This is a genomic window from Prevotella pallens ATCC 700821 (assembly GCF_000220255.1).
Lineage (GTDB): Bacteria > Bacteroidota > Bacteroidia > Bacteroidales > Bacteroidaceae > Prevotella > Prevotella pallens.
Genome location: NZ_GL982513.1, coordinates 1,904,391 through 1,959,960, shown reverse-complemented (window position 1 = coordinate 1,959,960; position 55,570 = coordinate 1,904,391). Strand labels below are relative to the sequence as shown.

Below are 55,570 nucleotides of genomic sequence, written 5' to 3'. Positions count from 1 at the left end.
TTTTTATTAATAAAACTGCGACAAAAAAGTGAAATATTCGGTACTAAACCATGTATATACTGTATAACCCCCTATATATTTATCTTAATAGCGCATTATAAACCAATATTATATGTAAATAGGCTATTTAAAAGCTTAATCAATAAAACAGTCCAAATATTTAGATTTGTATATGTAAACGTAAATTGCACACGATATAAATATTTTAATTTACAAGCTTAAATATCAAAACGTAAAATTTAAAAAGTAAAATACATTTCTATAAATTTGGTTTTATAAATTATTTGTTTTACCTTTGTAAAATCATTAAAATTACCCTGAATGGGTAGAATTTGGTACAGACAACTTATGAAAGATAGAATAAAACGCCTAATGGAGAGTCAGCACATGACTCAACAAACATTTGCAGACTTCATTGGAATTTCGTCTGCTTCGCTTAGTAGTATCTTTAATGGACGAACAAAACCAACATTAAATACTGTTGAAGCTATAAAAGGAAAATTTCCTAAAATTAGCCTCGATTGGCTTATGTATGGAACAGAACCTATGTTTAATGATGAAGCAACTGAAGCTAAAAACGAATCTAATATGGACGCTTTACCTACAAACTTAAATCTATTTAATGATATTCCTCCAGCTCCTTCAGTTTCGTCTATAAATGAATCTCAGAATAGTAGAAATGTTTCTCCTCAAACAAAGGATATCATCAAAACAGAGGTGAAATATATTGACAAACCACAACGTAATATTACCGAAATACGTATCTTTTTCGATGACCAAACGTGGGAAACATTTGTACCTAAAAAATGATTTTCTGCTCTAAAAATTAACATTTCATTTTCGCTATCTATAACTGCTTTCTAGAGTTTAGCTCCTTTTGATATCTTAAATCATAGAGGAGCTTTATTTTTTTTATTCAGTGTCTTTATCCCATTAATTCTTTGACGAAGAGTTTTAGTATCTTTAGAATTTCAATTTTTTATTTATATCTTTAAGGATAAATATGTAATATTATTATGCATAATAATTCAATATGCCATATAGTTTTATCTCTTTTATCTTACATTATTATATATACTATTACTAATTTTATGGAATAATACAAAGGCAATAATTCTTTTGCTTTTGTTTCACTTGTATAATTCTCTCTTATAGATTTTTTTTACTTGCTAAAAGCAATATAAATAGTAGATAGCTGTAGTTTTTTGTGTATCTTTGCAACGAGATTTCCTATAATATCATTATGAAACAAAAGTTTATTCTCGATTTAAAAGTAGTATCTACAGAACGTTTAAACAAACGTAATGTACTAATAAAGCTCACTCACGATACGAAATTGCCCGATATGTTACCTGGTCAATTTGTAGAAATACGTGTTGATGGTTCATCTTCAACTTATCTTCGTCGCCCTATCTCTATAAATTTTGTTGATAAGCTACGTAACGAATTATGGTTACTTGTAGCCGAAGTTGGAAATGGAACACAAACAATAGCTGCTGTTAAGTCTGGAGATACGCTTAATTGTGTATTTCCTTTGGGCAATGGTTTTACTTATCCAGCATCTTTATCCGACAAAGTTTTACTTATAGGTGGTGGTGTTGGTGTTGCGCCTTTACTTTATTTTGGAAAACTTTGTAAAGAACGCGGCATATCAGTAACCTTTTTGTTGGGTGCTCGTACAGCTTCTGATTTATTAGAATTAGATGAATTTAGAAAATATGGAGAAACTTTTGTTACAACAGAAGACGGTTCTATGGGCGAAAAAGGCTATGTTACCAATCATTCTATATTGAGTAAATATCATTTCAATCAAATCTCTACTTGTGGTCCTAAACCTATGATGGTTTCTGTAGCAAAGTACGCACAAGCAAACAATATTCGTTGTGAAGCTTCTTTAGAAAATCTTATGGCATGCGGATTAGGTGCATGTCTTTGTTGTGTTGAGAAAACATCGAAAGGTAATCTTTGTGTTTGTACAGAAGGACCAGTATTCGATGTAAATAAATTATTATGGTGAAATATGCCTTTAATGATAGTTTTTAGGTGTTACATATAAAATATAGCGAATTAATAAATAGACAAAAGTAATGGCAGATTTAAGAATTAAGATTGGTAATTTGCGATTAAAGAATCCAGTAATGACCGCCAGTGGAACCTTTGGTTATGGTATTGAGTTTAAAGATTTTGTTCCTTTAGACCAACTTGGAGGTATTATCGTTAAAGGAACCACCCTTAATCCGCGTGAAGGTAACGATTATCCTCGAATGGTAGAAACTGCTATGGGTATGCTTAATTGTGTTGGACTACAAAATAAAGGTGTTGATTATTTTATTGAACACATTTACCCAGAAGTCAGCAATATAGATACTAATATTATTGTGAATGTTAGTGGCAACTCTCCAGAAACTTATGCTAAAGCTGCAGAAAAATTAAATGCACTCGATAAAATTCCTGCTATTGAACTAAATATATCATGTCCGAATGTTAAAGAAGGAGGAATGGCGTTTGGAGTAACTTGTTCTGGAGCTTCTACTATAGTTCGTGAAGTTCGTAAACATTACCATAAAACTCTTATCGTGAAGCTTTCGCCTAACGTAACAGATATTGCAAGTATAGCTCGTTCGTGCGAAGATGAAGGAGCCGATGCTGTTTCGCTCATAAATACTCTTATGGGAATGTCTATTGATATTGAGAAGCGTGCCCATCGTCTTAGTATTCGCACTGGTGGATTAAGTGGTCCAGCTGTAAAACCAGTAGCTCTTCGTATGGTTTACGATGTTGCTCATGCCGTTAAAATACCAGTTATAGGACTTGGTGGTATTTCTACAGCTGCTGATGCAATAGAATTTTTAATGGCAGGTGCAACTGCAATACAAATTGGTACTGCTAATTTTGTAGATCCACAAGTTACGTTAAAAGTGCGTAATGGCATTAATGAGTGGTTAGATAACCATGGTTGCAAGTCGATAAATGAAATCATTGGTTGTGTAGAATAACGATCACTTCTGCTTGATTCTTTTGTTTTTTAGCGAGGAATGATATCTTATTCATATAAATATGGCGTCATATTTTAGTAGATATGGCGCCATATTTTTTATTCCGTCCAATTATATTGGTGTGTTATACATATAAAAGATGTGTTCCTAATTTGGGCTTATTGCTGTTGAATGAAAAAGGAACTAATCTTCTGCTTTTACTAAGTTCTCAACAAATTCGCTATAACTTTCTGCCAAATATTCAACGCAGTCTTCAGTAAATTCTCCTAAATCCATAAACAATAAAACGATATTTCCCGACTGTAAATCTATGGCAAAGTAGTTTCCTCCCCAATCAACTGCAAATGGTAAGTAGTGAGATGGAACGTTTACTGAAGTAAGTTTTGCATAGCTCTTCTCTATTTTCATCTCTCCTAAGTCATTACTATAATGCTTTATTGGGAGGTAAAAACTAATTTCGTAGCCTTCTTCTTCATCTTCTGTATCGCAGAAAAGCGACTTTTCAGGTACTCCTCCATTAAAAGTTATGTATTGAGAAATAAAGTCTTGAGGTAACTTGTATCCTGTTATTTGTTCAAGATTTGCTATATCTTCTTGTACAATTGCTTTTGCTGTCTTTGTGAACATATTTGTTTCTTATTGATTAAAAAGAATATTATTTAATGTTGCTTTCTGCTTCAAAACAAACAGTTGTTATTGTTATTCGAGCGTTTGCTCCATAAAATTTAAACCTGTTATTTTCGCTTCTTTTAAGTAGTTGATAAGTCTTTCTGAGAAGAATAACCCAACTGTTGATACTTTCAAAATGTCAAAATCGTATTTCTTGGCAAGGAAAATGTGGTGCATTTCTGTGAACTTATTCTCTCGATTTTTATATTCTTCAAATGAACAATACTTTAAACGTTCCCTTGAGATAGAGTCTATAATGATGCTTTTCGTATAATCTATCTGTTCAAGAGGAATGCAAGGGAAAGCTAAAAGATAATAATTCTTTGCAATGGAGAACTCAGGAATGCTCACTTGGATTTCTGAATGTAAGGGCAATTTGAATAGTTCTAGCACATTTTTAGTCTTTTCAGAAACAATAAAGTCGAGCATTCCAAAAGAGTTGTCCGTCATATTCGATATGAAATCAGTTTCCTTTACTCGCTTTTTAGTTTTATAATATACTATCTGTCCAATCTTGGAAACATCAATTATAGGAAAGTCTTGTATACTCGTATTAAACCTTCCTTCCCACAAGCGCCTACAATATTCCATAAGGTAGTTTCTGTCTGCTGTATTAACAAAGGAACACTGCGTTTTCTTTAGTCGTATTTCAACTTGATTGGTAACACCGTCTGTTATTCCAGTTATAAAACTTTCTATTGACGGACACACTCTGAAATACCTTTTGTAATTTTCCATTTATTTGCTATTGGCTTGTTAGTTGTTTCCTAAAGAAAAGGAATGAATACGAATCTTGCAGAATAATGTTCTATAAAACATAATTCATTTGAATGTTGTTAGTTTACTATTTCGTCCCAATAATGCGGACTATAAACCGTTACAGTTCTATCTCCTTCATCTTCTTGAAACCCACTAAAGGCAACACCTATGCTATCAAATATCGTGAAACCATATTTATGTATGCACGAATGGCTTTCATTCAGCTTATCAATTATATTTGAGTAGCTGAATAAATCGTATTCATCGTAATACAATTCAACATCTTTATTTTCTATAACAGAAATCTCCACCAACTTATTATCTTTGAAAACTAAAGATAAATTGTCTAAGTATAGTTTTGTTAAACCATTATTGTCTACTCGTTTAAAGTTGCTTTTTATTTTGCTTAAAATGTCTTCCAGTAGGCATCCAAATTTATATTCGTTTACACCCTTATATGGCTTTATTATGTATTTCATCTTTTTAATTTTCTACTGCAGATAAATTCTATATAGCGATGCAAATATACTCAATATTTTTGTAACCTTGTGAATTTATCGTTTAGTATTATTCTTATTCTCTATTTTAGTTGTTTTCACAACAAAAATCCACAGTCTCTTTTCTTTCTGTTTAGCCAAAATGATATGATGTAATAGTGTTTATTTTCTAAAAAAATTTGAGAGCGTTCAACCGAACGCTCTCAACCAACACAAAAACTAAACTAGACTTAACTAAAAGTTTCCGCACTATTTTCTCAAACAGTTACGAAATATGTTACAAATTTACGATAAAATAATTACAAAAAATATTTCTGCTGTATAAAATTTGTTTTTTACCGTAATATATTATATTCTTTTGGAATTATTGACTAATATCGCATCTAATATAGTCATTGCAGTCATTGCTTCAACAATAGGAACGGCTCTTGGAAGTACACAAGAATCATGTCGCCCTTGTACGGTTATTAACTGTTTATTTCCTTTGAAATCTACTGTTTCTTGTTCCATTCGCAAAGTAGCTATTGGTTTAAAAGCCACTCTAAAGAAGATATCCTCTCCGTTACTTATGCCCCCTTGTATACCTCCACTGTGGTTTGTTTGTATTGCTATTTTGCTATTTTCGTTTTCTACTTCTTGTATAAAACAATCGTTTTGTTGGCTTCCTCGCCATCTACTTCCGTCGAAACCTTCGCCATACTCAAAGCCTTTGGCTGCATTTATGCTTAGCATTGCCGCACCAAGTTGTGCATGTAGCTTGCCAAATTCGGGTTCTCCTAATCCTATTGGACATCCTTTTACCACACAGGTAATTATTCCACCTATAGTATCGCCTTCGCTTTTCACAGTAGCAATCAGGTCTTCCATTTCCTTTGCCTTTGCTTCATCGGGGCATCTCACAGCGTTTTTCTCTGCCAAAGACAGGTCGTACCTTTTGTAATCTCTTTCTAATGCTATGTTGCCTACCTGCGATGTGTAAGCTTGTATGTTTATGTTGTATTTTCTAAGCACAAGTTTAGCCAATGCGCCTGCCACAACTCTTGAAAGCGTAATACGTGCCGAAGCTCGTCCTCCACCTCTATAGTCGCGTATACCATACTTCTTATAATAAGTATAATCGGCGTGCGATGGTCTGAAGAGTGTACTTATATTCTTATAATCTTTCGGTTGTTGTTTTTCATTTCTAACCACAAAACCAATTGGTGTACCAGTTGATTTACCTTCAAAAATTCCACTTAGTAACTCTACCTTGTCGGTTTCTTTTCTCTCCGTAGTTATTTTGCTTTGTCCTGGTTTACGTCTATTCAGTTCGTTCTGAATAAAATCGATATCAATATCTATACCAGGAGGCATACCATCTATAATGCCTCCTATTGCAATTCCATGACTTTCGCCAAAGGTAGTTAAAGTATAAAGTGTTCCAAACGTATTAGGCATATAGCCATTCTTCTCGTTCGTGTTTTGTTATATATGGTTATAATATTTTTTGAGTTTTAGTTGCCACAACAACAGCAGCCTTCGCCATTGCTTTCGTCACTTCCGTTACAGCCGCATTGGTTATTTTCGTCTCCTTCTCCTTTGTGGCAACCACAATGTCCGTTGCAATGGTGGCTATTAAGCTTCTCAAAAAATTCTTTTACTTCTTCATCAGTAGCCTCACGATTTTCAATAATGTGTCCTTTAAATCTTAATTCTTTTCCTGCCAAAGGGTGGTTTAGGTCAACTTTAACTTTATCTTCCGTTATATCAATAACGCGAGCAATAAAACGTTGTCCTTCCTGATTCTGCAAAGGGATAGTTGCTCCGATATAGACATTACTACTATCGAATTCTCCTCCTTGTGAAAATACCTCTTTATTAAGGTCTAACACATTTTCTTCGTTATAGTCTCCATAGGCTTCTCCTTTGGCTAAATCGAATGAGAAATCCTCTCCTACTGGTGTTTTTATTGCAATTTCTTCGAATTGGGGTAGTGCCATTTCGCACCCTGTATAGAATGTTAGCGGACGATTTTCTTCTGTTTTCTCTATCAGAACCTCGTTTCCATATTCCATACTGTATAGTTCGTATTTTGTAGAAATAAATCTATGTGTTTTATTTTCCATTATTATTATAGTGTTATTTTTGTTTATTTGCAAAGATACTATTTATTTATGATAAACCTACCAACTGTTTGTTGTTTTTTTACTTGTACTGTATTTCTATCCCGAGCAAAGTTTTCGGCTTACTTTATAACTTTGTTTCTGTTTTTCGTTTTATGTATAAAAGATAGAACATAATTCTGTAAATGTTTCCTGTCTGTATACGTATTATAGATTCTTAGTAAAAAAACAGATAGAAAGCTTATAACCAATGCCCACTGTTTATTCATAAATCTACTAAAAAGTCTCAGACGTTTAGAAAAATCAGTTATATGTAGATACCTTTATTTTAGATATCTATCACGTTCGTCTCAGATATCTGTCGCGTTCGTTTCAGATATCTGTCAGTTGTGTCTTAGATATCTGTTATTTACGAATTAGATATCATAACAAACTACAACCTTTATAATTTTATATTCTAATACCTAAAAGATATTTTTTTAGATAATAATAACGAACACCTTTGTTCTATAGCGTTTTTATTTTGTTAGTATTATAAGTGTTTGAATTTCAGTATATTACTTTATGTTTACTTGTGTGCTGGAGGAAGCAGTTACAATTGTTTTCTTTTTTATAGTATCTTTATATTTTTTCTACTCAGCCCAAAGAGTGTACTTCAGTAGTGAACAATAAAAAAGTCCGAAGGAGTATCCCCTTCGGACTTTTGAGGTGCCTAGCAGAATCGAACTGCTCTACACGGTTTTGCAGACCGTTACCTAACCGACCGGCCCAGGCACCCAATAATTAGTCAACAAGATTAATGCAATGCCTTAATCCGTGTGCAAAAGTAATAAGAAATATTTGTTTGACCAAATTTTTTGTAGACTATTGCAAAAAATAATTTACCTTCTTTCGTATCTATATGTTGTCTTTTTACGCATCATTTGCTCCTTAATAGCACAGCCGGGGCACCCTCCGCAGGCGTTTCTAGATACCTTTATTGTTCTGATTAACATACGAATAGCGTATGCTATTGCTATTGCTATTACTATGGTTACAATGGCATATTGTATCATTATATATATCCTTTCTTTTATATGGGCTGATCCTCCACTCTATCTGTAAATAGGTTTTCGGTCGCCTTCATTTCATCTTCATCGAACCATTGCGACAGTTTGTTTTTTGCCTTTTGTTTTGTTTCTTCGTCTATATTGCTCCAAACCTTTTGTAACACATATATCAGTACACCGAGATCGTCGCCCAATCCGGCAAGCGGAATAGCATCTGGAATAAAATCGAGTGGGGTTATTAGATAGCCTAATGCCCCTATAATAATGGCTTTATCTTTTATAGACATTTTGTTACTATCTATAGAGTAATACAATATCAATGCAGCATAAACCAGTTTAGCTCCAGCTCGTTTTGCTATGCGATGTATTTTCTCGATAAATCCATTTTCTGTGAATTTCTCTTTGTATTTGCTTAAATCTGGTATTTCCATATATTTTCTTTGTTGTTACATATATATACTAAGCACATAGTGTGCCAAAAAGGTTAGAAACGCATCACCTTTTCTACGTATGCAGCGGCTTCAGGATAGTCTCTTTTTGCACGTTTTACCTTGTTTCGCACAATGGCTTTCATAACAATACGATAGATAACGAAGAGCACCAAACCAATGGCAACGCCCATAAGTGCAACTTGATAGCCTTTTACTGGTAGCGATTCTTCAGAAAAACCTGACAGTATTATGATAGGCAATGCTATCAGAAAACCTGCAATGGTGTATCGCGTACGTTCTGTTCCTTCAGTGTCGAGTGCGGCTTGGTGGTCAAAAAGATAATCGTCTAACTCCTGTTGGCTCAGCTTTTCTTCCATTTGTGGAAAACCTGGGTCGTCCTTATGATTTCTAATTTTGTTCTCAACTTGATGTTGGAAATCGTCTAATATGTATCTGTAGTCTTGAACTTCTTCCATAAGATATAAAGAATAGTACGGTAATTTGTCTTTTCTGCCATACAGCTTGGTGGCTGTTAAAGCAGACATTCTCCTTTTTTCATAGCTCAACTCCCTCCCCACAGAGGGGGAGGCAGCGAGTATGTGTAAAGCAGCACTCCTATAAGCCGGGTCTCGTTTCCTTATTGTCTTTCGGCAAGTAAGGACGCCTGTCATTTATCTAACCGCAGGGTCGCCCCATACGTTTTAGCGTTCTACCCTCCGTTGTGCCTTATTTGGCTCGGGCGAGTAACCCTCAAACAACGGTTTACATGAACTTGCAGCTCCTGAACGGTACAGCCACGCAGTCGCCTACGTGCTGGTAGTCTCTTACACTACCTTCTCACCCTTACCTCGTTTTTAAAGGCGGTTGTTTTCTTCTACCTACATCTACTGTTGCCAATAGCTTTCATTTTCGGAAGCAGGATACTCTTTGCTGCCCGGACTTTCCTCTCGTGTTTGCAACACCAGCGACAGTGCCGAAGTGCTGCCTTATGTTGCAAAGGTAACGCAAATATGCTAAACGCCAAAGCATAGCTTTATATTTTTTGTTAATATAGGCTCTTATAAGAATAATGTGTAACTTTAAGATAAGTTTGGAAAGTAGCTTGCGCATTACACAAAAGTGTAAAAATACGCAGTGAAATGGAAAGTCTATTCGTTTTTTTTTATAAATAATTGTTCTTTTCTTACCTTTGCAGGCAAAAGAAATAATAACGTCAGACAATGAAACGAAATATGTTATGAAAAAGTTTTATGCCATTTTTACAGCCTTGACACTGTTTTCTACTGTAGCAAAGGCGCAGCAAACCATTCGTGGGTGGATAACCGATGAGCAGCGTTTGCCTATTGAGTATGCCAACGTTATTGCGCTTTCCGTGCGCGACTCATCGCTCGTTACGGGCGCAGTTACCGACAATGCGGGTAAGTTTCTGCTTACTTTGCCTGCCAATAGCAACCAAGTATTTCTACGTGTATCGGGCATTGGTTACGAGCAACGCAATGTGTTTCTGCCTCTTATTGCCGATACTTTGCAGTTGAAAGCAGAATCAGAAACAAAAACAATGGAAGGCGTAACTGTTACAGCGCAACGTCCTAAGATGGCTATACGAAACGATGCTCTTGTTACAACCATCATTGGTTCGTCGTTAGCAAAGGCTGGTTCGGGCAACGATGTGCTTAAGCGCATTCCGCTGTTGAGTGGTAAAGAAGGCAGCTATTCTGTTATAGGTAGAGGAGCAGCAGTTATCTATATAAACAACAGAAAGATAACCGACGCAACTGAGATAGAACGTCTTAACTCGTCAGATATTAAGGACATTGAGGTTGTAACCAATCCGGGAGCTCGCTACGATGCCACGGTGAGTGCCGTTATCCGCATTCACACGGTGCGTAAGGTGGGCGACGGCTTCGGTTTCGATGTACGTACGTCAGCTTATTATTGGGAAAACTGGGACACTAACAATCAGCTCAATATGTATTATCGCCGCAATGGTTTGGAGCTGACGGCTGGTTCGGCTTACAATATTGACAATAGTCTAAACAAACAAACCACTACCAACGAGGTACAGACCGCCAATTTGTGGACTAACAAGTGGACAAGCGATAGCCATAGTTGTAATACAAACAACAATTATACGCTTTCGGCAGCCTACGAGTTCAATGCCAACCACTCTGTTGGTGCGCGTTTCTTCACCAATTTGCTTGTTGGTGCAAACAATGGACATGGTGATTTCTCTACCGATGTATTTAAAAACCATGTACTCTTCGACCATATAGAGTCACGAATTAGTGCTAACTCTACTGCCATACCTAATAAAAGTCTCTCGGCTTACTACGTTGGAAAGGTAGGAAAGATAGATATAGATTTCAATACAGACTACTATTATGGTAGAGAAACTGAATACCGCATAACCACAGAGCAAAGTGCCAACTACGCCAATCGCACTGTAACATCGGCAGGAATACACACAAACAAGTTTTTTGCAACCAAGCTGGTGCTCTCTCACCCATTGTTTGGCGGCAGCCTGTCGGTTGGAAACGAGAATACTTTCACTAATCACGAACAAAATTATGTTAATCAAGAAAACGTGGTTCCCAGCACAGCATCAACCATTAAGGAACGCAATAACGCTTTCTTCTTCGAATATAGCCGACCCATGCCCATTGGTCAGCTTATGGCAGGATTGCGCTACGAGCACGTAAATTCTGATTATTACGACGAAGGAGAGTATAGTCCGGCACACAGCCGTACCTACAGCCAATGGTTTCCGTCGCTCACTTTCGCAACAAGAATAAAGGAAGTAGGCTTGCAACTCTCTTATTCGGCAAAGACATCGCGCCCCTCTTATAGGCAATTGGGTACAAACGTAGAGTATATGAACCGCTTTACGCGTCAGAGTGGTAACCCTACACTGAAGCCGGCCACACTGCACAACATCTCACTTGTTAGTAACTGGGACATATTTACCTTTGTTGCCAACTACACACAGACACACAACAAAATTATGTATTGGAACGAACAAGAAAGCACTGATGAGAATATAACCACTCTACGTTACCGCAATTTCAAAAACTTGCCTGTTCTAACACTGAGCCTTACCGCAGCACCGAGAATAGGAGTATGGTCTCCACAACTCATATTATTTTGCCAAAAGCAATGGTTCGACATAGAGCGTTTGGGCAGCAAGTTAGATTTAAGCGAACCGATATGGGGCATACTGTGGAACAATACATTTGATTTTAAAGACAATTGGATAGCCGAGACTCGCTTGAAAGTTACTTCTAAGGGTATAACAGAGAACAGTGAGCTTACCAGAAACAACTGTGCATTTAACTTCTCGGTACGAAAAGCGTTCCTGAACGACCGCCTTTCTGTTACTGTAGGCGTAAACGATCTGTTCAATCGCTCTGCTAATCAATTGTTGCTTTATACGAATAACTTAAGCATAGATACAAAACAAGAATTCGATAGCCGAGAATTCTATGTTACTTTGCGCTATAAATTCAACACGGCACGTAGCAAATATAAAGGCACAGGAGCAGGAGAGAGCGAGCGCAAACGATTTTGAGTGAATATGATGCATAATTGAAATGGAAAATAAGGCAGACTCTAAAAAGTATCTTTGTTAGATATCTAGAGTCTGCCTTTTGTTTGTTTCATAATATTTTGGTGGCGTTAGTGTTCTGTAGAAAAAACATAGAGGAAAGTTCGGAAAAGAAAGCGATTATACTTTATTCCATTCTAATATAACAAAGGCTATAGATATATGTTGCTACTAAACAATTTATAAGAAGCCTGAGTTAAAACAATGAGAATGAAAGATTTTATATTCTTCATCTGAATAAATATCATTCAGGTGTTATAATATAAGTTCATAAAAATTCTGATATTCTATGATGTTTAAAGTTCAATCTATGGATGTTCGAAGCTATATCTATGGATATACGAGGCTACATCTATGGATATACGAAGCTACATCTATGGATATACGAGGCTACATCTATGGATATACGAAGCTACATCTATGGATATACGAGGCTACATCTATGGATATACGAAGCTATATCTATGGATATACGAAGTTCGATCTATAGATATCTGAAACGCAATTGACAGATATCTGAAACGAGCGTGACAGATATCTGAGACAAGCGTGACAGATATCTGAAAGAAAAGTAAGTAATATCTAATAGTATTTCCTAATAAATTGCAGTATTCTATTAGATTGCTAAGTAACCAATGGAGCTGTTTACAATTCCCTTATCTAATTTATAGCTGAGTGGGCAGTTAGTGTAAGGAAGATTTGTATTGTGCTTTTACTCGTTGCTCCACTTCTTCAAGAGTTTTGCTGCTGCTTAGTCTGCCTTTTATGAGACGGAAGCCGTACCAGACGATGACCATTCCGAGTGCTGCAAGGAGGAATGTCCATACGTTGCCAAGGTTAAAACCCTGTATAAACTTTTCGCAGATAACAAATCCGCCAATAGAAACAAGGTAATCGAGCCAACTCGACGATGTGTAGCTTTTGCTTATGCGTTGATATTCTTCGTCGTTTGCGAGTAGTTGTTGGCGGTTAGCTTGCCAAAGCTGTTCAAATTCCTGTTCTGTCATAAATGTAAGTTTCTGTTTGTTCTATGTGCAAAGGTAATGAAAAAAAATGTTTTACTGTGTAGTTTTAAACATACATTAATTCACTCATAACAAAGTCGCTTACGTAAATACCGTTGCGTGTGAGGTGTAGATGATTATTGGTAATGGCGAGCAAACCCTGTGAAACGAGTGGGGCAGAGGCTTTTGCAATGTGCTCTTTGTAAGGCGACGATAAAGCAGAAAGGTCGATGCCACTTCGCGTACGTAAGGCAGTTGTAACTATATCGTCGTAGTGTGTGTTGGCATCAATAGGTTCTACTTCGTAGACGGGGCGGTTGTTTGTAATGCCATCAATGTATTTTTGTAAGTTGTCTACGTTCCAGCGGCGTGTGGCAAGGTTGTAGCTGTGTGCCGATGCGCCTATGCCAAGATAAGGTTTATTAGACCAATAAGCACTGTTGTGGCGCGAACGGAAAGGAGAAACCGCAGAATGAGTAAGTTTGGCAAAGTTGCTTATTTCATATTGTTCGTAGTTGGCGATAGCAAGGCGTTCGATAAGAGTGTCGTACATTGAGCGATAGAGTTCCTCGTCCATATCCTTTACTAAGCCTTTTTGCAGAAGTTGGTAGAGAGGAGTGCCCTCTTCGTACATCAGGCTGTAAGCCGAAATATGTTCAACGTTTAAGGCAATGGCTTTGTCGATGTCAAGTTGCCATTGTTCTATGGTTTCGTTAGGAAAGCCAAACATAAGGTCGATGGAAATATTCTCTATTCCTACACGGCGCAGACGCTCAATAGCAGTTCGCACATCGGAAGCTTTATGACGTCGGCGGAGAAACTTTAATCGTTCGTCCGAGAAAGTCTGTGCACCCATCGATATGCGATTGATAGGCAAGTGTCTGAGGTTTTCAGCAAATTCGGGAGTAATATCATCAGGGTTACACTCCAAAGATATTTCCATATCGCTGTAGTTTAACATTCTGTCGGCATAGTTATCGGCAATACAGCAGAATATCTTCTCAATGTGGCAAGCCTGCAATTGCGATGGTGTACCACCTCCAAAGTAAATAGTTTCAATGCGTTCAGCAGTGTTAGAATATTCTCCGAAAAGGTAATTCTTTTCTGTTATGGCTTCTTTGCATAATGCATCTACATACAAATCCATCGTATTTGCTTTCTCAGCGTGTGGTGTTATGGTAGAATAAAAGCCACAATAAATGCATCGGCTTGCACAAAAAGGAATATGGAAATAAAGTCCTGCCATATATTATATAAGGTGATAAGCTTTGAAACGAATTATTTCAGTGCAAAATTAATAATTTCTTTTAATACTTTTATTATTTGTAGCGAATAGTTTGGTTAGATAAAATAAAATGTATAACTTAGGCGTCAGTAGTAATAAGCATAGCTTATAACCCTACACAAAACATAATACTAACAACCTTAAGGTAGCGTTCTAACAGACTTATATGTATTGCATAGTAGACTTTTAGAAACACCTTTTAAATCTATTGTGGTTATGAGAGTATATAAAACAAACGAGATTAAGAACATTGCATTGCTTGGCAGTGCGGGTAGCGGCAAGACTACTCTTGCCGAAAGTATGTTATTTGGTGCTGGTATAATAAAGCGCCGTGGTACAGTAGAAGCAAAGAATACTGTTTGCGATTACTTTCCCGTAGAACAAGAATACGGCTATTCTGTATTTCCTACAGTGTTCCATGTAGAATGGAACAACAAAAAGCTAAACATAATTGATTGCCCTGGAAGCGACGACTTCGTAGGTGGTGCGATAACAGCATTGAATGTTACCGACCAGGCAGTGATTCTTATCAACGGACAATATGGCCCTGAAGTAGGAACACAGAACAACTTCCGCTACACAGAGAAGTTGAAGAAACCTGTAATCTTCTTAGTCAATCAATTAGATTCCGACAAATGCGACTTCGATAACGTTATGAATAGTATGCGGGAAATATATGGACCTAAATGTGTACAAATACAATATCCCACAGCAACAGGCGCAAACTTTAACAGTATTATAGATGTTTTGTTGATGAAGAAGTACAGTTGGAAACCAGAAGGAGGTATGCCTATCATAGAAGATATTCCTGCTGAAGAAATGGATAAGGCTATGGAGCTACACAAAGCATTGGTTGAAGCTGCTGCAGAGAATGACGAAACATTGATGGAGAAGTTCTTTGAGACTGAAACATTAACAGAAGACGAAATGCGCGAGGGTATTCGTAAAGGACTTATTGCACGTAGCATCTTTCCTGTATTCTGTGTTTGTGCTGGTAAAGATATGGGCGTGCGTCGCTTAATGGAGTTTTTGGGTAACGTTGTACCTTTCGTTAGCGAGATGCCAAAAATACATAACGCACGTGGAGAAGAAGTTACACCCGACTCAAATGGTCCTGAATCTGTTTACTTCTTCAAAACAGGAGTAGAACCACATATCGGAGAGGTGAGCTATTTTAAAGTTATGAGTGGAGCCATTAAGGTGGGCGACGACTTAACTAACGCAGACCGAGGATCTAAAGAACGCATCGGACAACTGTTTGCTTGTGCAGGTGCAAACCGTATACCTGTTGAGCAAGTTAATGCTGGAGATATTGGCTGTACAGTGAAATTGAAAGACGTTAAGACAGGCAATACATTGAATGGTAAGGGCGTAGAACAGCACTTCGACTTTATTAAATATCCAAATCCAAAGTACATGCGTGCCATCGAGGCTGTAAACTCTCAAGATACAGAAAAGCTTATGGCGGCATTGTTGAAGATGCGTCAAGAAGATCCAACATGGCTTGTTGAGCAAAGTAAGGAGTTGCGCCAGACTATTGTAAAGGGACAAGGCGAATTCCACTTGCGCACTTTGAAGTGGCGTTTGGAGAATAATGAAAAGCTTCAGACCGTATTCAAGGAAGCACGCATACCTTATCGTGAAACCATTACCAAGCAGGCGAAGGCTGAATATCGCCATAAGAAGCAGAGCGGTGGCGCAGGACAGTTTGGCGAAGTGCACCTCATCGTAGAGCCATACGCAGAAGGAATGCCCGATCCAACAATGTATAAGTTCAACGGACAAGAGTTTAAGATGAATATAAAAGGTAAGGAAGAAAAGACATTGCCTTGGGGCGGTAAGCTCGTTTTCATCAATTCGGTTGTAGGTGGAGCCATCGACACACGCTTTATGCCAGCTATTTTGAAGGGTATTATGGACTGTATGGAACGCGGACCATTGACTGGAAGCTACGCTCGCGACGTTCGCGTGGTTGTTTACGATGGTAAGATGCACCCAGTAGACTCTAATGAACTTTCGTTTACACTTGCTGCTCGCCACGCTTTCTCTGATGCTTTCAAAATTGCAGGACCGAAAATTCTCGAGCCAATCTACGATTTGGAAGTGTATGTGCCGGGCGATTACATGGGCGACGTAATGAGCGACTTGCAAGGACGCCGTGCCATGATAATGGGAATGGACAGCGAAGCGGGTTACCAGAAGCTGCAAGCTAAGATTCCTTTGAAAGAATTGGCAAGCTATAGTATTTCGTTGAGTTCGCTTACTGGTGGTCGTGCAAGTTTTACCACCAAGTTCTCAAGCTACGAACTAGTGCCTAACGAACTCCAGCAAACCCTCATTGCTGAACACGAAGCAGAAGTTAAGGACGAAGACGAATAGACTAAAGGAACTCTTTTGCATTTGCAATATATATAAGAACCGTAAGAGCCGACATGCCGTACAGCGTGTTGGCTCTTGCTATTTAAAGCCAGTTTTACCACAAAATCAAGGCTGATAATGAACTCAGTGTTATGTCTAAAAAAAAGTGTATCTGTAAAGTGCAGTGTTCTAATATGATGTGATGCGCTAAAGAATATAGCGTTATATCCAGTTTAATATGATATCAATTTCGTCTAAACATATAGAGAATGGAGACCGAAAGAGCTATAATATATTCGTCTAATAATAGATACGCACAAAGTCATTTAACGTGCTTTTAAGTGCAAACTGTTTATAACATTTGGGATATTCGGATATTTATCTTACTTTTGCAGTATAGAATATATTTGGTATGACAAGCGATAGTATAGTAATAATTCCTACATACAACGAAAAAGAGAATATGGAGAATATTATCCGAGCTGTTTTCGGTTTGGAGAAGTGTTTTCATATCTTAGTAATAGACGACGGAAGTCCTGATGGAACAGCACAGATTGTACACCGACTCATAAAAGAAGAGTTTGCCGACCGCTTATTTATCATTGAGCGTTCAGGTAAGTTAGGACTTGGCACCGCTTATATACGTGGTTTCAAATGGGCATTGGAGCATGGCTATGACTATATATTTGAGATGGACGCAGACTTCAGCCACGACCCTAACGACCTTCCTCGCCTATATGCCGCCACGCACGACGAAGGCTTCGATGTGGCTGTCGGTTCACGTTATGTAAGCGGAGTGAATGTGGTAAACTGGCCCATCGGACGTGTCCTGATGAGCTATTTTGCCAGTAAGTATGTTCGTTTTGTAACAGGCTTCCATGTTCACGACACCACAGCAGGCTTTGTTTGCTATCGTCGGAAGGTGCTCGAAACCATTCCACTCGACGAAGTTCGCTTCAAAGGCTATGCTTTCCAGATAGAAATGAAGTACACTGCGTATAAAATAGGATTTAAGATTAAGGAAGTACCCGTTATATTCGTAAACCGAAGAGAAGGCACAAGCAAGATGAGCGGAGGCATATTCTCGGAAGCCTTCTTTGGTGTGATGCGTTTAAGAATGGACGGTTGGTTCAGGAAATACCCCACTATAAAGAATTAAATTACAGCATAGTAAAAGAACGCTTTCGCATCGAAGGCGTTCTTTTATACGTTTAGAAACAAGCTTAATTTTATTGTTTTCACGATGAAGCATATCACAAGAGATGAAGCTTTAAAACTATTGGTGCGCAATAATCCCGAACCAGTTGCGAGTCATTGCGATAAATCTATGTGGTGGTTCATAACTCGTGCCGTTGGCGGACTATGGATTCAGCACCCACTCAAAATGATAGTGTCATGGCTTTATCTGCTTATGTTACCTTTAATTTATGTGCAGAAAAGCATAGGATTTGCCATAATAGGCATATCCATTGTATTCTTCTGTATTCTTGCTTATTATTTTTATCTCTACAGAAAGCTATACAAAGCATTAAGAGAGAATACTTATCGCATTGATGAAGATGGTATATCGGTGTCGATAACCACAGTTGATGGCGTTTTGGCACGCTATCTTACCACGCCGTTCTCGCTGATTAAGGATATATGGTTGGCTCAAAACTACATCTATATCGAAACGGAAGACAAAACAGATATAGGCGTTGTCTACCTCTTTTCAGACGAACCAGAACGCATTTTGGGCAATATCGTATCGTATATGCAGTTGGAGAAGAAAGCCAAAGAAGACAAACCAATACCTTATTATAGTGCGGAGGAACGCACAAACCTAAGAAACTTTGTGGAAGAACGCTTTGGAAAGATTGACGCTGTACTAAACGATACCGATGGCGAAGGTTTCCCGGTGGACATTGCTGCAATTCCTCCCAGTCCGCAACACAACTACTGGACGCTTTGCACCATAGGGGCAGGAGCCATTCGTGTGCCCAACCAAGAATATTACAAGCAATCGGACAATGGCGAAACAACTTTCGATGCAACCAAATACACCGAAGGCTTTGTGGTGGAACACTTTGAATATGTTATGTATCTGCCGCCCGACTGGAACGTAACCGATGCCGATTTAAGCAAAGACAGCAACTATTGGTATCTCCACTTGTTGCGCGATGTAGTGCAATATACCTACTATAACTTCCAGTTTCAGCTTGGCGACACCTTAAATTATAATGATGGCGATAGTGAGCAACTATCGTTCGACCATTCGACCGACTTTTATGCAGCATTGATTTTGTGCCCATTACCCGATGTTGCTAACGAACAGTTTGCCAATATCGAAGGTCGCACCATTCAGTTCTTTCAAGTTGTGCCTATCACTACAGAAGAAGCTAACTATTTGAGTAGGCATTCTGCTGCCGATTTTCTGAAGAAATATATGGATATAAGTGCTATTCAACTGGATAACGAGTCTAAACAAGTGAAGCACGAACGCTATTCAAAGGCTATTATATCGCACTTCGAACGCCATATAAAGGGAGCAAACGTAGTAACAATGTACTCACATAAGAGCTAAAAAACTTGCTACTTAATGGAAGAAAAACTACAGCTATAAATGTTTTAAGTTATTTGAACAAGTAAGTGCTTGTAAGTGTTATATAAATTCAGTAGAAAATAGCTAAAGCGGTTATATGCGACACCTGTTAGGTGCTCAGCAATTTAATAGAATTTCTCGAATATTCTATAAAAAGAATAAGATATTTAGGCTACTTTTATTTTAGATATCTGTTTCGTTCGTTTCAGATATCTGTCGCATTCGTTTCAGATATCTGTCGCGTTCGTCTCAGATATCTGTCAATTGCGTTTCAGATATCTATAGCTTGCGACACGTATATCCATAGATATAACTTCGTATATCCATAGATATAACTTCGTATATCCATAGATATAACTTCGTATATCCATAGATGTAACTTCGTATATCCATAGATGTAACTTCGTATATCCATAGATATAGCTTCGTATATCCATAGATGTCGTTTCGTATATCCATAGATGTCGTTTCGTATATCCATAGATGTAACTTCGTATATCCATAGATGTCGTTTCATATATCTATAGATAGTTGTTCAGGTATCATAACAAGCCAGAAACTTTAACCTTTTATTCTATAATACTATAGTGGTGTGTATTCAGATGAAAACTACGAAACGTTCTATTCTGCAATGTTTCAATTTACGTGCTATTATAAGCATCTAACGACGAATGTGTTGTTCCTAATTTGTTTATATCTGTGTGAACTCTATAATAATAGTATTCTTTTGTTCTACTGCAGCATTATAGATAGCAAAAGCGGTTGTTTCGCATTGCAAAACAACCGCTTCTGTAAAACAAGAGAATAGTATTACTACAACTAAAGTATAAAAACTTTAAGCAATTATATAAGCTTTATTTTAGTGCTTACATAACACCGTCTTCGCGAAGTTTCTGTTGCCATTTCCATGCAGAAGCCAAAACATCTTCCAGCGGAGTATTAGCTTTCCAGCCCAACACCTTATTGGCTTTGGTGCAATCGCCCCAAATTTTCTCTATATCACCTTCGCGACGTGGTCCGAACTTCCAATTCACCTTTACACCAGTAGCCCTTTCAAAAGTGGTTACAATTTCTAGCGTAGAGTTTCCTTTACCAGTTCCAATGTTGAAATATTCAATCTTGTCAGTATCTTTGTCTAATACACGTGTCATCGCCGCTACGTGAGCTTTTGCAAGGTCTACTACATAAATGTAATCGCGTATACAAGTACCATCTTCGGTGTTGTAATCGTTGCCAAAAATGGTAAGTTGTTTGCGTATTCCCATAGCAGTTTGCGTAACATAAGGAATAAGATTGTTGGGCACACCATTAGGCAATTCGCCAATAAATGCAGTAGAGTGTGCACCTATTGGATTGAAATAGCGAAGCACAATGCTCTTTATAGGTGCACCGCTGTGAATGTAATCGTAAATAATTTGCTCGTTAATCTCTTTTGTGTTTCCGTAGGGCGATGTAGCTTTTTGGTGTGGTGCATCTTCAGTAACAGGTAAGTTCTCTTTGTTAGGCTGTCCGTAAACGGTGCACGAACTAGAGAATATAATACCTTTTACGTTATATTTAGGCATCATTTCCAATAAGTTAATGAGCGAAACAACATTGTTGCGATAGTACATTAACGGTTTTTCAACACTTTCGCCCACAGCTTTTGATGCTGCAAAGTGAATAATTCCATCAATGTTCGGATATTTTTTGAATAGGCGTTCGGTAGCATCTTTATCTTCAAGATTTACTTGTTCAAATGCTGGTCGTATTCCTGTTATTTTCTCTATACCATCGAGAACCTCTATTTTAGAGTTTGAAAGATTGTCTGCTATCACTACATTGTATCCTGCCTCTTGCAGTTCTACCGTTGTGTGCGAACCTATAAAACCAGTTCCACCTGTAACTAAAATTGTTTGTTTCATATCTTTTTAATGAATATTTTTGCAAGTAACTTATTGTTGTTCTTTATAAGAATAACGAGCGAGCCTCTTATTTATGTGTGCAAAGATACTTAGAAATTAGCAGGTAGGGTTATAAAAATAATATTATTTATTAAAAAAGGTACGATTGTACCCCTATAAATAAAAAGTTTTACTAACTTTGCCATTGTTTAAACAACCATCAACAGTTCTTTAATTGTTTTTTATTATGGAGCAAACAATGCAACAAATAGAGCGCTTTCTAAAAAAGATAGCACAGAAGTTTCCATCAACACAGGAACCAATAGTTATGACAGATATCCACTTAAGGGTGTCGCAATTCAGTGGAGACCTTATGGCTTTCGACGATGAAGGAAACGAAATAACACGCTGTGTAGTTGAAGAATGGATTGAAAACAATAATGACGATTTCTATAAAAACATTACAGCACAGTTGCGTAGCGAGTCTTTAAAACTGAAAGATGTTGTAGATAACTTCGGTATAATAAAACCTTATAGTCTTGTTTTAGAAGACGAAGAAGGCGAAAACATAGCCGAACTGTACGTGGCAGATGGTGATACAATTATTGTTGGCGACGAATTATTACCAGGATTAGAGGAAGACCTCGACGAATTTCTAAAGAAACTAATACCTTAAACGAAAGGATATAAAAGTATGAAGAGAGCCAGAAAAGCTGTCTTGTTACTATTGTCAACAATATTCTCTATTGCTGCCGTTGCACAACGCCACAGCATTCTGAACGAAAACATACGGTCGTTACAAGTTGTGGCAAATCAAGACTGGCTTGCTTTGCCCATTATAGAAGTAGGAAACGGAGTGTTAGATATTAATTTCGACGATCTATCAACAGAGTACCATCGCTATACTTACAGCCTGCAACATTGCGAATCAAATTGGAAACCATCTACCTCGCTTTTCGAAAGCGACTATGTGGACGGCTTTGCAAATGGAAATACAATAGACGATGTAACACCTTCACTTCTTACAAACACAGCTTATACTCATTATCATCTTAGACTTCCGAACAGCAATTGTCAGCCAAAATTGTCTGGAAACTATCTGCTTACCATTTACGATGATAACGATAATGTAGCTATAAAAGTCTGTTTTATGGTGAAAGAGCCTTTTACAAAGTCGATGGGAGTTGGTTTGAATATTGTAACCAACACCGATGCTACCATAAACAACGCACACCAGCAAGTGGAAATGGAGTTGAAATATAATAGTTATAATGTAACGAATCCGCAATCGCAAATAAAAACAGTACTTCTGCAGAATAAACGATGGGACAATGCGCGATGGAATGTAAAGCCACAATATGTTATGAACGATGGCTTGCGTTGGAGCCATAATGCAAACTATATATTTTGGGCAGGCAACGAATATAGAAAGTTTGAGATTTTATCAACCAATGTAGCCGCAACAGGTATAGAACGCATTCTGTGGGACGGTAAAAACTACAACGCCTACCCCTTTATAGCATTGCCAAGACCTAACTATTTGTATGATGAAGATGCGGATGGAGCATTCTTAATACGCAATTCAGATAATAACAATATAAATACGGAGAGCGATTATGTGTTGGTTCATTTCCAATTAAGCAGTCCGCAGTTTACAAATGGCGATGTATATGTAAATGGCGACTGGACTTACGATAGATTTTTACCACAATATAAGCTAATATACGATGACCAATCGAAGAGTTATAAAGCTGTGATACCACTAAAATTAGGCTACTATAGTTATCAATATGTGTTGGTAGATGAGAATGGTAACGCTGAGATAGCACCTACTGAAGGTAACTATTATCAAACAGAAAACTCTTATCAAGCTTTAGTTTATTATAGAGAACAAGGTGGAAGAACAGATAAATTAGTGGGTTATACAGCAGTTAAATTTAAAATTAAGTAGCCGCACATTGCTACCAAGAGATATACAATAGATATATTAGTAGCAGGTTTTAATAACATATATATATATGAAAAGAACTTTATTTGCATTTATGACATTAGCATTTTGCTGTTTTGGAGCAAGAGCTCAAAACAAGAATATAACAATAACATTAGTAGAGACTTCAGATGTGCATGGTTCGTTTTTCCCATACGATTTCATAACGCGTAAGCCTAAAGCTGGATCGATGGCAAGAGTTGCTACTTTTATAAACGATTTAAGACAGAAGAAAGGCACAGAGAATGTGTATCTTCTAGATAACGGAGATATTCTGCAGGGACAACCAATAAGTTATTATTACAACTATATTGATAAACAACAAGAGAACATTGCTGCTAGTGTCGTAAACTTTATGCACTACGATGCAACAACTGTTGGAAACCACGATATAGAAACTGGACACGCTGTTTACGATAAATGGATTCGCGAACTGCATTGCCCTGTATTGGGAGCAAATATTATTGATACGAGAACACAAAAGTCTTACGTATTGCCTTATACCATAATAAAGAAAAAGAACGGTGTGAAAGTAGCCGTTGTTGGTATGCTTACTCCTGCTATACCCAATTGGTTAGAAGAGAACTTATGGAAGGGATTACGTTTTGAGGATATTGTCTCTTCGGCGAAGAAGACAATAGCAACATTGAAAGCTAACGAGAAACCCGATGTTATTGTAGGACTTTTCCACTCTGGTTGGGACGGTGGCATTATTACACCAAACTATGTTGAAGATGCATCTAAAATGGTAGCAGAAGAAGTAGATGGTTTTGATGTGGTGTTTTTCGGCCACGACCATAAACCGCACAATTCAATAGAAACTAACAAAGATGGTAACGAGGTGGTGTGTTTAGACCCTGCGAATAATGCACAGAGAGTAGCAGTGGCTACTATAACCTTAGCACCTGTAAAGAAAAAAAATAAAAGTGGTAAGCAGTTCAATGTTGTTAAGAAGTGGGGCGAATTAGTTAGTGTATCCGATTTAGCTATAGACAAACCATTTATGGCACACTTTGAAAAGCAAATAGACAAGGTAAAACAGTGGGCTAACACAGAAATAGGACGCTTTGATAACACTATTAGTACGAAAGATTGTTTCTTTGGTAACTCGGCTTTCAACGATTTAATTCTCAATCTAGAACTTCAGATAACGAAGGCTGATATTGCTTTCAATGCTCCTTTAGGTTTTAATTCTGTCATTAAGGCAGGACCTATCACAGTGGGCGATATGTTTAGTTTGTACAAATATGAAAACCAGCTCTACGTTATGCGCTTAACAGGTAAAGAGATAAAGAACTATTTGGAAATGAGTTATAATCTCTGGACAAATACAATGAAATCGCCCGACGACCATTTACTATTGCTTTCTAACGATACAAGAGACGATTCGCAACGCTTAGGCTTTAAAAACTTCTCGTTTAATTTCGACTCTGCTGCTGGTATAGACTACGAAGTAGATGTAACGAAGCCTTATGGACAGAAGGTTAATATAATTAAAATGAGTAATGGGCAACCGTTTAATGAGGCTAAATACTATAATGTGGCTGTTAATAGTTATCGTGGTAACGGCGGTGGAGAACTCTTAACAAAAGGCGCTGGTATACCACACGATGAACTAAAGAAGCGCATTGTTTGGCGAAGCGACCGTGACCAACGTTACTATCTTATGGAAGAAATTAAGAAAGCTGGTACTCTAAATCCGCAACCCAATCATAACTGGAAGTTCGTTCCTGTAGAGTGGACTGATAAGGCTGCTGCTCGCGACCGTAAATTACTCTTTGGAGAATAGGTATAATGTAACACAAGGAAAGGAAATATAAGAAAAATGAAATGCTTTTGGTTTGTGTTTTGTAAAACCGATATTGTATTAGAAAAAACAACTGGTGGTTATACTATTCCATTGTTAGACGACTGTCCAACTCCATTAAAAGAGTGGTCGCAAGTATTAGAAATAGGAACTATGCCCGATGATGGTACGCCTATTAAGGCTGTAAGCATAGATATGCCATTGACCGATAGTCCTATATTCGAAATGTGTGGACTACGTAACAGCTATTATAAATTGTCGAAAGCTCTCTATTTAATGGCTGGTAAATGTTACGAACTGCTTTATTGGAACCAAAATACACGTTTCTGTGGTGTTTGTGGGACACCTACAAAGTTGCATACCAACATATCGAAACGCTGTCCAAATTGTGGAAAGGAGATATGGCCACAAGTGTCTCCAGCCGTCATAGTACTGGTGCATCGTGGTGATGAGATTCTTTTAGTGAGAGCAAATAGTTTTAAAGATAATCATTATGGTTTGGTGGCTGGATTTGTAGAGACTGGAGAGACTCTCGAAGAAGCGGTGCATAGAGAAGTATTCGAAGAAACTGGTATACGCATAAACAATCTTCGCTACTTTGCTTCACAACCATGGCCCTATCCAAGTGGTGTTATGGTGGGTTACAATGCCGATTATGTGGAAGGTGAAATACATTTGCAATGGAGCGAACTTTGTAAAGGTAGTTGGTTCACGAAAGACAATTTGCCTAATTTGCCCGAGAAGCTTTCTATTGCACGAATGTTAATAGACCATTGGCTTGAACAAATGAATAGTAATAAACAATAATCTTAAATACAAATAAAACAATCTATGAAGATTTTAGAAAAAGCTTTAGGTTTCGACCCTAAAACAATGAAGTTGCGCACCGAACTGATTGCTGGTGTAACTACGTTTCTCACTATGAGTTATATTTTGGCGGTAAATCCGTCTATTCTTATGACTACTGGTATGAGTCAAGGTGCACTATTTACCGCTACTGCTTTGGCTTCGGCTATTGCTACGCTTCTATTGGCATTTATGGCTAAGTTGCCTTTTGCGCAAGCACCGTCAATGGGACTTAATGCCTTTTTTGCTTATACGCTTTGTCAAGCAATGGGCTATTCGTGGCAAAATTCGCTAGCTATCTTGCTCATCGAAGGCGTTATATTTATGTTAATAACGTTTTTCAACGTGCGAGAGATGATATTCAATGCTATTCCTAACAATTTGCGTTATGCTATTTCTGCTGGTATTGGTATGTTTATTGCCTTTATCGGACTTAAGAATGCAGGCATTATTGTTGCGAAAGAGGGCACATTCGTTGGGTTAGGCGAATTTACTACACCATGCTTGTTAGGTATTTTTGCTACTTTGCTTAGTGGTGTACTAATGGCGCGCAATGTTAAAGGCTCGTTGTTTTGGGGCATTATAGCTACTACGTTGATTGGTATTCCATTGGGCGTTACTGTATTCCCAGACCATTGGTTGCCTGTTTCTGCTCCACAAGATATATCGCCTATCTTTTGCAAGTTCGACTTCTCTGGCTTGTTGAATCTTAAAACATTTCTTGTGGTATTTTCTCTACTAATTGTGAATATTTTTGATACCATAGGAACGCTTATGGGGTTGGCAGAGAAAACTGGTATTGTGCGCGAAGATGGAAGCATTCCACATGTGAGCGAAGCTATGATGAGCGATGCTATTGGAACTACTTGTGGGGCTATGCTTGGTAGTTCTACCATATCAACATATATTGAAAGTGCTAGCGGAATAGCTGAAGGTGGTCGGTCGGGCGTAACTTCTCTTGTTGTGGGCGTTATGTTTTTACTGTCTCTATTCCTTTCACCCATCTTTTTGCTCATACCAAGTGCTGCAACAAGTGGTGCACTTATTATGGTAGGTGTGTTAATGCTCGATTCTGTGAAGAAGATAAACCTACAGGATATGACCGAAGCTTTCCCTGCCTTTATCACTATGATAACAATGGTGTTGTGCTATTCCATTGCAGATGGAATTTGTTTAGGCATTCTGTCGTTTGCCATAATGAAACTTTGCACAGGTCGTTGGAAAGACTTGAACTGGACTCTCTGCATTCTGTCTGTGCTTTTCATTCTTAACTTTACATCAGATAAGCTCTTCAGCTTCATTGCTTATCTCTTTATGAATTAAGCTTATTTGTTGCATACATTATAGTTTCCTTAATGTTTTCTATGTGCTTAAAACATTTTATAGCCTATAGAACATTAGGGAAACTATAATCTATTATTTCTACCGACAACCATAGAGAAACTAGAAAATTCTGACTTCCTATAACTTTTTAAGCGCGACACGCTGTTTAATATATCTCGACGCATTTGTAGCGTTGTTAAATTGTTTTATAATATAGAGGAAGAGACATACCGTGCGAGTTTGCATTTGGCTACAATCAAATAAAATTCTTATTGTAGCATAACCATATTTTTATCTCAATAGAACAGCGCAGGAGATAATTTGTAAACTAGAGTTATAGTAATAAAGTATGCCCAAACATAAATAAATACGAAACAGCATATTGTTTTTCAGATGCTTATAATAGCACTTAAATTGAAACATTGCAGAATAGAACGTTTCATAGTTTTCATCTGAATACATACCACTTTGGTATTACAAGTTAAGCATATAAAGAATCTGATTTGTTATGATACCTGAACGGCAATCTATGGATATACGAAGCTACATCTATGGATATACGAAGTTATATCTATGGATATACGAGGCTACATCTATGGATATACGAGTCGCAATCTATAGATATCTGAAACATAATTCTCAGATATCTGAAACGTACTTCTCAGATATCTGAAACACACCTCTCAGATATCTGAAACAAGAATACTACATCAGGTTGCTTTTATAAACATTAAAGATATCTATTTGAATAGTCTGTACCCGTGGGCACTGCTTGTAATACCCTTACCTATTTTTTACAATCCATTTATTTGGTCTAAAGTAACTATAAATGCACAAAAAAGCTGAACTCCTATTACAGAATTCAGCTCTAATAAAATGTTTCTATTAAGTAAATTGCTCCCTTAGAAAGGCGCAACTTTTAGTATCTATATGCTGTTGAGTTATCCAAAGAAATGAAATTCGCCCAATAGGAACAACATTCCATAGCCTATAATAAGCGATATAAGACCACAAGTGAGACCAGCCTTTAACATATCTTTCTGGTGAATTAAGCCAGTAGAATATGCAATAGCATTTGGAGGAGTAGATATAGGCAAGCACATTGCAGTAGAGGCAGCAATGGCAATACCAATAAGCACAGTGCTGGTACCACCAATAACACCAAGCTTATCGCCCATAGCACGGCATACAACTGCTAAGATAGGCATTAGAAGCGCTGCTGTGGCTGTATTTGAAATGAAGTTCGACAAGAAATAGCAAATGAAACCAGAAACCACAAGGATAACAATAGGACTCCAGTTGCCGAATGGGATACTCTCAATAGCAACATCTGCCAATCCAGAACCATTCATACCAAGACCCAATGCAAAGCCTCCGGCTACCATCCAAATAACACTCCAGTCAATTTGTTGTAGGTCTTTGGCTGTAATAACACCAGTTATAGCAAATACTCCCATTGGAATCATCGATACAGTGTTAGTGTTTATACCAGTAACCTCTTTCGGAATAACCCATAATAAGATAGTAACAATGAAGGTAGCAATAACAACATACATTCTCCAACCACGATGAATCTCACCCGTTATCTTTAATTCAATAGTCTTTTTATTAAATGGGAAGAAATAGAGAATGACACGCCAGCTAATGAGAAGCAATATAATAACAAGTGGCGCCATTACAAGCATCCATTGTCCGAAGCTAATTCCAAGGTTCAAACCATCAGGGTCGTTCAAGAACTTCATTGCAATCATGTTAGGAGGTGTACCAATAGGTGTACCCATACCACCTAAGTTAGCTGCCAATGGAATAGACATTGTGAGTGCAATACGCCCTTTTCCATCTGCAGGAAGCGATGCAAACACAGGTGTGAGGAACGTTAACATAAGTGCAGCCGTAGCTGTATTAGATATAAACATAGAGAATATACCAGTTATGAAAAGAAAACCTAACAGTACGTTCTCGCTCTTCTTACCGAAAGGGCGTATCATATTCTTTGCTAACAACGTGTCGAGACCCGACTTAGATGCAGCAATAGCAAGAATGAACCCTGCTAAGAATAACATGATAATAGGATCAGCAAACGATGCCATAATGTCTTTAGACTTCAATAGCTCGCCTATTCCATCGCCTTTGAACACTTTAAACGAATTTTCTGATACAGTTATGCACATAATGGTCATAATAGACAACGATGTTGCCCACGCTGGAATACATTCGGTGAGCCACGATAGTGTTGCAAAAACAAAAATTGCAATAATGCGTTGCTGCACAACCGTTAGACCATCAATATCGAACACAGAGATGGGAAGATTCCAAACAATGGCTGTTATTGCCACAATTCCTAATAGTTGCCACACCTTCTTCATCTCAATGTGTGTGGACAACGTGTTCAAATTACTTTCTGACATAGTAAAATTCTACTTGATTTAATGTTAATTGTTTATATAGTAAATGAAATAGGGTGCTAAATTACGAAAAACTTTCTATTCTTACAAAGATTAAAACCTTTTTTGTAATTTTGCAGGAAATATTCTTTTATTATGCGTAGATTACAGATTCTATACATCTTATTATTAGGTTTATGTTTCGGTTGCAGTAACAATAAAGCTAAATTGGCTCATACCGACAACACAACAGATAGTACATTAGTGTTTAAGTATGCCGAGAACATAAAAATGGAACATACTCCAGAAGGCATAAAAGTAACGCTTTCCAATCCATGGAAGAAAGGAGAAACGTTACATACCTACTATTTAGTGGACAATGCTGAGAAGGCAGATAAACCTTCAGACGGTACTCTTATACAAGTGCCTATACATCGAGGGGTATTCTTTACCACAGCACATGCTAACCTTATGGAAATGTTGGGAGTACAAAAAGCCATTGTTGGTGTTGCTGATGCGAAGTATATGCTAATACCCGATGTACAACAAAGATTGAAAACAAAAAACATTGCCAACTGTGGCGATGGTATGAAGCCAGATATAGAGAAGATAATCGACATTAAACCAGATGGCTTACTACTCTCACCATTTGAGAATAGTGGTGGCTATGGTAAATTAGATGAACTTAAAATACCTATTATAGAATGTGCAGAATATATGGAGACTTCTGCGTTAGGACGTGCAGAGTGGATGAAGTTTTATGGTATTTTATTTGGTTGTAAGCAGACAGCTGACTCTTTATTCAAAGTTGTTGAGCATAATTATCTTTCATTAAAGGCTAAGGCAAAAACTTCTAAGCAAACTCTTTCGGTACTTCCCGACCGTAAGACTGGGAGTGTGTGGTATATGCCAGGAGGTAAAAGTAGTGTAGGGTTACTTTATAAAGATGCCAACGGAAAGTATGCATTTGCTAACGATAACAAGAGTGGAAGTCTAGCTCTACCATTTGAGACTGTATTAGACAAGATGGGGCAAGCTGACTTCTGGATTTTCAGCTACTACGGCGACTTCAATAAACAGCAACTTCTAGCCGAATATCAAGGCTATGCCGCTTTAAAACCTTTCAAAACAGGCGAGATATATGGTTGTCAAGTAGACAAGATACCTTACTTCGAAGAAGTTAGTTGGCGTCCAGATTGGCTTTTAAACGACCTAATTCAGCTTTTTCACCCCGATTTAAAGTCAGGTTCTATGCGTTATTATCACCATTTATAAATGGAAAGAAGTTTATTAAGGTAGACAGAAATACTTTTAGATAATGAAAAAGAACACTTTGGCATTTGTATTATTGCCACTTGGCATTGTTATTCTGTTCCTGCTGAATCTATATATAGGTTCTGTTCGTATTCCATTTAACGATATAGTAGATATCTTTTTAGGACAATTCGATGGTAAAGAGAGTTGGCGTTTTATTGTTTTAGAGAACCGTTTACCACAAGCTATTACGGCAATGTTCTGCGGTGGAGCACTCTCCGTTAGTGGCTTAATGTTGCAAACTGCTTTTCAAAATCCATTAGCTGGACCTGATGTGTTTGGAATCAATGCAGGAGCAGGTTTGGGAGTTGCTCTTGTAATGCTGCTTTTAGGAGGCAATGTTTCTACTGTTTTATTTTCGGTATCAGGCTTTATGGCTGTGTTAGTTGCCGCTTTTGCAGGTGCAATGGCTGTAACGGCACTAATATTTTTCTTCTCACTCATTATTAGAAACAGTGTAATGCTCCTTATAATAGGTATTATGGTTGGTTATATGTCATCGTCTGTAGTTTCGTTACTCAATTTCTTTGCAACCGAAGAAGGCGTAAAAAGCTATATGATATGGGGTATGGGCAATTTTGGAGGAGTGTCTATGGAGCATATCCCAATGTTTATGGCTATTGTAAGTATTGGTATTTTTTGTTCGCTACTACTGATGAAACCGCTCAATGCCTTGCTACTTGGTGCACAATATGCAGAGAGTTTAGGTTTTAACACACAACGAATACGCAACTATTTGCTTGTTGTTACAGGGTTGTTGTCTGCAATTACCACTGCTTTTTGTGGCCCGATAGGTTTTATAGGATTGGCAGTACCACATATAGCACGACTTTTATTAACTACAGAGAATCATCGCTTACTGTTACCATCTACTATTCTTAGCGGTGCATTAATAGCTCTTTTGTGCAATCTTATTTGCTATTTGCCTGGCGAAGGTGGTATTATTCCACTAAATGCAGTAACACCTTTAATAGGTGCACCTGTGGTGATTTATGTGCTTATGAAGTCGAAAGGATAGTAACTCAATGAAAAATAAATCAATTACCTTTAGCAGTTAGATTATTTTTTGTAGTTTTGCAAGTGAAATCGATAGCTAAAGCTATGCGGTTAATCTAATTTAATAAGAAATGAACACAACTAACTTATCACCATTCAAACGAACTGTTGTAGGTGTACAATTCCTTTTTGTAGCTTTCGGTGCTACTGTTTTAGTTCCATTACTTGTAGGACTCGATCCAGCTACTGCCCTTTTTACAGCAGGCATTGGTACTTTTATTTTCCATCTCACCACAAAAGGTAAAGTTCCTATATTCCTTGGATCATCATTCGCTTTTATTGCACCTATTCAAAAAGCGTCAGAACAGTGGGGAATGCCTGGAACATTGGCAGGTATTATAGGTGTCTCGCTGGTTTATTTTGTTATGTCGGCTCTTATAAAATGGCAAGGTAGAAAACTGTTAGACCGACTTTTCCCGCCTGTTGTTATAGGACCAGTTATAATCTTAATTGGACTTTCGCTTTCTAGCTCGGCAGTAGATATGGCTAAAAGTAACTGGCTTTTGGCTGGAATATCGCTTTCTGTGGCTATTTTAGTGCTTACTTTGAGTAAAGGACTTATAAAACTTGTGCCTGTAGTTTGTGGTATCGTTGTAGGTTATATTGTTGCAGTTTGTGCGGGAGACGTAGACTTCGCTAAAGTGGCAGCTGCACCTTGGTTTGCATTGCCACCAGCATTGGCAGACTTTCATTTGCCACAATTTGCTTGGGAACCATTTATTTTTATGATACCAGTAGCAATTGCACCTGTTATAGAACATATTGGCGATGTTTATGTGGTAGGGGCTGTGGCGCAGAAAGATTTCGTAAAAGACCCCGGTCTGCATCGAACAATGCTTGGCGATGGATTGGCTTGTCTTGCTGCAAGTTTCTTCGGAGGACCTCCTGTAACTACTTATAGTGAAGTTACAGGTGCTATGAGCATTACGAAAATCACCCAACCGCAAGTAATTCGTATTTCAGCGGCTACGGCTATTGTTTTTTCTGTAATTGGAAAGCTTAGTGCTTTACTGCAAAGTATACCATCTGCTGTGCTTGGCGGCATTATGTTGCTCCTTTTTGGTACCATAGCTTCGGTTGGAATACAGAACCTTATACAACATAAGGTGAACTTAAACCACACTCGAAACACTATCATTATTTCGGTAACACTAACCATTGGTATTGGCGGAGCTATTCTTACATACGGCAATTTCGCAATGAGTGGTATCGGCTTGTCTGCCATTGTGGGTGTATTCTTAAATCTTGTGTTGCCACATCCAAAGGAAGAAGACGTAAAAGAATAAGGGTTTATAAAGGTTTGTTTGCCACAAATAGTAAGTAACCCTGCGGAGATAACTGGATAAAAACACAGTTATTTCCGCTTTTTTATTGTTATATGGTTTAGTCTATTAAACATAGCTAAAATCAGAATATTATAGAATAAGAAAATTCATAATCCTCGTCAGAATAAATATCTTTTAAGCATTATAATGTATAGCCATTAGAGTTGTAGTTCTTTATGATATCTAATACGCAACCGACAGATATCTGAGACAAATGTGATAGATATCTGAGACGAACGTGATAGATATCTGAAATAAAAGAAACCAAAAACAGATGTTTTATACCTTTATTATATAGATGTTCTATGTATATCTTTTTAATGTGGAGCGTATAAAATATATTTTATTATAATAAAAGACTTAAAAACTCGTTATAAGTACGAATATTATTAAAAAATGAAAGTAACAAATGAAGAAGTCCTTATTTTTATTTATATCTTGTTGTGTTATAACAATGTTCCTAACATCGTGCCACAAAGAAGCAGAACTAACTCCTGAACAAGAGAAAACTATAGCTGTACGTAAACTTTATTATGGACAGATATTGGGACAATGGTATTACTACGAACAAGATGCGACAACCTACAACTACATAGCCTATAATTTCAAGCCAAAGGGACAGTTGGAAACCCATGAGAAGGTGGCTGTGCGAAAGCGAATAAACGGTGGAGCTACGGCAACATATAGCGATTGGGAAGTAAAAACAGATACTATAATTAAAGGAAAGTGGGATTTAGGTTGGAAAGAAGAATATGGCGAGATGTATCTTTCCACATCAGAAGAAAACGGTAAAGGACAAAGTGTAGTGCAATTTCACGGTTTAGAATATGTAAATCAGTATGAGATGGTACTGAAATACTTCGGATCAGGTAATCATTCTATGCTTTTTAAACGTGGAACCTCTACACATACAATTTAGTAAAGCTTTGCTTTTGTGAAGGAATAACCACGTTCTCCTGTCGGTAATTCGTTTATTATTCGACAGAAAAACGTGGTTATTCCTTATTTTTTCGTTATCTTTGCACCATATATATAGCGGAAAAAGAAATGGAAGTTGTAAAGAAATCACTTATGGGCCTAAATCTTTTGGAACTGAAAGCAGTTGCAAAAGAATTTGGAATGCCTGCTTTTACAGGCGGACAGATGGCAAAGTGGCTTTATATACAGCACGTAACTACGATTGATGAGATGACAAATATCTCTAAGAACAATCGTGAGAAACTAAAGGCAGCTTATACCATAGGGTGTAAAAGACACATAGATGCACAGTATTCTAATGATGGGACTATAAAATATTTATTTCCAACAGATAACGGAAAGTTTGTAGAAACTGTGTATATCCCTGATGACGACCGTGCTACTCTCTGTGTGTCATCACAAGTTGGCTGCAAAATGAATTGTCTTTTCTGCCAAACAGGAAAGCAAGGATTTGAAGGAAACTTATCGGTAGCCGACATATTAAACCAAATATACTCACTACCCGAAATAGAAAAACTAACAAATATAGTTTTTATGGGGCAAGGAGAACCAATGGACAACTATGATAATGTGTTGCGAACCACTCAAATATTAACATCTGATTATGGTTTTGCGTGGTCGCCAAAACGTATAACAGTAAGTTCTATTGGTGTTAAGAGTAAACTAAAACGCTTTCTTGAAGAGAGCGATTGCCATATTGCTATAAGTTTGCATTCGCCTATTCCAACAGAACGAGCAGAGATAATGCCTGGCGAGAAAGGAATGTCAATAGCTGAAACAGTAGAGCTGTTGCGTAATTATGACTTTTCTCATCAAAGGCGATTGTCGTTCGAATATATTGTTTTCAAAGGTGTGAACGATACAGAACGCCATGCAAAGGAAATAATAAAACTGTTGAAAGGATTAGACTGTAGAATAAATCTGATTCGTTTTCATACCATTCCTAATGTACCATTACATGGAGTGGACGACAGAAAGATGGAAGAGTTTCGTAATTATCTAACAAAACATGGTGTGTTTACAACTATTCGTGCTAGTCGTGGAGAGGATATATTTGCAGCATGTGGTTTGCTTTCTACAGCAAAAAAAATAGCCGATGAACGTACATAGACAACTCTTATTTGTTGTTTTTGTAGCTATGTTGATGCTGCTTGGGTGCAAAAATAATATAACCCATTCGGCAAGTTATGGTAAAGCCTACGAAGTAGTAGTTATTAACGATATCGATAGTTTGCTTTACAATACACTTTCGGTGCCAATGAAAGGATTACCACAAATAGAACCCACATTTGATGTTGTGGAAATAACCTCAGATAAACTCAAAGGCGATAGTAAATTGGTGCGTAATATAGTTGTACTAACCATAGATAAACGTCAAAAGCGTGTAGATATAAGCAGTAAACAGAATGTATATGCGCAACCACAGCTAATAATAAATATAGTAGCTCCATCGCAATCGAGCCTACAAATTTTCTTAAAGAAATATGGAAATGAGTTGCGTAACTATCTTATCAAAACCGAATTGCATCGTGCTCAAGGAGATATAGCCAGACAAACAAATGTGAAAGCCGCATCAACAATATATAAAATGTTTGGCATAAGAATGCAAGTACCTCCTGAATTAACAACAAGCAAGGTAGGAAAGAACTTCCTTTGGTTGTCGAACAATGCATCATCTGGTATGGTAAATCTCTGTATATATAGCATTGGGAAAGGTAAATTTGCTCAAGAGCGAGATAGTGTAATGCGTAAAAATATTCTTGGCGAACAGAAAGGAATGTATATGCGGACAGCTTCTATTGTTTCAATGGTACATGGAACGTATAATTCGGTAACAATACGGGGACTTTGGGAAATGCAAAACGATGCAATGGGAGGACCTTTCGTTGCATATTGGAAACCAAATGGAAAACGAATTGTTGTAACAGAAGTTTTCGTTTATGCACCTGAAACAAAGAAACGAAATCTTGTACGCAGATTGGAAGCAGCTCTTTACACTCGAAATAAATAAGAAAAGAAATAGAGATACATAATATTTTAAATAAGTTATGAGTAATAATAGAAAAGTGCGAGTAGCCATTACACATGGCGATACAAACGGAATAGGATACGAATTGATATTCAAAGCATTTGAGGAACCAACAATGTTGGAGCTCTGCACACCTATAATATATGGTTCTCCTAAAGTTGCTACTTACCATCGTAATGCTTTAGAGATGGAAGTAACCTTTACTATTATTAATGATATAAGTGAAGTTCAAGACAACAGAATAAATTTTATACCAGTATTCGATGAAGAAATAAAAGTAGAACTCGGTATTCCTACAGAAGAATCGGGTAATGCTGGCTTGCTTGCAATAGATCGAGCATTGGAAGATTATAATGCTGGTGGATTTGATGTTTTAGTAACTGCACCTTTAGAGAATAATGAATGTTTTCATTTTAGTGGACAAAGTAGATATATTGAAGATCATTTGCCAGCTGAAGAACCATCGCTCTCAATGCTTATAAACGAAAATATGCGTATTGCTTTGGCTACTCGTAATCTGCCATTAAAACAAGTTGCCGAATCTCTTTCTATTGAGAAAATCACCGAAAGCGGTCGTCTGTTATTTCAAAGTATACGCCGCGATTTTCGTATTTCTAATCCGCGTATAGCTATTTTAGCTCTTAATCCGAAAGCTGGAGATAATGGATTGTTAGGTTCAGAAGAACAAGAACTAATAGAACCTGCCATTGATATACTAGAGAAAGAAAATATTTTGGCATTTGGCCCATACGCAGCAGATAAGTTTTTTGCAGGTAACGATTGGGATAAATTCGATGGAATTCTTGCTATGTACTATGAACAAGGATTAACACCTTTCCGTTCGCTCACAGTAGAAGGAGGAGTTAGTTATCTTGCAGGACTACGATTGATACGTACAACTCCAGAAGTTATAGATAATTTCAGTATTGCTGGTAAAGGAATTGCCGATGCAATGCCTATGCGCCATGCTATTTTTCTTGCTATAGATATATTTCGTCATCGTAAAGAATACGATGCTCCAATGGGAAATCCATTGCCAAAGCTATATAAAGAACGCCGCGACGATAGTGAGAAAGTACGTTTTACTATTCCAAAACGTAAAGAAGAATAACAAGAAAGCAGAAAATAGCATAAACCATTGAGCCAATGAAGAAGAAGTTTCAGAATGGATTTTTCCTTTTCGGAATAGTAGTGTTAGCTATAATGGTAACACAGTTAAACTTCTCCGAAGTATGGAAAGGATTGCAGCATGCAGGCTATTGGTTCTTCGCTGTATTGTTGTTGTGGGCATTTCTTTATATATTCAATACAGCATCTTGGTATATTATTATTAAAAGTCAAACTAAGGGAGAAGATAAACGAATGGTTTCGTTTGGATATCTCTATAAACTTAGTGTGTCTGGATTTGCATTAAACTATGCAACACCAGGCGGCTTAATGGGTGGCGAACCTTACAGAATTATGGAATTGTCGCCATATATTGGAGTAGAACGTGCCACATCGTCGGTGCTTTTGTTTGTAATGACACACATATTCAGCCATTTTTGGTTCTGGTTACTATCTATTCCTCTCTTTATACTAACACAACACGTTAGTGTTTTTATGGCTATTATGTTAGCAATATGTGGAATTTTTTGTTTAACAGCTATTTGGTTCTTTTTCACGGGATATAAAAAAGGACTCGCTGTTCGTGTTATGAACCTGCTGAAACATATTCCAGGTATAAAAAAATGGGCACATAAATATGTCGAAAATAATAAAGAACGCTTAGAAAATATAGATAAGCAGATTGCAGCATTACATAATCAAGACCCAAAAACATTTATATCGGTTGTTCTTATAGAACTATCTTGCCGTATTTGTAGTGCTCTCGAGGTGTTCTTTATACTGTTAGTGTTGTTTCCAAGCGTTAACTATTTGAATTGTATCCTTATAATTTCCTTTACAACATTATTCGCAAATATTTTGTTTTTTATGCCTTTACAACTTGGAGGACGTGAAGGTGGATTTCTAATGTCAATATCCGGATTAGGTTTAACAACTAATGCAGGAATTTTTGTTGCTCTTATAGTGCGTGTAAGAGAACTTATTTGGACGGCAATTGGTTTGCTTCTTATTAAAATATCAAAAAGCAAATAGGGGCTATAATAATAGGAGAGAGGTAATTTTAATATTCTAACTTAACAAACAAAAGCATATTGAAAAATGAAACATTTAAATCTTTTTGCAGTAGGATTTGCTGCCTTTTTTGCAGCAACTCCATTACAATCGAAAGTCTATTACGTAACAACAAATGGAACAAACGATGGCACTTCGTGGAAAAAAGCTATGGGAAGTTTAGACGATGCCTTAGCAAAAGCAACTTCGGGCGATGAAATTTGGATTGCAGCAGGTACATATAAACCCACACAACTCATTAAAACTTCGAAGAAAAACTCACGACATTTTCCTCTAAAAAATGGCGTTTCTATTTATGGAGGCTTTGCTGGTACAGAGAAGAATAAAGAAGAACGTATGAAAGTAGAAGATGGTGAAGCTTACGATTATGTGAATACAACAATATTGAGTGCTGATGATGATGTTCCTGATGAGTGGATTAGAGAAACGAATGCAGAAAATCCGTATATGTTTGGGTGGAAAGTTGATAACAATATAATTCCAGGAACGGCAAATAATGCTAACCATATATTATATACGAAGGAAGAAATAACTGCTCCCGTAACAATTGATGGACTTACCTTGAAAGGTGCAAATGCAATGGTGTATAATGTGCAATGTTCAGGAGGTGCTATTTATGCTGTAGGCGATGTTACAATAACTAATTGTCGATTTATAGAAAACTCTTGTTACTTTACAGCCGAAGGAAATAAATATGCCAATGGTGCTGCTATTTATTTAATAGGTAAGAACAATGCAAAAATATCTGGCTGCTATTTTGAACGTACTTATGGTCATTCTCCAAATACACAAGCACAGGGTGGGGCAGTGTATGCCGAAAATGTAGATATAAACGATTGCTTCTTTTTAGATTGTGTTGCTTTAGATGCAGGTGGTGCTATATATAATGTGGGAGGCACCATTACCGATTGTCTTTTCGAAGGTTGTTATGCTCGTGAAGGTGGTGCAATCTATTCGACAGGCTTATTACGCGATAACGAAATAATAAGTTCTCGTGGACTTATTGGTGGTGGTATCTACAATTTAGGTACTGCAATAAATAACGTTGTTACCAATTGTTTTGCCGATTATACATTATTGGGCGACGATAAAGGTGGTGCTGGTGGTGGTGTTTATAATAAAGGAACTTTCGTGGGAGGTCTTGTTTACAACTGTACATCGTTTAATGGTGGTGGAATATATACCGATGGTGGTAAAATTATAAATAGCACAATTCAGAATAATAAGACGAGAAAGGCTACTACAAATGCAAATTTAGACTATTCTTCTAATTGTAATGTTGCAACAGATATTGTAAATACCATAAATAGTAACACTGTAGACAAAGCAAATTTTGTAGCCCCAACTAATTTTGATGGCTTTACTACCAATAAAGATTCTATTGCCGATATTTTGTTTGCTAGTTGGGAACTGCAAATGGGTAGCGAATTTGTTGATAAAGGAATGCCTATTAGTATTGAAAATTACACAGAAGATATTTATGGTAATAACCGAATAATGGGTAAAAGTATTGATGTTGGTGCAGCAGAGTTTAATCCAGCCACATTTATTACACCAATTAAGCCAGAATCTGAAGGTGTTAAACAAAACTATTATACACTTGACGGGCGATATATAGGCAATACTCGTCCAGCATTACCAGGCATTTACGTTGTGCAAACTGTAAATAAGGGAAAACTTCTGACTGTAAAGAAAATATTTATAAAGTAGTGTTTTTTATTTACTTGCTAATATTTATATCTTAACATTTACGTAATAAAAAGTTTTGATATAAGTATAGTGTCGTTACATTATAGATGAACGTTATTTAGTATAAGTTTGTTTATAATAAAAAGAGTATCTGCATATCGAATGAGAATTTGATATGCAGATACTCTTTTTATAGTTTGTATTTATTTGTATAATTGCCGTAAATGCCTTAATATCTTTTAATTAAAAGATTACTAAAGAATTTTATTTGTTCGTAAATGTTATTTTAGAGAGTATTTATATACAATTTTATTTCTATTTTTGCTTCACAAGATACTCAGAATTTCATTTTTATTGACTTATATATTTTGAATATTAAGACTATAAATGTTGCTCTGATTTAAAAAATGTTTTGCGTTATATTTTCTATTTCGCACTCAAATTAAATAACTCTGATTATAATTTTTAATTGTATTATATTTTAAAAAAGGAAAGTAATGATGAAAAAATTACGTTTGATTCAATTGGTCCTATTGTTCTTATTCACAATTGGAGCATATTCTGCAGGACCTATTTCTGGCTATTTTCGTATTAAGAATGCATATACGCGAGCCGATAAGAAACAGTATGTGCAAGTTACGGGTAAGTATCAGGCACAACCAAACCAAACTGCCGAAGCTGTAAAGACACAACCCGGAAGTGTTATTCAGTTAGACGCTGAATGGGATAACACTAAAAATATCTATACCATTAAAACTTTACGTTCGCAGGGTGTAGATGTAATTAATGGTTACTTATTGAAGGGCATAGCTATGGTAAAGGATAAAATATATGCGAAATTGAAGGAAAAGCTTACTATACTTGCTCCTTTTGCAATGGTGTATTTAGAAACCCAAGTGCTTAATAAATGGGACTTAGATATGCATTTAGAGAAAACAACTACCACAAATGGAGCAGAGGCTTATTATGCGTATGCAACAGTACCATCTATGCAACCTATTGTAGATTTTTATAATAATAATGGTAATTTGGTAAAATCGGGAATTGAGAGTGCTCTTGTCAATTATCCAGATATCCGTGATGGGTTGAAACATAACAATGCTGATGAAGTTTGGGAAGCTGTAGAAAAATATGCAGTGCAAGCACTCGAAGGACGTTTTGGAACAAGCAGCGATTTAGTAATATTGGTAAAAAGTTATGTTGATGCCGGCAGAGTTAATCACGGACATACTTATTATTTAATGGAAGGTGCCCTCGACCGAGTAACAGAAAACGGAAATGCTGTAAATAAATATCGCGAAGGAGAAGCAAAGTTTAATTTTTGCAATAATAATGCCACAGCATGGTTTGGACCAGAACTGCCAGCTGTAGGAGAAGCTGCAAAATGGATAATAGAACCTGTAGGCGAAAGTAGTAACAATTATTTTGGAGTTACCACAGCCGATAAGATGAAAGGTAAGAATAATAAGTACTTTACAACCCTCTATACCGATTTTCCAATGAAGATAATAGACAATATTAATGCTTACGTTGTGGAATCTGTTGGTACAATCGGCGAAGAAAAAGGATATGCAAAGTGTACAAAAATAGCATCGCAAGGCGAAATAATTCCTGCACAAACTCCAATTATATTAGAATTAGAAACAACTCAAAGTAATGCAAATAGATTGTTGCCTATTGCAAGTTCCAATACAATATCTACAAACAATATTCTTAAAGCTATATTTTTTGATGAGGCAAAAACAACTGTAGAAACTAACGGAAAAACAATTCGTGTGTTCAATATAAATCCAAATACTTCAGTGCGTAATCCTTTGGGATTTTATCGCTATCGTGGAACAACTGTCAAAGGAAATAAAGCATTCTTATTGGTAGATGCAAACACTTCTGGAGCAAAGTTAGACGGATACGATATGGAAAACGAAGAAACTACGGCAGGTATAGAAGAAGTTGCCACACCAAAAACAAACAACGAAGCTGTTTATTACGATTTACAAGGTAGACGTGTAGAAAAACCAAATAGAGGTATTTATATTGTAAATGGCAAGAAAGTTATAATTAAGTAAGATAGGAGAGAATAGAGATGAAAAGAAAAGAATATACAATGCCTAATTCTGAAGTTGTTGTATTGCAACTTAGCAACGAATATCTTGAAAGAACGCTTGCTGGACAATCAAAAGTGCCAGTAGGTGGCGAAACAGATGACGACGATGAAGACCCAGAAGTAGATGATATGTATTAAATTCTAACCAATTATTAGGCAATAACACTATGTGCAATTGTAAATACAATTATCTCCAGTAATTTCTAATGCCTAATTAGGTATTAAAGACTTGCCAAAGTGCACATAGTTTACACGAAATCTACATTACATATACAGTAATTAGCAGCATATTTGCCAGATGCAAATATGCTGCTTTTGTGTTTTCAAATATAGTTTTCTCTCTATGCGTATTATGAACCTGAGAAAATAATAATTATGAAATAGAAAAAAGTAATTACAAAATAAAAAATCATAATTAAATTTTCCGATACTTTTAATTATAAATTTTAAAAGGTATATTAAATACAGATTAATAGTTGAATAAAATGCCATATATATCGTCTATAGTTCTCACTCTTAATCATCTTGTTTGCCTTTATAAATAGCTGTAGATCACTGTCTCTACATTGCAAAACATATAAATCTGCTTAACAATAAAACAAAATTTACGAGAGTCTAAAATTCTATTTAAGTTTTAGTTTTGGTATTTGTATTATTAACGAGACCCCAATTTAAAATAAAATCCTTTTTCTGTTTATTAATTGTAAGAGCATAGAAGAAAGAGTATCTATAAAAAGATATTTCTTTCTAACCTTCTTGTTTTTCATATAAAGTTATGGCTTTATGTTGTTTTTCTTCAACCATAAGAATACTTAAAATAGTGTTTTTTTCGTTTTTAGGGGTTTATATGTCATTTTTATTTAGTACTTTTACAGCCCGAAATAACAACCAGAAAGGCTTAAAACGAAAATAAATGCTATTTAGCGCAATTTTATTAAGAATTTAAGCGGTTGTAGCGAAACAAAAATAATAGAATATAAAAATACAAAAATAATGGACGAGAATCAAACAGTAGACCACGATCGTATTTTAAAAATAAACATTGAGGAAGAAATGAAAAGCTCTTATATCGACTATTCAATGTCGGTAATAGTAGCTCGTGCACTTCCAGATGTACGCGATGGTTTTAAGCCAGTTCATCGTCGTATTCTTTATGGAATGCGAGGAATAGGCAATTTTAGTAATCAACCCTATAAGAAATGTGCACGTGTTGTAGGTGAAGTGCTTGGTAAATATCACCCACATGGCGATTCTTCTGTATATGGAGCCTTAGTACGTATGGGGCAAGAATGGAATATGCGTTATAAACTGGTGGACGGACAAGGAAACTTTGGTTCCGTTGATGGCGATTCTCCAGCCGCTATGCGTTATACTGAGTGTCGTTTAGCCAAAATGGGCGAACACGTAATGGACGACATTGAGAAAGATACGGTAGATATGGTGAATAACTTTGACGACACGTTGAAGGAACCAGCCGTAATGCCAACCAAAATACCTAATTTACTTGTAAACGGAGGTAATGGAATTGCTGTAGGTATGGCAACAAATATTCCGACACATAATTTAAACGAAGTAATAGATGGTTGTTGCGCATATATTGATAATCCAGAAATTACTGTAGATGAATTAATGCAATATATACCAGCACCAGATTTTCCTACAGGAGCTTATATTTATGGGTTACAAGGAGTAAAAGATGCCTACGAAACAGGAAAAGGACGCGTGGTGATGCGTGCAAAAGCCGAAATAGAAAGCGGAGAACAACACGATAAAATAGTTGTAACCGAAATTCCATACGGTGTAAACAAACAACAACTAATAGAATATATAGCCGACTTAGTGAAAGAAGGTAAGTTGGAAGGTATTTCAAACGTGAACGACGAAACAGGACGTCAAGGAATGCGTATTGTTGTAGACGTGAAACGCGATGCCAATGCTAATATTATTCTGAATAAACTATTTAAAATGACAGCTCTGCAGAGCTCGTTCTCGGTAAACTGTATAGCTCTTGTAAATGGTCGTCCACGTTTATTGAGTTTATACGACTGTGTGAAATATTTTGTAGAGCATCGCCACGATGTAACTATTCGTCGTACAAAGTTCGATTTGAATAAAGCAAAAGAACGCGCTCACATTTTAGAAGGATTAATAATAGCTTGCGACAATATTGATGAGGTAGTACATATAATTCGTGCGAGTCAAACACCAGCCGAAGCTCAAACTAATTTGGAAAAACGTTTTGAATTAGACGAATTGCAATCGAAAGCTATTGTAGATATGCGTTTATCGCAACTTACAGGTTTGCGTATGGATCAATTGCATGCAGAATATGAAGAATTAATGCAGACCATAAAAGATTTGCAAGAAATTCTTGATAATCCAGAGCGTTGTAAAGAAGTAATGAAAGAAGAACTGCAGGAAGTAAAAGAAAAATATGGCGATGCTCGTCGTACCGAAATTATTCCAGATGAACACGAATTTAATGCAGAAGACTTTTATCCAAACGACCCTGTTGTTATTACAATTAGTCATCTTGGTTATATAAAACGAACCCCACTAACCGATTTTAAAGAACAAGCGCGTGGTGGAGTAGGCTCAAAAGGAGCACGCACAAGAGATAAAGATTTTACCGAATTTATTTATCCTGCAACAATGCACCAAACAATGTTGTTCTTTACAAAGAAAGGACGTTGCTTCTGGATGAAATGTTATGATATACCTGAAGGTGATAAAACATCGAAAGGTCGTGCAATTCAAAATATGTTAGCACTCGATCCTGACGATAGTGTAAATGCTTTCTTACGATTAACAGGATTAGACGATGAAACTTTCCTCGATTCACATTATGTTGTATTCGCCACAAAATGTGGATTAGTAAAGAAAACATCGTTACGACATTATTCACGTCCGCGCACTAATGGTGTTATTGCTATAAATATAAACGAAGGCGACGAAGTTGTAGATGTACGATTAACAAATGGTCATAACGAACTTATAATGGCAAATCGTAATGGTCGTGCTTGTCGTTTTAATGAAGAGGCAGTACGCACTATGGGACGTGTTTCTACAGGAGTACGTGGAATGAGATTAGATGAAGACGGAGACGATGCTGTTGTAGGAATGATAGTTGTAGATAATGCCAATGAAGAAACTGTAATGGTAGTGTCGGAAGAAGGTTATGGTAAACGTTCTGTTGTGGAAGATTATCGGTTAACAAATCGTGGTGGTAAAGGTGTTAAAACATTGAACATAACAGAAAAGACAGGCAAGTTGGTTGCTATAAAGAATGTAACCGACAAGAACGACCTTATGATAATAAATCAAAGTGGTATTGTTATTCGTCTTTCTGTGGCAGAATGCCGTGTTATGGGACGTGCAACGCAAGGAGTTCGTCTTATAAATCTTGCAAAGAAAAACGATGTTATTGCTTCTGTTTGTAAGGTTATGAGTGCTGAAATGGAAGAACATGTTGAAGAAGAAGAACATTCACAAACAAATCAAACGAATGATACTTATTCAAATGAGTCGAACGAAGTAGATAACTCCAACCAAACAACATCTCCATCGGTAGATTTTGAATAAATAGAGAGAAACTTAAGCGTTATTGAAGAAAGTGCAGATATAAAACAAACATAAAGCAGAAGATTTAATAACGAGTATTAATCTTTAAATTATAAACTAATATGAAAAAAATTATTTTGGCAGTAATGATGTTAATAGGAACATCTACTGCATTTGCTGGAGACAGCGAACCATTAAAAGCAATTTTAAAAGCTCAGAACTATGCTGAAGCTGCTAATCTTGTACAGTCTACTTTAGATCAACTTGCAGGAAATGAAGAAAAAGCTAAAGCTTACAATCGGCTTTACGAGTTGGCAATGAAGAAGGTAAACTATGAAGAAGGTATTCAGCTAGAGAACGAAACCCAAAAACAAATGGGTAAAGAAGGTAATAAACCTGTAGATGAAAAAGGACTTTATGCTGCTGTTGGCGCAGCCTTTAATTCAGGTGTAGAAGCTATAAAATACGATAATATGCCAAACCAAAAAGGTAAGGTAAAGCCAAAATATGCAGCTTTGGTAGAAAGTGTTTATAAACTTCGTAACGACTTGATTAATGGTGGTGTTTATTATCAAGGTAAAGATGATAAAATGGCATATAAATACTTAGCAGAATATGTAGAATCTGCAGGTTATCCAGAATTTGCAAGCTTTAAAGGACAAGACCAAAATTTGCCAGAAATAGCTTACTTTGCAGCTGTATATGCTTACCAAAATAACGATTTTGCAAAGGCAGAGAAATATATAGAATATGCAAAAGACAACAAGGAACGTGCTAAAGAAGTGCAAAACTTAAAATTAGCTATCTTAGGTTCACAACTAAAGACACGTGAAGATTCTCTAGCATACGCAAATAAACTTGCTGAAATTTATACACAAGATCCAAGTAACGAAGCAATTCTTTCAACATTAGCTTCTACTTACAATTCACTTGGTATGGGCGATAAAGCAATGCAAATAATAGATGCGCATCTTGCAAAAGACCCTAAAAGCTACAGTGCATTAGTTTTAAAAGGACAATTTGAAAGTGTTAGAAAAAATTATGATGCCGCAGTTGATGCATTAAAGAAAGCATTACCATTAGCAACTGATGAGAGTGCACAAATAGCAATTAATGCTTCTATTGGACAGTGTCTGTTCTATAAAGCTCAAGAACGTGTAATGGCTGTGAAAAATTTGACCAAAGAAGCACGTGCACAATTCAATGTTGTTTACAATGAAGCAATTTCTTATTTAGAGAAAGCAAAAGCTCTTGATACTGCAAAGCAAAGTAAAAACTTATGGGCAATCCCTCTCTATGGTAGCTATTATTTTGTAAAAGGACCTGAGGCTCCTGAAACAAAAGCTCTTGCTGCCGATGCAGGTTATGCTGAATAATATAAATATATGTCCCTCTTTGGTGTTCTTTTTGCCAAAGGGGGATATTTTTATAAGTCTCATCTCTATTCTATCAATAAAGAATGATAGAAAAACTAATAAAAACTGATTTGGAGATTTTTTTCTCTTTATAACAGTAAAGATGAGAAAGTTATACTACAAAATGAAAGCTTATGAGGAAATTAACGATATATGTTTTATTTTTGTCTTTCTGTTTTTTGTCAGCGCAGGCACAGAATAATAAGGTAAACGCTGAAAAATTTAATAAACAAGCTGAAACTGCATATCAAAGAGTACAATCGAATACGGATAGGGATTCGCTCGCTATCTATCGTGCTGTGGTAGATGGAATATTGTCTTCGTTAAAATGCGATGAATATGATAGAATGCCTAATCGTAAAGGTAAAATTAAACCAGAATTCAGTAAAGAAAACCAACAACGCATATCAACATTGTATCCAATGTTGATAGATGCAGGTCAGTTCCTATTAAAAAATAATTATACGAAAATAGAAGGACAGAAAGCTTTAGAACTTTATTTAACAACAAGAACAAATTCTTTGGTAGCAGATATTCCTGATGAAAGTGGAATTGCTGCATATTATTTGGCTTATGATTATTTAAAAACTAGGAATTTTAGATTAGCAGAGAAATATGCTAATATCGCCATACAATATGATGAAACAGCACAACCAGCTGTAGAAGTGAAGACAGAATGTATGGGAGAACAAATGAAAAATGCAGATGACTCATTAAAATATCTTGGCGTTCTAGCAAAATTATATGAAACAGAACCAACAAATACAAAATATTTTTCTTGGTTAATGAAGTTTTATCAGCATTCTACAGCCCGATTTAATATAGAAAGTTTTATAGACCATCAGTTGGTAAATAATTCGAAATCGTCAATACCGTGGATATTGAAAGGCGAGATAGCTATGCAAGCAGGAAGATGGGACGAGGCAATAGAAGCATATAAACTGGCAGATCAGCTATCGCCTAATTTAATTCCAATAGCTTTTAATATTGGTGTGTGTTTGAATATGCGAGGATTAGAAATGAGAAACGAAATGTTAGAAAAACAAAAGAAGGGAATACCAATACAAGAAAATGATTATATGATATATTTTGCCGATGCACGAAATTATCTTGAAAGAGTAAAAGCAAAAGATCCTCGACGTAATAAGGTAGATTGGGTAAACCCTCTTTATATGGCTTATACTATGTTAGGAGATAAAATAAAGGCACAAGAATTAGAAGGACTGACAAATAAATAAACGAGGTGAAAAAAAATATTTTAAAGAGCATATTGTTTCTTGTATTTATATTTAGCCCTATGTTATTGTATGCTCAAAAGAAACAATTGGCAACAGCTCGCGAATCACTGAAAACAGGAAAAGAGTTAGTGAAGGCGGAGAAATCTATGCAGAACTTATTAGAGGATTCGGTAAATCGCACTAATACTAAAATTTGGGTAATGCTTTGTGATATATTGATGAAGCAATATGAACAAGGTAATGAAAAATTGTATTTAAAACAACAATATGATACCGCAGCTTTCTTCTCTGTAACAAAACGAATGTATGAGACTATGGCAAAATTCGATTCTATTGATGCACACCTGAATATGCCATCTCCCGTACTTCCAAAATATAGAGAACGTCATGCTCAATTTTTAAATTCTATTAGACCAAACCTTTTTAATGGTGGCACATATTTCCTCCATGTGAAGGATTATAAAACTGCTTACGATTATTTTGATAATTATATCAAGACGGATAAACAGTCGCTTTTTATCGGTTATGATTATGAGCATAAAGATGATTTAATGCCCCATGCTGCTTATTGGGCAATGTATTGTGGTTATAAATTGGGAGATACAGAAAAAACAATGCGGTATCTGAATTTGGCAGAACGTGATAGTTCTATGTTGAACTTTGTGAGACAGTATGAGGCTAGTGCTTATTTAATGCAAAAAGATACAACAAAATACCTTAAAGCTTTGCAAGAAGGTTTTAAAGAATATCCCAATTTCGCATTTTTCTTTCCTCGATTAGTGGAATATTATGTTAAAAATGGAGATAACCAAATGGCACTCCAAATAACAGATAAAGCTTTAGAGACTGATTCAACAAGTGTATTGTTCCGTTTCACAAAGAGTACGGTATTGCTTAACCTTGGACGTTATAAAGAATGTATAGATATTTGTTTAAAACTGATACAAGAGAAGGCTGATTTTGCTGATGCATATTGTAATTTAGGATTAGCATATTTTGACCAGGCTATAGAGTTAGCCAAAACTCAACAAAATCGTTCTAAACGAGTTAAAATAAATAAATTGTATGAAACTGCAATGCCATATTTAGAACAATACAAAAGATTGGCACCAAAAGCACGAGATAAATGGCTAGCACCATTATATACAATTTATTTGAATTTAAATATGGGAAAAGAATTTGACGAAATAGATAAATTGCGTAATGAAGCTAAATGAAGTAATAGAGAAATTAGATATAACGCTAAACGAAATGCAAGAAGCTACCTCCAAGGCAATCTTGCATTCCAATAAAGATGTTATAGTGTTGTCGCCAACTGGGTCTGGGAAAACTTATGCTTATTTGTTGCCTTTGATAGAATTATTAGACCCAACAAAAGATGAGGTTCAGGCGGTTGTATTAGTACCTGGAAGAGAATTAGCAAAACAGTCGGCAAATGTAGTCCAAGATATAAAATCAGGTTTAAGAGTAATGGCTCTTTATGGTGGTAGACCAACAATGGACGAACATCGTGAAATGCGTAATGTGAAACCACAAATCATTTTTGCGACTCCAGGTAGATTGAACGATCATCTTGATAAGGAAAATTTTGAATCAAAAACTATACAATGGCTTATTATTGATGAATTTGATAAGTGTTTAGAGATGGGATTTCAACAAGAGATGCAAGAAGTTGTAGATAAGTTGCCTATGGTGAGGCGTCGTATATTATTATCTGCAACTGAGGCGGATTCTATCCCAAAGTTTATAAATATAGGCTCTAATATTTGCATAGATTATAGGAATAATGAAGACGAAACTTCTAATCGTGTTCAATTACATACAGTTTATAGTACAAAGAGAGACAAGTTAGAGACTCTTTCTGATTTATTGAAATATCTTGGCGACAAGAGTAGTATTGTATTCTTAAACTATCGAGAATCTGTTATTCGTACTGCTACTTATTTACAGGAAGAAGGTTTTTCTGTTTCTATATTCCATGGCGGATTAGAACAGAAAGAACGTGAAGCAATGTTATATCGATTTTCGAATGGTTCAACTAACATTCTTGTAAGTACAAATTTAGGAGCAAGAGGTTTAGATATTCCCGATGTAGATAATATTATTCATTATCACTTTCCAGAAAACGAAGACGAATATATTCATCGAGTGGGGAGAACTGCGCGTTGGGATAAATGCGGTAATATATATTTCTTGTTAGGTCCAGATGAGCAACTTCCTAATTATATAAACCAAAAGGTTGATATTATGGAACTTCCAGATGTATTGCCTACCATAAAACCAGCGCGAATGTCTACATTATATATTGGTAAAGGAAAGAAAGACAAGATATCCAAGGGCGATATAGTAGGTTTTTTATGTAAAAAAGCAGGAGTGGAACGAATGGATATAGGAAAGATAGACATAATGCCACGTTTTTCTTATGTAGCAGTATCTCGAACAAAAATATCCCAAATTCTAAAGATGACGAAAGGTGAGAAAATAAAGGGTATTAGTACCGTTGTGGAAGAAGTGAAGTGATAGTTGTGTTATAATGCTGTATAATTTATAGATTACAAGCAAAAGGATTGATGAGACAATAAAAATAGAAAGTAAAAATATGCTTAAATATTTGCCTATGTCAAATAAAAACTTTAATTTCGCAGACGTATGACTAAGTCTATACGCCCTTTTGAGGAATATAATAATATAATAATAAATAAGTTCAACTAAAAAATTAAGACATCATGAAGAAGTACAATTTTGGTGCTGGTCCATGTATTCTTCCACGCGAAGTAATAGAGAAAACAGCAAGTGCTATCTTAGATTTCAACGGAATTGGTCTTTCAATCGCTGAAATCAGCCACCGTTCAAAGGATTTTCAACCTGTAATGGATGAAGCAATGGCTTTGGTAAAGGAAATACTAAATGTTCCTGAAGGCTATTCAGTATTATTCTTAGGTGGTGGTGCATCACTTGAGTTCTGCATGATTCCTTTCAACTTCTTGGTAAAGAAGGCAGGTTACCTAAATACAGGTGTTTGGGCAAAGAAAGCAATGAAAGAAGCTAAAATGTTTGGTGAGGTTGTTGAAGTTGCATCATCTGCAGATGAAAACTACACATATCTTCCAAAGAATTTTGATGTTCCAACAGATTTGGATTATTTGCATGTAACAACTAACAATACAATATATGGTACAGAATATCATAAAGATTTAGATGTACCTGTTCGTATGATAGGTGATATGTCTTCTGATATTTTCAGTCGTCCAGTAGATGTTTCTAAGTACGATTGTATTTATGGTGGTGCGCAGAAGAACCTCTCTATGGCTGGTGTTACATTCCTTATTATTAAGGACGAAGTTCTTGGTCGTGTACAGCGCGAAATACCAACAATGTTGGATTATCGTACACATATCAAGAAGGGTTCTATGTTCAATACTCCTCCTGTAGTACCAATCTACACAGCAATGGAGAATCTCCGTTGGATTAAGGCTAATGGTGGTGTAGTAGCAATGGAAAAACTTGCTAAGGAACGTGCAGATATTGTTTACAATGAAATTGATCGTAACAAGTTGTTCCGTGGTACAGTAAAATGTGAGGAAGATCGCTCTTATATGAATATCTGCTTCGTTCTCAATGATGAGTATGCAGAACTTCAAGATGAGTTCTTCAAATTTGCTACAGAAAGAGGTATGGTTGGTATCAAGGGACACCGTGATGTTGGTGGCTTCCGTGCAAGTTGCTACAATGCAATGACAGTAGAAGGCTGCAAGGCTCTTGTTGAAACTATGAAAGAATTTGAGGCTAAGCATTAATTAGAAAATATAGTAAAGGCACGGATAGACCTCTAATAGGTTATATCCGTGTACTTGCATTATAAAAATTTATTACTATGAAGGTTTTAATCGCAACAGAAAAACCATTTGCAGCAGCAGCTGTTGAAGGTATTAGAAAAGAAATAGAAGGTGCTGGACACGAACTTGCACTTTTAGAAAAATATACAGAAAAAGCTCAGTTGTTAGATGCTGTAAAAGACGTTGATGCACTTATCATTCGTTCAGATAAAGCAACAGCAGAGGTATTTGATGCTGCTAAGAATTTAAAAATAGTTGTTCGAGCTGGTGCTGGTTACGATAATATTGACCTTGCTGCAGCAACTGCACACAATGTAGTTGCAGAAAATACTCCAGGTCAGAACTCTAATGCTGTCGCTGAACTAGTTTTAGGACTTCTTGTTTATGGTGCTCGCAATTTCTATAATGGTAAGAGTGGTTCAGAATTGATGGGTAAGAAACTTGGTATCCTTGCATTTGGTAACGTTGGGCGTAATGTAGCTCGTATTGCTAAAGGTTTCAATATGGAGGTTTATGCTTATGATGCTTTCTGTCCAAAAGAAGTTATCGAGGCTGCAGATGTGAAGGCTGTTGATAATCAAGAAGCTTTATTTGAGACTTGCGATATTGTTTCTCTCCATATTCCTGCAACTCCTGAAACAAAACAGAGTATTAACTATGCTCTCGTGAATAAGATGTCTAAGGGAGCAACTCTTATCAATACTGCACGAAAAGAAGTTATCAACGAACCAGAACTCATCAAGTTGATGGCGGAGCGTGAAGATTTGAAGTTTATCACAGATATTAAGCCAGATGCTGATGCTGAATTTGCTAAGTTCGAAGGTCGTTACTTCAGTACACCTAAGAAGATGGGTGCTCAAACAGCAGAGGCTAACATCAACGCTGGTATTGCAGCTGCAAAGCAAATAAATGCTTTCTTTGCTAACGGTGATACCAAATTCCAAGTAAATAAATAATATTTAAACTCATATTGCAGATTATTAGGAACTATGCTTATAAAACAGCAAAAGCCATGATAGTCTGCTTTTATTTTATATCTACAACATATTATGGCAATAGTAAAACCATTTAAAGGTGTTCGTCCTCCAAAGGAATTCGTAGAACAAGTAGAAAGTCGTCCATACGATGTATTAAATTCAGAGGAAGCACGTGAAGAAGCTAAAGGAAACGAAAAAAGTCTTTATCATATCATTAAACCAGAAATAGATTTCCCAGAAGGTACAAGTGAATACGATCCACGTGTTTACGAAAAGGCTGCTGAGAATTTTAAGATGTTCCAAGACAAGGGTTGGTTGGTGCAAGACGATAAAGAACAATACTACATTTATGCTCAAACAATGAATGGCAAGACACAATATGGTATTGTTGTTGGCGCTGCTTGTCAAGATTATGTAAATGGTGTTATAAAGAAACATGAACTTACACGCCGCGACAAGGAAGAAGATCGTATGAAGCATGTTCGTGTAAACGATGCAAATATAGAACCTGTTTTCTTTGCTTATCCAGATAATCCTGTGTTGAAAGAAATTACATCTCGCTATGCTGCTACTACTCCAGAATACGACTTCATTGCTCCTATTGATGGTTTCCGTCACCAACTTTGGGTAGTCTCTGATGATAAAGATATAAAGACTATTACTGAAGAATTTGCAAAGACGCCAAGTCTTTATATTGCAGACGGGCATCACCGTTCTGCTGCAGCTGGTCTTGTGGGTGGAGAGAAAGCAAAAGCTAATCCAAATCATACAGGTAAAGAGGAATATAACTACTTTATGGCTGTTTGCTTCCAAGCTTCTGAGCTTACTATTCTCGATTACAACCGTGTTGTTAAAGATTTGAATGGTATGACTCCTGCACAGTTCCTCGAAGCATTGAACAAGAACTTCATAGTAGAAAAGAAAGGTACTGCTATTTATAAACCAGCTCATTTACATGAGTTCTCACTATATTTAGATGGCGAGTGGTACTCTCTCACAGCTAAAGAAGGTACATACGATAACAACGATCCTATTGGCGTGCTCGATGTTGATATATCAAGTCGTTTGATTCTCGATGAACTTCTCGATATAAAAGATTTACGTTCAAGCGATCGTATAGACTTTGTTGGCGGTCTTCGTGGTTTAGAAGAACTTAAGAAACGTGTAGATAGTGGTGAAATGAAGATGGCTTTGGCACTTTACCCTGTATCTATGCAACAAATTATGGATATTGCTGATAGTGGAAAGATTATGCCTCCAAAGGCAACTTGGTTTGAGCCAAAACTTCGTTCAGGACTTATTATTCACAAGCTTTCGTAAGTATAGAATATCATTAATGCTGATTTTATATCAAGTTAATTAATGACCGATAAGTATAAAACAGTACACAAAGACACAATAGGCGAGGGGTTTTATTCCGAAAAGAGGAGTAAATTCCTCGCCTTTGTGCATCATATCGAATCTGCTGAAGAAGCTTTAGATGTTGTGAGGCATTATAAAAAGAAGTATTATGATGCGCGGCACTGTTGTTATGCTTATCGTTTAGGGGCTGATGGTGCTGAATTTCGTGCTAATGACGATGGAGAGCCTTCTTCAACTGCAGGTAAACCTATTCTTGGTCAGCTTATAAGCAACGATATTACTAATACTTTAATTTGTGTAATCAGATATTTTGGTGGCGTAAAGCTTGGTACGAGTGGACTGATTGTTGCATATCGCGAAGCCGCTGCAGACGGAATAGCACATTCGAAAATAGAAGAAAAGTTTGTAGAGCACATTGTTCATTACACCTTTTCTTATCCAATGATGAACGATGTTATGAAAATAGTAAAGGATATGAATGCTAACATCGTTGAACAAAAGTTTGATAACACTTGCGAAATTGTACTCTCTATTCGCAAATCATTCGCCGAACAGCTTGAAATGCGACTGAATAGTCTTTCGTTTGCTTAGTATGGGGATATAAAGCTATTTATTCGACCTATATGTCAAAAATACATAGTGGCGAACAAAAAAGGCTACTGACTTTTATATGGAATACTGAAACTAACAAACACAAATGCCCCAAAATATCGGAAATAATGTTCAGGAACATTGACAATGTTATTAGTATTATGGAAAGAACTATAGTTCGTCTAATAATTTATTTTCATGTTTATCTGTGTTTATTTGATCCCAATAGTCAATATGGACATTATAGATATATGGATAGTTATACATAGTTTCATTTTTACTTATGAAAATATCTATTCTACCAAAGCATTCTTTCCATATAGGTTCTTCTTCTGATGGCAATTCATAACGTGAA

At 36.5% G+C, this 55,570-nt stretch carries 46 protein-coding genes, 1 tRNA gene and 1 other RNA gene; 33 read left to right on the top strand and 15 right to left on the bottom strand.

Going from position 1 to position 55,570, the window contains the following annotated elements; translation table 11 throughout:
* Nucleotides 1-348 precede the first annotated feature (348 nt).
* From HMPREF9144_RS07665 to HMPREF9144_RS07655, 3 genes are all read left to right on the top strand, one after another.
* The gene (locus HMPREF9144_RS07665) at nt 349-810 is read left to right on the top strand and encodes a helix-turn-helix domain-containing protein (protein ID WP_040595657.1); all 462 of its coding nucleotides are present in this window, start codon (nt 349-351) and stop codon (nt 808-810) included.
* 433 nt (nt 811-1,243) lie between these two features.
* Nucleotides 1,244-2,017, top strand: a complete 774-nt coding sequence (locus HMPREF9144_RS07660; RefSeq protein WP_006045369.1) for a dihydroorotate dehydrogenase electron transfer subunit — start codon at nt 1,244-1,246, stop codon at nt 2,015-2,017.
* Nucleotides 2,018-2,087: 70 nt separating this feature from the next.
* On the top strand, nt 2,088-2,996 hold the full coding sequence (locus tag HMPREF9144_RS07655; protein ID WP_006045368.1) for a dihydroorotate dehydrogenase: 909 nt from the start codon (nt 2,088-2,090) through the stop codon (nt 2,994-2,996).
* A gap of 183 nt (nt 2,997-3,179) precedes the next feature.
* On the opposite strand, the gene HMPREF9144_RS07650 is transcribed toward HMPREF9144_RS07655, so the two are convergent.
* From HMPREF9144_RS07650 to rnpB, 9 genes are all read right to left on the bottom strand, one after another.
* On the bottom strand, nt 3,180-3,623 hold the full coding sequence (locus HMPREF9144_RS07650) for an SMI1/KNR4 family protein (protein WP_006045367.1): 444 nt from the start codon (nt 3,621-3,623) through the stop codon (nt 3,180-3,182).
* Between the two features lie 72 nt (nt 3,624-3,695).
* On the bottom strand, nt 3,696-4,403 hold the full coding sequence (locus HMPREF9144_RS07645; protein WP_006045366.1) for a hypothetical protein: 708 nt from the start codon (nt 4,401-4,403) through the stop codon (nt 3,696-3,698).
* A 98-nt stretch (nt 4,404-4,501) separates the two neighbouring features.
* A complete protein-coding gene (locus tag HMPREF9144_RS07640) occupies nt 4,502-4,903 on the bottom strand; it encodes a hypothetical protein (RefSeq protein ID WP_006045365.1) in 402 nt (133 codons plus the stop codon).
* Nucleotides 4,904-5,269: 366 nt separating this feature from the next.
* Nucleotides 5,270-6,358 carry a chorismate synthase gene (aroC, locus tag HMPREF9144_RS07635; RefSeq protein WP_006045364.1) on the bottom strand — a complete coding sequence of 363 codons (1,089 nt, stop codon included), beginning with the start codon at nt 6,356-6,358 and terminating at the stop codon, nt 5,270-5,272.
* A gap of 56 nt (nt 6,359-6,414) precedes the next feature.
* On the bottom strand, nt 6,415-7,026 hold the full coding sequence (locus HMPREF9144_RS07630) for an FKBP-type peptidyl-prolyl cis-trans isomerase (protein ID WP_006045363.1): 612 nt from the start codon (nt 7,024-7,026) through the stop codon (nt 6,415-6,417).
* Between the two features lie 703 nt (nt 7,027-7,729).
* Nucleotides 7,730-7,800, bottom strand: a tRNA-Cys gene (locus HMPREF9144_RS13280).
* Nucleotides 7,801-8,095: 295 nt separating this feature from the next.
* A complete protein-coding gene (locus HMPREF9144_RS07625) occupies nt 8,096-8,503 on the bottom strand; it encodes a YkvA family protein (RefSeq protein WP_006045361.1) in 408 nt (135 codons plus the stop codon).
* A 53-nt stretch (nt 8,504-8,556) separates the two neighbouring features.
* On the bottom strand, nt 8,557-8,979 hold the full coding sequence (locus tag HMPREF9144_RS07620) for a hypothetical protein (protein ID WP_040595656.1): 423 nt from the start codon (nt 8,977-8,979) through the stop codon (nt 8,557-8,559).
* A gap of 126 nt (nt 8,980-9,105) precedes the next feature.
* An RNA gene (gene rnpB / locus HMPREF9144_RS12675) (RNase P RNA component class A) lies at nt 9,106-9,488 on the bottom strand.
* 252 nt (nt 9,489-9,740) lie between these two features.
* Between rnpB and HMPREF9144_RS07615 the strand changes: the two genes are divergently transcribed.
* Together HMPREF9144_RS07615 and HMPREF9144_RS13275 are read left to right on the top strand one after the other, a co-directional pair.
* The gene (locus HMPREF9144_RS07615) at nt 9,741-12,068 is read left to right on the top strand and encodes an outer membrane beta-barrel family protein (RefSeq protein ID WP_040595654.1); all 2,328 of its coding nucleotides are present in this window, start codon (nt 9,741-9,743) and stop codon (nt 12,066-12,068) included.
* A 325-nt stretch (nt 12,069-12,393) separates the two neighbouring features.
* On the top strand, nt 12,394-12,594 hold the full coding sequence (locus HMPREF9144_RS13275) for a hypothetical protein (RefSeq protein WP_146739261.1): 201 nt from the start codon (nt 12,394-12,396) through the stop codon (nt 12,592-12,594).
* Nucleotides 12,595-12,787: 193 nt separating this feature from the next.
* Here HMPREF9144_RS13275 and HMPREF9144_RS07610 read toward each other — a convergent pair whose 3' ends face one another.
* Together HMPREF9144_RS07610 and hemW are read right to left on the bottom strand one after the other, a co-directional pair.
* Nucleotides 12,788-13,111 carry a hypothetical protein gene (locus tag HMPREF9144_RS07610; protein ID WP_006045358.1) on the bottom strand — a complete coding sequence of 108 codons (324 nt, stop codon included), beginning with the start codon at nt 13,109-13,111 and terminating at the stop codon, nt 12,788-12,790.
* Nucleotides 13,112-13,175: 64 nt separating this feature from the next.
* On the bottom strand, nt 13,176-14,354 hold the full coding sequence (gene hemW / locus HMPREF9144_RS07605; RefSeq protein WP_006045357.1) for a radical SAM family heme chaperone HemW: 1,179 nt from the start codon (nt 14,352-14,354) through the stop codon (nt 13,176-13,178).
* A 255-nt stretch (nt 14,355-14,609) separates the two neighbouring features.
* Here hemW and fusA2 point away from each other — a divergent pair, with 255 nt between their 5' ends.
* From fusA2 to HMPREF9144_RS07590, 3 genes are all read left to right on the top strand, one after another.
* Entirely contained in the window at nt 14,610-16,772 is a 2,163-nt protein-coding gene (gene fusA2 / locus HMPREF9144_RS07600; RefSeq protein WP_040595652.1) for an elongation factor G2, read from the top strand.
* A 391-nt stretch (nt 16,773-17,163) separates the two neighbouring features.
* Nucleotides 17,164-17,910, top strand: coding sequence for a polyprenol monophosphomannose synthase (locus HMPREF9144_RS07595; RefSeq protein WP_006045355.1), 747 nt, complete (start codon nt 17,164-17,166; stop codon nt 17,908-17,910).
* 84 nt (nt 17,911-17,994) lie between these two features.
* Nucleotides 17,995-19,314, top strand: coding sequence for a suppressor of fused domain protein (locus HMPREF9144_RS07590; protein WP_006045354.1), 1,320 nt, complete (start codon nt 17,995-17,997; stop codon nt 19,312-19,314).
* Nucleotides 19,315-19,603: 289 nt separating this feature from the next.
* On the opposite strand, the gene HMPREF9144_RS13270 is transcribed toward HMPREF9144_RS07590, so the two are convergent.
* A complete protein-coding gene (locus HMPREF9144_RS13270; RefSeq protein ID WP_006045353.1) occupies nt 19,604-19,849 on the bottom strand; it encodes a hypothetical protein in 246 nt (81 codons plus the stop codon).
* 349 nt (nt 19,850-20,198) lie between these two features.
* Entirely contained in the window at nt 20,199-21,236 is a 1,038-nt protein-coding gene (gene galE / locus HMPREF9144_RS07585) for a UDP-glucose 4-epimerase GalE (RefSeq protein WP_006045351.1), read from the bottom strand.
* A gap of 226 nt (nt 21,237-21,462) precedes the next feature.
* Here galE and HMPREF9144_RS07580 point away from each other — a divergent pair, with 226 nt between their 5' ends.
* From HMPREF9144_RS07580 to HMPREF9144_RS07560, 5 genes are all read left to right on the top strand, one after another.
* Nucleotides 21,463-21,891 (top strand): hypothetical protein, encoded by a 429-nt coding sequence (locus HMPREF9144_RS07580; protein ID WP_006045350.1) that lies wholly within the window; start codon nt 21,463-21,465, stop codon nt 21,889-21,891.
* Between the two features lie 18 nt (nt 21,892-21,909).
* Nucleotides 21,910-23,166 (top strand): type IX secretion system plug protein, encoded by a 1,257-nt coding sequence (locus tag HMPREF9144_RS07575; RefSeq protein WP_006045349.1) that lies wholly within the window; start codon nt 21,910-21,912, stop codon nt 23,164-23,166.
* 67 nt (nt 23,167-23,233) lie between these two features.
* The gene (locus tag HMPREF9144_RS07570; protein WP_006045348.1) at nt 23,234-24,991 is read left to right on the top strand and encodes a bifunctional metallophosphatase/5'-nucleotidase; all 1,758 of its coding nucleotides are present in this window, start codon (nt 23,234-23,236) and stop codon (nt 24,989-24,991) included.
* Nucleotides 24,992-25,027: 36 nt separating this feature from the next.
* On the top strand, nt 25,028-25,816 hold the full coding sequence (nudC, locus tag HMPREF9144_RS07565; protein WP_006045347.1) for an NAD(+) diphosphatase: 789 nt from the start codon (nt 25,028-25,030) through the stop codon (nt 25,814-25,816).
* Nucleotides 25,817-25,840: 24 nt separating this feature from the next.
* Nucleotides 25,841-27,178: an NCS2 family permease gene (locus tag HMPREF9144_RS07560; RefSeq protein WP_006045346.1), complete on the top strand. Its 1,338-nt coding sequence runs from the start codon at nt 25,841-25,843 to the stop codon at nt 27,176-27,178.
* Nucleotides 27,179-28,119: 941 nt separating this feature from the next.
* On the opposite strand, the gene HMPREF9144_RS07555 is transcribed toward HMPREF9144_RS07560, so the two are convergent.
* The gene (locus tag HMPREF9144_RS07555; protein WP_006045345.1) at nt 28,120-29,586 is read right to left on the bottom strand and encodes an SLC13 family permease; all 1,467 of its coding nucleotides are present in this window, start codon (nt 29,584-29,586) and stop codon (nt 28,120-28,122) included.
* A 132-nt stretch (nt 29,587-29,718) separates the two neighbouring features.
* Between HMPREF9144_RS07555 and HMPREF9144_RS07550 the strand changes: the two genes are divergently transcribed.
* From HMPREF9144_RS07550 to HMPREF9144_RS07460, 20 genes are all read left to right on the top strand, one after another.
* On the top strand, nt 29,719-30,837 hold the full coding sequence (locus HMPREF9144_RS07550; protein WP_006045344.1) for an ABC transporter substrate-binding protein: 1,119 nt from the start codon (nt 29,719-29,721) through the stop codon (nt 30,835-30,837).
* 43 nt (nt 30,838-30,880) lie between these two features.
* The gene (locus tag HMPREF9144_RS07545; protein WP_006045343.1) at nt 30,881-31,894 is read left to right on the top strand and encodes an iron chelate uptake ABC transporter family permease subunit; all 1,014 of its coding nucleotides are present in this window, start codon (nt 30,881-30,883) and stop codon (nt 31,892-31,894) included.
* A gap of 109 nt (nt 31,895-32,003) precedes the next feature.
* Nucleotides 32,004-33,218, top strand: a complete 1,215-nt coding sequence (locus HMPREF9144_RS07540) for a uracil-xanthine permease family protein (RefSeq protein ID WP_006045342.1) — start codon at nt 32,004-32,006, stop codon at nt 33,216-33,218.
* Between the two features lie 493 nt (nt 33,219-33,711).
* Nucleotides 33,712-34,176, top strand: coding sequence for a hypothetical protein (locus HMPREF9144_RS07535; RefSeq protein ID WP_006045341.1), 465 nt, complete (start codon nt 33,712-33,714; stop codon nt 34,174-34,176).
* Nucleotides 34,177-34,304: 128 nt separating this feature from the next.
* Nucleotides 34,305-35,345 carry a dual-specificity RNA methyltransferase RlmN gene (gene rlmN, locus HMPREF9144_RS07530; protein ID WP_006045340.1) on the top strand — a complete coding sequence of 347 codons (1,041 nt, stop codon included), beginning with the start codon at nt 34,305-34,307 and terminating at the stop codon, nt 35,343-35,345.
* Nucleotides 35,332-36,246 carry a DUF4837 family protein gene (locus tag HMPREF9144_RS07525; RefSeq protein ID WP_006045339.1) on the top strand — a complete coding sequence of 305 codons (915 nt, stop codon included), beginning with the start codon at nt 35,332-35,334 and terminating at the stop codon, nt 36,244-36,246. The genes rlmN and HMPREF9144_RS07525 overlap by 14 nt, the downstream gene beginning before the upstream one ends.
* A 37-nt stretch (nt 36,247-36,283) precedes the next feature.
* On the top strand, nt 36,284-37,375 hold the full coding sequence (locus HMPREF9144_RS07520; protein ID WP_006045338.1) for a PdxA family dehydrogenase: 1,092 nt from the start codon (nt 36,284-36,286) through the stop codon (nt 37,373-37,375).
* A 35-nt stretch (nt 37,376-37,410) separates the two neighbouring features.
* The gene (locus HMPREF9144_RS07515; protein ID WP_006045337.1) at nt 37,411-38,403 is read left to right on the top strand and encodes a lysylphosphatidylglycerol synthase transmembrane domain-containing protein; all 993 of its coding nucleotides are present in this window, start codon (nt 37,411-37,413) and stop codon (nt 38,401-38,403) included.
* 66 nt (nt 38,404-38,469) lie between these two features.
* Entirely contained in the window at nt 38,470-40,152 is a 1,683-nt protein-coding gene (locus tag HMPREF9144_RS07510; RefSeq protein WP_006045336.1) for a right-handed parallel beta-helix repeat-containing protein, read from the top strand.
* 476 nt (nt 40,153-40,628) lie between these two features.
* The gene (locus HMPREF9144_RS07505) at nt 40,629-42,197 is read left to right on the top strand and encodes a hypothetical protein (protein WP_006045335.1); all 1,569 of its coding nucleotides are present in this window, start codon (nt 40,629-40,631) and stop codon (nt 42,195-42,197) included.
* 17 nt (nt 42,198-42,214) lie between these two features.
* The gene (locus tag HMPREF9144_RS13545) at nt 42,215-42,373 is read left to right on the top strand and encodes a hypothetical protein (protein ID WP_006045334.1); all 159 of its coding nucleotides are present in this window, start codon (nt 42,215-42,217) and stop codon (nt 42,371-42,373) included.
* Between the two features lie 855 nt (nt 42,374-43,228).
* Entirely contained in the window at nt 43,229-45,817 is a 2,589-nt protein-coding gene (gene gyrA / locus HMPREF9144_RS07500) for a DNA gyrase subunit A (protein ID WP_006045333.1), read from the top strand.
* A 101-nt stretch (nt 45,818-45,918) separates the two neighbouring features.
* Nucleotides 45,919-47,172 carry a tetratricopeptide repeat protein gene (locus tag HMPREF9144_RS07495; RefSeq protein ID WP_006045332.1) on the top strand — a complete coding sequence of 418 codons (1,254 nt, stop codon included), beginning with the start codon at nt 45,919-45,921 and terminating at the stop codon, nt 47,170-47,172.
* A gap of 173 nt (nt 47,173-47,345) precedes the next feature.
* On the top strand, nt 47,346-48,449 hold the full coding sequence (locus HMPREF9144_RS07490; RefSeq protein WP_006045331.1) for a tetratricopeptide repeat protein: 1,104 nt from the start codon (nt 47,346-47,348) through the stop codon (nt 48,447-48,449).
* Between the two features lie 59 nt (nt 48,450-48,508).
* The gene (locus HMPREF9144_RS07485; protein ID WP_174262615.1) at nt 48,509-49,666 is read left to right on the top strand and encodes a UDP-N-acetylglucosamine--peptide N-acetylglucosaminyltransferase SPINDLY family protein; all 1,158 of its coding nucleotides are present in this window, start codon (nt 48,509-48,511) and stop codon (nt 49,664-49,666) included.
* Nucleotides 49,653-50,969 (top strand): DEAD/DEAH box helicase, encoded by a 1,317-nt coding sequence (locus HMPREF9144_RS07480; protein ID WP_006045329.1) that lies wholly within the window; start codon nt 49,653-49,655, stop codon nt 50,967-50,969. Before HMPREF9144_RS07485 ends, HMPREF9144_RS07480 begins: the two co-directional genes overlap by 14 nt.
* 206 nt (nt 50,970-51,175) lie before the next feature.
* Nucleotides 51,176-52,246, top strand: coding sequence for a 3-phosphoserine/phosphohydroxythreonine transaminase (gene serC / locus HMPREF9144_RS07475; protein ID WP_006045328.1), 1,071 nt, complete (start codon nt 51,176-51,178; stop codon nt 52,244-52,246).
* Between the two features lie 77 nt (nt 52,247-52,323).
* Nucleotides 52,324-53,241 (top strand): NAD(P)-dependent oxidoreductase, encoded by a 918-nt coding sequence (locus HMPREF9144_RS07470; RefSeq protein ID WP_006045327.1) that lies wholly within the window; start codon nt 52,324-52,326, stop codon nt 53,239-53,241.
* A 93-nt stretch (nt 53,242-53,334) separates the two neighbouring features.
* Nucleotides 53,335-54,582, top strand: coding sequence for a DUF1015 domain-containing protein (locus HMPREF9144_RS07465; protein ID WP_006045326.1), 1,248 nt, complete (start codon nt 53,335-53,337; stop codon nt 54,580-54,582).
* Between the two features lie 42 nt (nt 54,583-54,624).
* Nucleotides 54,625-55,215 (top strand): IMPACT family protein, encoded by a 591-nt coding sequence (locus HMPREF9144_RS07460; protein ID WP_006045325.1) that lies wholly within the window; start codon nt 54,625-54,627, stop codon nt 55,213-55,215.
* 171 nt (nt 55,216-55,386) lie between these two features.
* On the opposite strand, the gene HMPREF9144_RS13540 is transcribed toward HMPREF9144_RS07460, so the two are convergent.
* A partial coding sequence (locus HMPREF9144_RS13540; protein WP_006045324.1) for a hypothetical protein occupies nt 55,387-55,570 on the bottom strand: 184 nt, incomplete at its 5' end.

Coding starts and splice junctions, on each gene's coding strand:
- HMPREF9144_RS07570 (WP_006045348.1), top strand. CDS start 23,234: ATGAAAAGAACTTTATTTGCATTTATGACATTAGCATTTTGCTGTTTT.
- HMPREF9144_RS07620 (WP_040595656.1), bottom strand. CDS start 8,979: ATGGAAGAAGTTCAAGACTACAGATACATATTAGACGATTTCCAACAT.
- serC (WP_006045328.1), top strand. CDS start 51,176: ATGAAGAAGTACAATTTTGGTGCTGGTCCATGTATTCTTCCACGCGAA.
- HMPREF9144_RS07505 (WP_006045335.1), top strand. CDS start 40,629: ATGATGAAAAAATTACGTTTGATTCAATTGGTCCTATTGTTCTTATTC.
- HMPREF9144_RS07540 (WP_006045342.1), top strand. CDS start 32,004: ATGAACACAACTAACTTATCACCATTCAAACGAACTGTTGTAGGTGTA.
- HMPREF9144_RS07555 (WP_006045345.1), bottom strand. CDS start 29,586: ATGTCAGAAAGTAATTTGAACACGTTGTCCACACACATTGAGATGAAG.
- HMPREF9144_RS07665 (WP_040595657.1), top strand. CDS start 349: ATGAAAGATAGAATAAAACGCCTAATGGAGAGTCAGCACATGACTCAA.
- HMPREF9144_RS07610 (WP_006045358.1), bottom strand. CDS start 13,111: ATGACAGAACAGGAATTTGAACAGCTTTGGCAAGCTAACCGCCAACAA.
- nudC (WP_006045347.1), top strand. CDS start 25,028: ATGAAATGCTTTTGGTTTGTGTTTTGTAAAACCGATATTGTATTAGAA.
- HMPREF9144_RS07480 (WP_006045329.1), top strand. CDS start 49,653: ATGAAGCTAAATGAAGTAATAGAGAAATTAGATATAACGCTAAACGAA.
- gyrA (WP_006045333.1), top strand. CDS start 43,229: ATGGACGAGAATCAAACAGTAGACCACGATCGTATTTTAAAAATAAAC.
- HMPREF9144_RS07615 (WP_040595654.1), top strand. CDS start 9,741: ATGAAAAAGTTTTATGCCATTTTTACAGCCTTGACACTGTTTTCTACT.
- HMPREF9144_RS07660 (WP_006045369.1), top strand. CDS start 1,244: ATGAAACAAAAGTTTATTCTCGATTTAAAAGTAGTATCTACAGAACGT.
- HMPREF9144_RS07625 (WP_006045361.1), bottom strand. CDS start 8,503: ATGGAAATACCAGATTTAAGCAAATACAAAGAGAAATTCACAGAAAAT.
- HMPREF9144_RS07640 (WP_006045365.1), bottom strand. CDS start 4,903: ATGAAATACATAATAAAGCCATATAAGGGTGTAAACGAATATAAATTT.
- HMPREF9144_RS07595 (WP_006045355.1), top strand. CDS start 17,164: ATGACAAGCGATAGTATAGTAATAATTCCTACATACAACGAAAAAGAG.
- HMPREF9144_RS07515 (WP_006045337.1), top strand. CDS start 37,411: ATGAAGAAGAAGTTTCAGAATGGATTTTTCCTTTTCGGAATAGTAGTG.
- HMPREF9144_RS07630 (WP_006045363.1), bottom strand. CDS start 7,026: ATGGAAAATAAAACACATAGATTTATTTCTACAAAATACGAACTATAC.
- HMPREF9144_RS07575 (WP_006045349.1), top strand. CDS start 21,910: ATGAAGAGAGCCAGAAAAGCTGTCTTGTTACTATTGTCAACAATATTC.
- HMPREF9144_RS07580 (WP_006045350.1), top strand. CDS start 21,463: ATGGAGCAAACAATGCAACAAATAGAGCGCTTTCTAAAAAAGATAGCA.
- HMPREF9144_RS07545 (WP_006045343.1), top strand. CDS start 30,881: ATGAAAAAGAACACTTTGGCATTTGTATTATTGCCACTTGGCATTGTT.
- HMPREF9144_RS07650 (WP_006045367.1), bottom strand. CDS start 3,623: ATGTTCACAAAGACAGCAAAAGCAATTGTACAAGAAGATATAGCAAAT.
- HMPREF9144_RS07485 (WP_174262615.1), top strand. CDS start 48,509: ATGTTATTGTATGCTCAAAAGAAACAATTGGCAACAGCTCGCGAATCA.
- rlmN (WP_006045340.1), top strand. CDS start 34,305: ATGGAAGTTGTAAAGAAATCACTTATGGGCCTAAATCTTTTGGAACTG.
- HMPREF9144_RS07510 (WP_006045336.1), top strand. CDS start 38,470: ATGAAACATTTAAATCTTTTTGCAGTAGGATTTGCTGCCTTTTTTGCA.
- HMPREF9144_RS07655 (WP_006045368.1), top strand. CDS start 2,088: ATGGCAGATTTAAGAATTAAGATTGGTAATTTGCGATTAAAGAATCCA.
- HMPREF9144_RS07645 (WP_006045366.1), bottom strand. CDS start 4,403: ATGGAAAATTACAAAAGGTATTTCAGAGTGTGTCCGTCAATAGAAAGT.
- HMPREF9144_RS07535 (WP_006045341.1), top strand. CDS start 33,712: ATGTTCCTAACATCGTGCCACAAAGAAGCAGAACTAACTCCTGAACAA.
- aroC (WP_006045364.1), bottom strand. CDS start 6,358: ATGCCTAATACGTTTGGAACACTTTATACTTTAACTACCTTTGGCGAA.
- galE (WP_006045351.1), bottom strand. CDS start 21,236: ATGAAACAAACAATTTTAGTTACAGGTGGAACTGGTTTTATAGGTTCG.
- HMPREF9144_RS07465 (WP_006045326.1), top strand. CDS start 53,335: ATGGCAATAGTAAAACCATTTAAAGGTGTTCGTCCTCCAAAGGAATTC.
- HMPREF9144_RS07495 (WP_006045332.1), top strand. CDS start 45,919: ATGAAAAAAATTATTTTGGCAGTAATGATGTTAATAGGAACATCTACT.
- HMPREF9144_RS13270 (WP_006045353.1), bottom strand. CDS start 19,849: ATGAAACGACATCTATGGATATACGAAGTTACATCTATGGATATACGA.
- HMPREF9144_RS07460 (WP_006045325.1), top strand. CDS start 54,625: ATGACCGATAAGTATAAAACAGTACACAAAGACACAATAGGCGAGGGG.
- HMPREF9144_RS07520 (WP_006045338.1), top strand. CDS start 36,284: ATGAGTAATAATAGAAAAGTGCGAGTAGCCATTACACATGGCGATACA.
- HMPREF9144_RS07490 (WP_006045331.1), top strand. CDS start 47,346: ATGAGGAAATTAACGATATATGTTTTATTTTTGTCTTTCTGTTTTTTG.
- HMPREF9144_RS07470 (WP_006045327.1), top strand. CDS start 52,324: ATGAAGGTTTTAATCGCAACAGAAAAACCATTTGCAGCAGCAGCTGTT.
- HMPREF9144_RS07590 (WP_006045354.1), top strand. CDS start 17,995: ATGAAGCATATCACAAGAGATGAAGCTTTAAAACTATTGGTGCGCAAT.
- hemW (WP_006045357.1), bottom strand. CDS start 14,354: ATGGCAGGACTTTATTTCCATATTCCTTTTTGTGCAAGCCGATGCATT.
- HMPREF9144_RS13545 (WP_006045334.1), top strand. CDS start 42,215: ATGAAAAGAAAAGAATATACAATGCCTAATTCTGAAGTTGTTGTATTG.
- HMPREF9144_RS07525 (WP_006045339.1), top strand. CDS start 35,332: ATGAACGTACATAGACAACTCTTATTTGTTGTTTTTGTAGCTATGTTG.
- HMPREF9144_RS07560 (WP_006045346.1), top strand. CDS start 25,841: ATGAAGATTTTAGAAAAAGCTTTAGGTTTCGACCCTAAAACAATGAAG.
- HMPREF9144_RS13275 (WP_146739261.1), top strand. CDS start 12,394: ATGATGTTTAAAGTTCAATCTATGGATGTTCGAAGCTATATCTATGGA.
- fusA2 (WP_040595652.1), top strand. CDS start 14,610: ATGAGAGTATATAAAACAAACGAGATTAAGAACATTGCATTGCTTGGC.
- HMPREF9144_RS07550 (WP_006045344.1), top strand. CDS start 29,719: ATGCGTAGATTACAGATTCTATACATCTTATTATTAGGTTTATGTTTC.